This window comes from Xanthomonas arboricola pv. guizotiae, from assembly GCF_002940205.1.
GTDB lineage: Bacteria > Pseudomonadota > Gammaproteobacteria > Xanthomonadales > Xanthomonadaceae > Xanthomonas > Xanthomonas arboricola_C.
The window spans coordinates 1-43,606 of record NZ_MDSK01000038.1 but is presented as its reverse complement, the minus strand read 5'-3'; the positions used below and the strand labels follow the sequence as shown (position 1 = coordinate 43,606).

Annotated in this window: 29 protein-coding genes and 2 pseudogenes; 19 read left to right on the top strand and 12 right to left on the bottom strand. The window is 65.5% G+C overall.

All coding sequences use genetic code 11. The features are described 5' to 3' along the window. The first annotated feature begins 331 nt into the window (after positions 1–331). From mutM to XarbCFBP7408_RS18575, 3 genes are all read left to right on the top strand, one after another. Complete coding sequence (mutM, locus tag XarbCFBP7408_RS18585; RefSeq protein ID WP_104564218.1) at positions 332–1,147, top strand: bifunctional DNA-formamidopyrimidine glycosylase/DNA-(apurinic or apyrimidinic site) lyase; 816 nt, start codon at positions 332–334, stop codon at positions 1,145–1,147. A 184-nt stretch (positions 1,148–1,331) separates the two neighbouring features. Further along, the gene (locus tag XarbCFBP7408_RS18580) at positions 1,332–2,435 is read left to right on the top strand and encodes a DUF4380 domain-containing protein (protein ID WP_104564217.1); all 1,104 of its coding nucleotides are present in this window, start codon (positions 1,332–1,334) and stop codon (positions 2,433–2,435) included. A 68-nt stretch (positions 2,436–2,503) separates the two neighbouring features. Continuing rightward, entirely contained in the window at positions 2,504–4,105 is a 1,602-nt protein-coding gene (locus XarbCFBP7408_RS18575; RefSeq protein WP_104564221.1) for a glucan biosynthesis protein, read from the top strand. A gap of 166 nt (positions 4,106–4,271) precedes the next feature. Here XarbCFBP7408_RS18575 and XarbCFBP7408_RS18570 read toward each other — a convergent pair whose 3' ends face one another. Beyond that, positions 4,272–5,516, bottom strand: coding sequence for a GAF domain-containing sensor histidine kinase (locus XarbCFBP7408_RS18570; RefSeq protein ID WP_104564216.1), 1,245 nt, complete (start codon positions 5,514–5,516; stop codon positions 4,272–4,274). 226 nt (positions 5,517–5,742) lie between these two features. Next, the gene (locus XarbCFBP7408_RS18565) at positions 5,743–6,387 is read right to left on the bottom strand and encodes a thymidine kinase (protein WP_104564215.1); all 645 of its coding nucleotides are present in this window, start codon (positions 6,385–6,387) and stop codon (positions 5,743–5,745) included. Positions 6,388–6,593: 206 nt separating this feature from the next. On the opposite strand from XarbCFBP7408_RS18565, the gene XarbCFBP7408_RS18560 reads away from it, so the two are divergent. The 3 genes from XarbCFBP7408_RS18560 (at position 6,594) to XarbCFBP7408_RS18550 (ending at position 10,576) form a co-directional block, all read left to right on the top strand. Beyond that, positions 6,594–8,570 (top strand): UvrD-helicase domain-containing protein, encoded by a 1,977-nt coding sequence (locus tag XarbCFBP7408_RS18560; protein ID WP_104564214.1) that lies wholly within the window; start codon positions 6,594–6,596, stop codon positions 8,568–8,570. An 88-nt stretch (positions 8,571–8,658) separates the two neighbouring features. Continuing rightward, positions 8,659–9,210: a GNAT family N-acetyltransferase gene (locus tag XarbCFBP7408_RS18555; protein WP_104564213.1), complete on the top strand. Its 552-nt coding sequence runs from the start codon at positions 8,659–8,661 to the stop codon at positions 9,208–9,210. A 331-nt stretch (positions 9,211–9,541) separates the two neighbouring features. Beyond that, positions 9,542–10,576, top strand: a complete 1,035-nt coding sequence (locus XarbCFBP7408_RS18550; protein WP_104564212.1) for a DUF4272 domain-containing protein — start codon at positions 9,542–9,544, stop codon at positions 10,574–10,576. Positions 10,577–10,712: 136 nt separating this feature from the next. On the opposite strand, the gene XarbCFBP7408_RS18545 is transcribed toward XarbCFBP7408_RS18550, so the two are convergent. After that, on the bottom strand, positions 10,713–11,381 hold the full coding sequence (locus tag XarbCFBP7408_RS18545; protein WP_104564211.1) for a YceH family protein: 669 nt from the start codon (positions 11,379–11,381) through the stop codon (positions 10,713–10,715). A gap of 339 nt (positions 11,382–11,720) precedes the next feature. On the opposite strand from XarbCFBP7408_RS18545, the gene XarbCFBP7408_RS18540 reads away from it, so the two are divergent. The 4 genes from XarbCFBP7408_RS18540 (at position 11,721) to XarbCFBP7408_RS18525 (ending at position 14,989) form a co-directional block, all read left to right on the top strand. Then, complete coding sequence (locus tag XarbCFBP7408_RS18540) at positions 11,721–12,686, top strand: 5'-nucleotidase, lipoprotein e(P4) family (protein WP_104564210.1); 966 nt, start codon at positions 11,721–11,723, stop codon at positions 12,684–12,686. Further along, positions 12,683–13,414, top strand: coding sequence for an orotidine-5'-phosphate decarboxylase (gene pyrF / locus XarbCFBP7408_RS18535; protein ID WP_104564209.1), 732 nt, complete (start codon positions 12,683–12,685; stop codon positions 13,412–13,414). The genes XarbCFBP7408_RS18540 and pyrF overlap by 4 nt, the downstream gene beginning before the upstream one ends. Positions 13,415–13,691: 277 nt before the next feature. Beyond that, positions 13,692–14,288, top strand: coding sequence for a hypothetical protein (locus tag XarbCFBP7408_RS22485; protein WP_146093790.1), 597 nt, complete (start codon positions 13,692–13,694; stop codon positions 14,286–14,288). A 5-nt stretch (positions 14,289–14,293) separates the two neighbouring features. Further along, entirely contained in the window at positions 14,294–14,989 is a 696-nt protein-coding gene (locus XarbCFBP7408_RS18525; protein ID WP_146093789.1) for a hypothetical protein, read from the top strand. 204 nt (positions 14,990–15,193) lie between these two features. On the opposite strand, the gene XarbCFBP7408_RS18520 is transcribed toward XarbCFBP7408_RS18525, so the two are convergent. The 4 genes from XarbCFBP7408_RS18520 to XarbCFBP7408_RS18505 all read right to left on the bottom strand — a co-directional run bounded on the left by XarbCFBP7408_RS18520 (position 15,194) and on the right by XarbCFBP7408_RS18505 (position 24,425). Then, positions 15,194–16,714 carry a tryptophan halogenase family protein gene (locus tag XarbCFBP7408_RS18520; protein WP_104564206.1) on the bottom strand — a complete coding sequence of 507 codons (1,521 nt, stop codon included), beginning with the start codon at positions 16,712–16,714 and terminating at the stop codon, positions 15,194–15,196. A gap of 106 nt (positions 16,715–16,820) precedes the next feature. Next, on the bottom strand, positions 16,821–19,853 hold the full coding sequence (locus tag XarbCFBP7408_RS18515; protein WP_104564205.1) for a TonB-dependent receptor: 3,033 nt from the start codon (positions 19,851–19,853) through the stop codon (positions 16,821–16,823). Between the two features lie 324 nt (positions 19,854–20,177). After that, on the bottom strand, positions 20,178–23,207 hold the full coding sequence (locus tag XarbCFBP7408_RS18510; RefSeq protein ID WP_104564204.1) for a TonB-dependent receptor: 3,030 nt from the start codon (positions 23,205–23,207) through the stop codon (positions 20,178–20,180). Positions 23,208–23,372: 165 nt separating this feature from the next. Then, a complete protein-coding gene (locus tag XarbCFBP7408_RS18505; protein WP_104564203.1) occupies positions 23,373–24,425 on the bottom strand; it encodes a LacI family DNA-binding transcriptional regulator in 1,053 nt (350 codons plus the stop codon). Positions 24,426–24,831: 406 nt separating this feature from the next. Between XarbCFBP7408_RS18505 and XarbCFBP7408_RS18500 the strand changes: the two genes are divergently transcribed. From XarbCFBP7408_RS18500 to XarbCFBP7408_RS18490, 3 genes are all read left to right on the top strand, one after another. Further along, a complete protein-coding gene (locus XarbCFBP7408_RS18500; protein WP_181106874.1) occupies positions 24,832–25,812 on the top strand; it encodes a hypothetical protein in 981 nt (326 codons plus the stop codon). Beyond that, a complete protein-coding gene (plsB, locus tag XarbCFBP7408_RS18495) occupies positions 25,812–28,475 on the top strand; it encodes a glycerol-3-phosphate 1-O-acyltransferase PlsB (protein ID WP_104564201.1) in 2,664 nt (887 codons plus the stop codon). Before XarbCFBP7408_RS18500 ends, plsB begins: the two co-directional genes overlap by 1 nt. Positions 28,476–28,801: 326 nt before the next feature. Next, the gene (locus XarbCFBP7408_RS18490) at positions 28,802–29,782 is read left to right on the top strand and encodes a zinc-binding dehydrogenase (protein WP_104564220.1); all 981 of its coding nucleotides are present in this window, start codon (positions 28,802–28,804) and stop codon (positions 29,780–29,782) included. A 412-nt stretch (positions 29,783–30,194) separates the two neighbouring features. On the opposite strand, the gene XarbCFBP7408_RS18485 is transcribed toward XarbCFBP7408_RS18490, so the two are convergent. Continuing rightward, positions 30,195–30,398: a YdcH family protein gene (locus XarbCFBP7408_RS18485; RefSeq protein WP_039513143.1), complete on the bottom strand. Its 204-nt coding sequence runs from the start codon at positions 30,396–30,398 to the stop codon at positions 30,195–30,197. 156 nt (positions 30,399–30,554) lie between these two features. Here XarbCFBP7408_RS18485 and XarbCFBP7408_RS18480 point away from each other — a divergent pair, with 156 nt between their 5' ends. Together XarbCFBP7408_RS18480 and XarbCFBP7408_RS18475 are read left to right on the top strand one after the other, a co-directional pair. Then, positions 30,555–31,127, top strand: coding sequence for a hypothetical protein (locus tag XarbCFBP7408_RS18480; protein ID WP_104564200.1), 573 nt, complete (start codon positions 30,555–30,557; stop codon positions 31,125–31,127). A gap of 189 nt (positions 31,128–31,316) precedes the next feature. Then, positions 31,317–31,670, top strand: coding sequence for a ribonuclease E inhibitor RraB (locus tag XarbCFBP7408_RS18475; protein WP_104564199.1), 354 nt, complete (start codon positions 31,317–31,319; stop codon positions 31,668–31,670). 82 nt (positions 31,671–31,752) lie between these two features. Here XarbCFBP7408_RS18475 and XarbCFBP7408_RS18470 read toward each other — a convergent pair whose 3' ends face one another. The 4 genes from XarbCFBP7408_RS18470 to XarbCFBP7408_RS18455 all read right to left on the bottom strand — a co-directional run bounded on the left by XarbCFBP7408_RS18470 (position 31,753) and on the right by XarbCFBP7408_RS18455 (position 38,230). Next, positions 31,753–32,286, bottom strand: coding sequence for a lipocalin family protein (locus XarbCFBP7408_RS18470; RefSeq protein ID WP_104564198.1), 534 nt, complete (start codon positions 32,284–32,286; stop codon positions 31,753–31,755). Between the two features lie 347 nt (positions 32,287–32,633). Further along, a complete protein-coding gene (locus XarbCFBP7408_RS18465) occupies positions 32,634–33,668 on the bottom strand; it encodes a glycoside hydrolase family 43 protein (protein WP_104564197.1) in 1,035 nt (344 codons plus the stop codon). A 36-nt stretch (positions 33,669–33,704) separates the two neighbouring features. Then, positions 33,705–35,192: an MFS transporter gene (locus XarbCFBP7408_RS18460; protein WP_104564196.1), complete on the bottom strand. Its 1,488-nt coding sequence runs from the start codon at positions 35,190–35,192 to the stop codon at positions 33,705–33,707. A 98-nt stretch (positions 35,193–35,290) separates the two neighbouring features. Continuing rightward, entirely contained in the window at positions 35,291–38,230 is a 2,940-nt protein-coding gene (locus tag XarbCFBP7408_RS18455) for a TonB-dependent receptor (protein ID WP_181106876.1), read from the bottom strand. Between the two features lie 282 nt (positions 38,231–38,512). On the opposite strand from XarbCFBP7408_RS18455, the gene XarbCFBP7408_RS18450 reads away from it, so the two are divergent. From XarbCFBP7408_RS18450 to XarbCFBP7408_RS23435, 4 genes and pseudogenes are all read left to right on the top strand, one after another. Further along, positions 38,513–40,021 carry an MFS transporter gene (locus tag XarbCFBP7408_RS18450; RefSeq protein WP_104564195.1) on the top strand — a complete coding sequence of 503 codons (1,509 nt, stop codon included), beginning with the start codon at positions 38,513–38,515 and terminating at the stop codon, positions 40,019–40,021. A 10-nt stretch (positions 40,022–40,031) separates the two neighbouring features. Next, a complete protein-coding gene (locus XarbCFBP7408_RS18445) occupies positions 40,032–41,018 on the top strand; it encodes an endo-1,4-beta-xylanase (RefSeq protein ID WP_104564194.1) in 987 nt (328 codons plus the stop codon). Between the two features lie 43 nt (positions 41,019–41,061). Further along, positions 41,062–42,483, top strand: a pseudogene (gene uxaC, locus XarbCFBP7408_RS18440) (glucuronate isomerase). A 714-nt stretch (positions 42,484–43,197) separates the two neighbouring features. Then, a pseudogene (locus XarbCFBP7408_RS23435) lies at positions 43,198–43,422 on the top strand (endo-1,4-beta-xylanase); the annotation flags it as partial. Between the last annotated feature and the right edge of the window lie 184 nt (positions 43,423–43,606).

Below are 43,606 nucleotides of genomic sequence, written 5' to 3'. Positions count from 1 at the left end.
GATGGTAGTGTGGCTCAAGCCATGCGAGAGTAGGTCATCGCCAGGGGCTTTACCCGAAACCCTCAGTCCAATACGACTGAGGGTTTCTTTTTGCCCAAAATTCAACCGCGAAACGTCAAAGCCACAGCCGAAGCTAAAGCTAAAGACGGAGCCAAAGGCAGAGCCAAAGCCAAAGCCAAAGCCAGAGGTCCGAATCTCACCACGGCACTTGGACGCTCCAGGCGCAATCGAGCACCGTAACGAGGCTGGGGCGACGAGCTGGATTTACTGCCGTTGGCCACCATATTGATCCGTGCCGGCGTACCGCCGGCCCGGCCAATCGGAGACCTGCATGCCCGAGCTGCCCGAAGTCGAAACCACCTTGCGTGGCCTAGCACCGCATCTGGTCGGCCAACGTATCCACGGCGTCATCCTGCGACGCCCCGACCTGCGTTGGCCCATTCCCGAGCAGATCGAGCGCCTGTTGCCCGGCGCGACCATCACCGATGTGCGTCGCCGGGCCAAATACCTGTTGATCGATACCGATGCCGGCGGCAGTGCGCTGCTGCATCTTGGAATGTCCGGAAGTCTGCGCGTCTTACCCGGCGATACGCCGCCGCGGGCACACGATCATGTGGATATCAGCCTGGAAGATGGCCGCGTCCTGCGCTTCAACGATCCGCGTCGGTTTGGTTGCCTTTTGTGGCAGGGCGATGCACACGTGCACGATCTGCTGGCGGCACTTGGCCCGGAACCCTTATCGGAGGCATTTACTGGCGATTATCTGCATGCATTGGCGCGTGGCCGGCGCGCGGCAGTGAAAACCTTTCTGATGGATCAGGCGGTCGTCGTCGGCGTGGGAAATATCTATGCGGCAGAAAGCCTGCATCGCGCCGGAATCAGCCCATTACGCGAAGCGGGCAAAGTGTCATTGGAACGTTACCGGCGCCTGGCCACGGCAGTGAAAGACATCCTCGGCTACGCCATCCAGCGCGGCGGTACCACGCTGCGCGATTTCATCAGCCCGGACGGGGCGCCCGGTTACTTCGAGCAGGAACTCACGGTGTATGGGCGCGAAGGTGAAACCTGCAAGCAGTGTGGACGTGTGTTGAAACACGCCACGATCGGGCAACGCGCGACGGTGTGGTGCAGCAGTTGCCAGCGTTGAGCGCCGGCCAGGTGGCCCACGCTGATCCAAACGCCAACCTCCAGCTCTGGATCAGTTACGACAGCTGGCCAGTAGCCCCCGGATAACAGCAAACGGCGCGCTTGGAGCCGCAGTGGCCGATTGCTTGATGGTGCGTTGCCGTGCATCGCGCCACAATCGTGACGTCCTGCGATTGGAGTCGTCCATGCCTGCCTCACTGCGCTACTTAATGCCGATCATGCTTGTGGGTGCCTCAGCGTTGCCGCTGGCACCAGGCGCCTGCGCGGATGAGCTTGCGTCCAGCAGCAAACCTGCAGTTGAGCGCATCCAGTTGCACAACGGGGTTGTTGAACTCAGCGCTACGCCCGCGTTCGGTGGGCGCGTACTGTCCTTCCATTTGCGTGGACACCCCAACGTGTTGAAGACGGGCGAGGCGGTTGATCAGCAGCCCGCGCCAGAAGTGTCCGCGACTGCAGGCGATATCCCGTATCTCGGCCACGATGTCTGGGTGGGGCCCCAGAGTCAGTGGTGGCTGCATCAGCAGGTCAATCCCGCACGTAAGGCCGCAGCCGCGGTGTGGCCGCCGGACCCCTACCTGTCGTTGGCTACCACGCAGGCAATCACACGTGCTGGCGATCGGTTGATTCTGCAAGGCTTGCCCAGTCCGGTCACCGGCGTGCAGTTCCGCAAGCGCGTGGCTGTTTCATCCACGCGTGCCGACACCGTGGAAGTGGAGGCCACCGCCCGCAATATCCGCAGCGAGTCGATCGCCTGGGATTTGTGGTTCAACACGCGTGTTGCCGCAGGCACGCGCGTGTTCGTACCGGTCGCCGATGCGGCAGACATTCGCCTCCAGTCACCGACCGAGGCCGGCACGGTCGCGCCGGCCTACCGGCATCACGGCGGTGTGTTTGCGTTGCGTGCCGACGCACGACAGGACGGGCTGATTCAGCGTGGCAAGGTGTTGCTGCAGCCTTCGGCAGGCTGGATGGCGGGCTTTGCGGGCGACCAGGTGTTGGTGATCCGCTTTGCGCACCAGCCGCTGTCCGCGATCCATCCGGAGCAAGGGCAGGTGGAACTGTATCTGGACGCGCCGCCACAGCACCCCGAGCGCGGACTGCTGGAACTGGAGGTCCATGCGCCGTACCGGCAGCTGGCGCCGGGCGGGCAGATGCAGGCGAACGAGCAGTGGACCTTGCTGCGCTACACCGGACCCGACGCGCAGCAGGCGCAACACCAGTTCCTGTGCAGCAAGGCTAAGGAGCTGCAGCTGACCAATGCGTGCGCGCCTTCGTCTGCGCCGCCCTGAGCTGCGCATTCACCTCCATGCCGAGCTGTGGCTATGATGGCGGCCATTCCCTGAGCAGACCGATGCGCATGCAACGACGCCACTTCCTGAAGAATGCCGCCGCCGCATTGGCTGCGCTCGGTTTGCCGGTGCTGCCGCAGTGGGCGTTGGCGGCCAAGGCCGTTGGACTGCGTCGCCTGGGGCAGCCGCAGCCGTTCGACTATGCCTGGCTCAAGGGGCAGGCGCGTGCGTTGGCCAAGGCGCCTTACAAGAGCCATAAGCAGCTGCTTCCGGGGTCGTTGGAAGCGTTGAACTGGGATCAATACCAGTCAATCCGCTACCGCCAGGACCATGCGCTATGGGCCGACGGCAACGGCAAGTTCCAGGCAAAGTTCTTCCATCTGGGGCTGTATTTCCACACTCCCGTGCATATCTACGACATCGTCGACGGCCAGGCGCAGCAACTTGCGTACGACCCGGCGGCGTTCGACTACGGCAGCAGCGGGCTGGGCGGCAGGCAGCTGCCCAAGGACCTGGGCTTTGCCGGGTTCCGTCTCAACACGCGCAAGGACACCGACCGCGATTTCTCCGCCTTCCTGGGCGCAAGCTATTTCCGCGCGGTCGGCAAGGAAGGCCAGTACGGGCAATCGGCGCGCGGGCTGGCGATCGACACCGGCACCGGCGGGCCGGAGGAGTTCCCGGATTTCATCGCCTATTACCTGGAACAGCCGGCCGACGATTCGAATACCGTGGTGGTGTACGGGCTGCTGGACTCGCACAGTGTTGCCGGTGCGTATCGCTTTGCCATCACCAATGGCGAGGTGCTGGTGATGGAGATCGACAGCGCGCTCTACCCGCGCAAGACCATCGAGCGATTGGGCATCGGCCCGTGCACCAGTATGTACCAGGTCGGCGAAAACGATCGCCGCATGGACTGGGACTGGCGGCCGGAAATCCACGACACCGATGGCCTGGCGATGTGGACCGGCGGCGGCGAGTGGATCTGGCGGCCGCTGTGCAACCCGCCGCAGCTGCGCTTCAACATGTTCGTCGATGAAAATCCGCGCGGATTCGGCCTGTTGCAGCGCGATCGCAACTTCGACCATTACCAGGACGACGGCGTGTTCTACGACAAGCGCCCCTGCCTGTGGGTGGAACCCAAGAACGGCTGGGGCAAGGGCTCGGTGCAGCTGGTCGAGATTCCGACCGTGGACGAGACCTTCGACAACATCGTGGCGTTCTGGAATCCGCAGGACAAGCCGCAGCCGGGGCAGGAGTTGCTGATGGGGTACCGGTTGTATTGGGGCGCGCATCCGCCGGCCAGCTCGCCGCTGGCGCATTGCGTGGCCACGCGCACCGGCCTGGGCGGCATCGTCGGGCAGAAGCGCAGCCATTTCTCGTGGCGGTTTGCGGTGGATTTCGCCGGGGGCGAACTGGCTGCGTTGGCCAAGGACCCCAAAGCCAAGGTCGAGGCCATCCTCCAGGTGTCGCGTGGCAGCACCGAGATCGTGTCGGCGCGTCCGCTGCATGAGCTCAAGGGCTATCGGGCGATGTTCGACCTGGTGCCGCCGGACGACAGCACCCAGCAGATCGATATCCGCCTGTTCCTGCGCGCCAACGGCAAGCCGCTGACCGAAACCTGGCTGTACCAGTGGACGCCGCCGCCGGCGATCGAGCGCAAAATCTACTAGCGCACAGGCACGTCGCGCGACGGATAAGGTGGGCGATTGTCAGGCAGGTGCGGATGGCGCAGTGACGACAGGCCGCCGATCTCGAGTGTCGAGCGCGGCGGCGTTGCAGCCGCATAGTCGCTGATGCGTCGCCCAGGCGCCGCGGGATTGCCCAGGCGCCCCGGACTCAGGCCGACGTCGAGCTGTTGACCAACTGCATGCGCGCGCGCGGGCGCACGCAGGCCAGGTCCACCCGGAAGCAGGTGCCGTCCTTGCCGCTGAGGATGCGCAGTTCGCCCTGATGGGCCCGGGCGATCTGGGCGGCCATGTGCAGGCCCAGATCCACTTCGGGCAAGGCGCGTCCGCCGGTGTGCACGTGGGTGGAGGCCTGCAGTACGTCGAGCCGGCGTGGATCGATCCCGTCCAGATTGCAGACCTCGATGCGCAGGCGGCCCTGCTCGGTGACCGCGACCGCCTTGATCAGCGAACTCTGTTGTCCCTGCACCACGGCGTTGATCATCAGGCTGCCGAACATCTGCGCCAGGCGCACCGCATCGCCATGCACCGGCTCGTCGATGGCCACATGCGTGGACAGCACCTGGTTCGGATACGCGGCGCGGGTTTCGTCGACGACCTGCGACAAGGCATCGAGCAGGTCGCTGCCGTTGCCGTAGTCCAGTTGCAGCCAGTCGCGTTCGATACCGCGCGCGAAATCGCTGGCGAAATCGATCAGTTCTTCCATGCGCCGCAGGCTGCGCTGCATCGACCGGATCGCGCAGCCCTGGCGTTGGTTGAGCGGATCGATCGCCAGCATGTCCACCACCGCATGCATGGACTGCAGCGGGTTGCGCAGATCGTGACCAAGGATGCCGATGAATTCTTCGCGCAGGCGGGCGGAGGCGCCGATACGCCCCAGCTCGCTGCGCGCGCGCAGCGATTCCTGCGCGCTCTCTTCGGCGCGCTGCTCGGCCTGGATCTGCGCTGCCAGCAGTTGCGCCAGCAGCTCGATCTTTTCCACCATCGGCGCATCCATGATGCGCGGCAGCGGGTCCAGCGCGCACAAGGTGCCGAACACGCTGCCGTCGTCGAACCTGATCGGCACCGACACGTAGCTTTCGAAGCCGTACAGCCGCGGCGTGGGGTGATCGCGGAACACCGGGTGCTCGGAGGCATGGCCGAACCACAACGCGTTGCCCTGGGTGCGCACGCTGTCGCAGAAGGTGGTGACCAGCGGCAGCTCGTCGCCGGGCGCCAGGCCGAATGACAGCTCGTCGCGGACCTGGCAGGTGATCCAGCGCGTATCGGTCACGCGCGCAACGGCCGCGAATCGCATGCCGGTCAGACGGGTGAGAATGGTCAGGACATCGGGGACCGACGATAACCGGCCAACGCGCGCGATATCTGCGCGTAACTCGGCAGGAAGCGGATCCATGGGTGCCTCCCAACAAGTGGATGGTCGCCAGTTTACAGGACTGGGGTTGTGCCTGGTTGCGCGTGGATCGCTGCAACGGCATGGCAACGATACCCTCGTTGCCGCGCGTCGGAAATACGGCGGCGAGCGAATGCCTGCAGGGGTTTAGCGACGCATTACACGTGCATACCGGGACAGCGCGTCACCAGCATCTCAGCTGAATTCTTCAGCCAGTCACCATGCTGGCTTACCTGTCCGACGCACCCGCCGGCGGTAGCGGCAGCGCGATCTGCAGCGGGTCGATGCGGCCTTCGCCACGCATGATCTTTTTGAACTCGGCGCGGCTGACCGACACGTAGCGCTCGTTGCCGCCGATCTCCACCTGCGGGCCGTCCTGTACCGCGTGCCCCTGCGCATCCACGCGCACGGTCATGGTGGCCTTGCTGCCGCTGTGGCAGATGGTCTTGATCTCCTCCAGCTCGTCGGCCCAGGCCAGCAGGAACTGGCTGCCCTCGAACAGCTCGCCGCGGAAGTCGGTCCGCAGGCCGTAGCACAGCACCGGAATGCGCAGGCGGTCGACCACCTCGCTCAACTGCCAGACCTGGCCACGGTTGAGGAACTGCGCCTCGTCCACCAGCACGCAATGCAGCGCGCCTTCGGCCTGGATGTCGCGTTCGATCAGCTGCTGCAACTCGGTGCCGCGATCGAAGGTGCGCCCGTCCGCGCGCAGGCCGATCCGCGAGGCGACCACGCCGCTACCGGCGCGGTGATCGAGCTTGGGCGTGAGGATCAGCGTGCGCATGCCGCGTTCGCGGTAGTTGTGCGCCGACTGCAGCAAGGTGGTGGTCTTGCCGGCATTCATTGCCGAATAGTAGAAGTAGAGCTTGGCCATCGGGCGATTTTACCGGGCCAGGCGGCTGGATGCGGGCTCTGGGTACGCTGCATTGGCGTGGCCCGGCGCGGTGAACCTCGGGGTCGTCGATGCGAGTGCAACGCGTAGCCGCGCGGCGAGGCACAGCTGCGACGGTTACATGAACCTATCGCGCCGGCCAGCCGCGGGCAGCCCCGCTACAATGGCGCGCTCTGTCGGAAGCCTCTATGCACGGTCTCAATCCCCCGCAAAGCGCCGCGGTGCTGCACTGCGAAGGTCCCTTGTTGGTGCTGGCCGGTGCCGGCAGCGGCAAGACCCGCGTGATCGTGGAGAAGATCGCGCACCTGATCGCCACCGGCCGCTATCCGGCCAAGCGCATCGCGGCGATCACCTTCACCAACAAGTCGGCCAAGGAAATGCGCGAGCGTGTGGCCAAGCGCATCCGTGGCGATGGCGCCGATGGCCTGACCATCTGCACCTTCCACGCGCTGGGGCTGAAGTTCCTGCAGATCGAGCACGCCGCTGCCGGCTTGAAGCGCGGCTTTTCGATCTTCGATTCCGACGATGCGGCCGCCCAGATCAAGGACCTGATGCACGGCGCCAAGCCCGATGCGATCGAAGATGCCAAGAACCTGATCTCGCGTGCCAAGAACGCCGGCTTGTCACCCGAACAGGCGATGGCGGCGGCACGCAGCAATCGCGAAAAGGAAGCCGCCAGCCTGTACGAGCGCTACCAGGCGCGGCTGACCACCTTCAACGCGGTGGACTTCGACGACCTGATCCGCCTGCCGGTGCAGATCCTGGAGGCCAACGAAGAGATCGTGATGGGCTGGCGCGAGCGCATCGGCTACCTGCTGGTAGACGAGTGCCAGGACACCAACGATGCGCAGTACCGGCTGCTGAAAATGCTGGCCGGGCCGCGCGGCAACTTCACCTGCGTGGGCGACGACGATCAGAGCATCTACGCCTGGCGTGGCGCCAATCCGGAAAACCTGCAGCAGATGGGGCGCGATTATCCGGCGCTGCAAATCATCAAGCTGGAACAGAACTACCGCTGCTCCAACCGCGTGCTGCGTGCGGCCAATGCCTTGATCGCGCACAACCCGCACGAGCACTTGAAGACCTTGTGGAGCGATCAGGCCGACGGCGAGCGCATCCGCGTGTGGGAATGCCGCGACAGCGAGCACGAGGCGGAAAAGGTCGCCGCCGAGATCTCGTTCCTGGGTACCGCCAAGCAGGTGCCGTGGAGCGATTTCTGCATCCTGTTTCGCGGCAATTTTCAATCGCGGCCGCTGGAAAAGGCGCTGCAGCTGCTGCGCGTGCCGTATCACCTGACCGGTGGCACTGCGTTTCTGGAGCGGCAGGAAGTCAAGGACGTGCTGTCGTGGTTGCGGCTGATCGTCAACCCCGAAGATGACGCGGCGTTCTTGCGCGCAGTGCAGTCGCCCAAGCGCGAGGTCGGTGCGACCTCGCTGGCGTGGCTGGCCGAGCTTGCCAGTGCGAAGTCGGTGCCGATGTCGCGCGCGGCCGAGTCGATGGGCGCGCTGCAGCACCTGCCGCCGCGTGCGGCCAATGGCCTGAGTGCGTTCACCGATATCCTGCGCGACATGCGCGAGCATTCGGCCAGGCTGCCGGCGGGGGAGCTGGTGCGCATGCTGGCCGACAAATCCGGCCTGCTCAACGACCTGCGCAACCAGTCCAAGGACGAAACCGGCTTCCAGCGCCGCAAGCGCAATCTGGACGAACTGGCCGAGTGGTTCGAAGGCGGCCCGCGTGGTGCAAGCGCCAGCGATCTGGCCGCGCAGCTGGCGCTGTTGTCGCGCAACGACAAGGACGATGGCGGCAACCAGGTACGCATGATGACCATGCACGCGTCCAAGGGCCTGGAATTCCGTTATGTGTTCATCGTCGGCTGCGAGGACGGCGTGCTGCCGCATGAGGTGAGCCTGGAAGAAGGCAACCTGCAGGAAGAGCGCCGGCTGCTGTATGTGGGCATCACCCGCGCCAAGGAACAGCTGTGGATGAGCCACAGCAAATTGACGCGCAAGTTCGGCGAACATGTGCGGCTCAAGCCCAGCCGCTTCTTCGACGAGATCCCTGCCGAAGAATTGCAGCGCGATGGCGCCGACCCGGTGGCCGATGCCGAGCGCAAGAAAGAGCGCGCCAGTGCGGGCTTGGCGGCGATCCAGGCATTGTTCGACTGACCCGCGGTGTGCCATTGCGTGCGCAACGCGCACCACATGCCGCATCGCTTGCCAGCGACACGGCTGCACGGCAGTCTGGTTTTACCTGATGCCGGAGTGTGCCGTGACTGTCGTAATCGAAACCCCGCGGCTGCGCTTGCGCACGCTCGACCCCGAGCACGATGCCGACGCGATGTTGGAACTGGTCAACGACCCCGGTTTCATCGCCGGCATCAACGACCGCGGTGTGCGCACGCGTGAGCAGGCGCGCGCGCATCTGCGCGATTGGGCGCAGGCCCACCAGGAGCGACATGGTTTTGCGCACTGGGCGGTGGAGACGCGCGAGGATGCCGCGTTTATCGGCACGTTGGGCCTGCTATGTCGCGAGACCTTGCCGGTGCCGCATATCGGTTTTGCATTGCTGCCTGCGTATCGCGGCAAGGGCTATGTGACCGAAGCCGGCCGCGCGGTGCTGGATTACGCACGCGATGTACTGGGCTTGTCGCAACTGTGCGCGATCGTGTCGCCGGACAATGCCGATTCGATTCGTGCGCTGGAAAAGCTCGGACTGCAGCAGCAAGGGTTGCGGGTGTTGAGCCCCCAGACCGAGGCAGTGCTGTATTACGCGATTGATCTCGGGCCTGCCGGCACGGCTGGCTGAGCAGGCGGCGGCCTTCCCTCGATGGCCTGATCAACAGGATGCAGCCCTCACTACGGGTAAGTGCTCTGCAGCCTGGACGCGGACGGCGTGCTCAGCGCGGGGCTAAAACCTGCGCAGCAGTGAGACGGGCACGGCGGGTGCTCGGTGCGGCATGTGTTGCTCGTGACACTGGTTTCCGGCGCGTCGTCCACGTTCGCCTGATGACTCTTCGCCAAGTATGGGTCGCCGCTCTTGGCACCAGGGCGGCGACCCGCAGCAGGGCTCGTCGACGCAGCAAGCCATCGCGCGGCCGCATAATGGCGGGGTTGGTTGCTCTGTAAAGGACGTTCGCATGCCACTGCTGGTCAACGCTTATTCCACGCTGCGCACGCCGTTATGGCCGGACTTTCTGCCGCAGGCCGCCGTGCAGCACCGCGACCATGTCGATCCGGAGCTGGTCAATCATCTGCACGGGTTTGTCGGTTATGTGAATCAGGCCGGCGATAGGCAGATGACGCAATCGCGCTACCACCTGATGCGGCATGTGCAGCGGGTGCGGCAGCATTTCACTTTCGAGGTCGACGATGCGGCTTTCGGGAAGTTGGCGCAGTGGGCCGAGCAGGCCAACGCGGTGTGTTTCCTGGCCGACGGCAGCGTGCGCGATCCGCACGGGCGGGTGTTGATCAGTCAGGGCGAGCCGGCCATCGACGACGATGCGCAGGTGCCGTATCCGCCGGACGCGCTGCAACGGCGCGCGCAGCAACTTGCCCTGCTCACTGCACAAGGCATCCGCGTGCCGCCCAGCCTGCCGCCGGTGCCTGGCGAGGCCGAGGCGCGTGTGCGCGATGCGGCAGTGGTCAACCAACGCATGCTGGCATTGTTTGCGGTGGCGCTGCGCGCCGAGATGCTGGCGGCCGGCGACACGCCGCCGTCGCTGGACGAGGTGGATGCGCGTCTGCCCGGCGTCGCCACAGCGCTGTCGCCGCAGGAGCGCGCCTTCTTCGCCCAGGCAGCGCCGGATGCGCAGGCACTGGCCAACTTCGGCTGGCGCTACGAAGGCCTGGCGGTGTTGCAGTGGGCCCTGGGCCTGGCGGACACGCTGCCGGAGCCGACCGACCTGTGCGATGTGCCCCTGGCCGCCCAGCGCGCGCTGGAGCATGCCGAGGCCGCGACGCGGCCGTCGCTGACGCTACGCCCGGTGCCCGAGCTGCTGGATGCGCTGGACCGGCACTTGCGCCTGCATTGGGCAGTGCGCCAGGCCGGCCAGAGCGAGCAACCGCCACCGGCCGGCATCGTGCCGGGCGTGGTCTACGAGCGTCACTACACCCTCAACTGGCTGCTGCACTTCGAAGACGCCGACTGGGACGAGGTGGATACGCCGACGTGAGCGGGCCGGTCGCAGGCTGCGCCGTCACTGCGCGGCAAGCGCGTCGTCTTGCGGTCTGGCTGGTCGTTGCGTGCTTTGCGCCCCGCGCAGGCGTCGATGTGAAGCGGGCATCTCCCTTCAGGTGCGAACCGTCGCGCTAGGCGCCAGCCGCCTCCAGGCGCGCCTGCACGGCGGCCAGCGCATCCTGCAGCTCGGCGACGGTGGCTTCCAGCGTTTGTACGCGCGCTTCCAGCTCGCTGCTGTCGGCACTGCTGCGGGGGCCTGGCGCAGCGCGCGCCGCCGCGGCCTGCAACGCCTCCACGTCCAGCTCGCCGCTGAGCAGGTGCATGTAGCGGTCCTCGCGCTGGCCGCTGGCACGCGGCAGTTGCACCGCCAGGCTGCGCTGGATGAGCCGGTCCAGATGGTGGCGCACGTCGTCGGCATCGTTGAAGCGCGCCAGCCGCTCGCTGCGCGCGAACAGCTCGCCCAGCGTCTGCGGACCGCGCAGCAGCAACAGGCCGATCAGGGCCACCTGCTGGCGGGTCAGGTCCAGCATGCTGCCCAGCCGGTGTTCGTAGCGCTCGGCGCGCGAGGAGAACTGCTGGCGCACCAGGCCCAGGGTTTCGAGTTGTCGCAGGGCGTGATGCACCACGCCGGTCTGCAGAGTCAGCACCGGCTCGCGCGCGGTCTTCTGGTTGGCGGCCACCTGCGCGGCGTTGACCGTGAGCGGATACGCATCCGGCGTGGTCGCCTCTTTTTCGATCAGGCAGCCGAGTACGCGGGCCTGGGCGGTATCGAGGACGGGCGGGGAAGGTGCGTCTGTCATGGGGGCGACTCCGGGGCAATCAGCGCACAAGGATATGCCGATCCTGCGTTTGCGTTCTTCCGGTGCGGCCATCACGCAGCGTGGCTTACGACATCGACGTCTGCATGGTGCACGCCTGCGTTGTGCGGCGACCATGAGCCTGAGCAGGGTCGGACTGGCGCAAGCACGCATCCGTCGCAGTGGTGTTCAAACCCATTCGGTCAACTGGCCATACGCCCCGCGTCGCAGCGGCAGCCATCCGTGCGCCTCAGCCGTTGCCGACGGCATAGCCATCAGCCGGAGCGGGCAGTGCGGCACGAACCCGCTAAAATCGCGGTCTTCATTGCCGCTCCTGTCCTGGTGGATGCCATGCGCCCCTCGCTTTACGCCCCGTTGTCCCTGCTCGCCTGCACTGCGCTGGCCCTGAGCGCCTGCAAACCCGGCGACAAGGAGCGGGCGCTGCGCGCGCAGGACGCCGCCGTGTCCGCCAATGTGGCCGCCGGCGCCGCCGCAGCCAAGACCGCCACGCCGCCCGCAGCCGCCACCGCGCCGGCCGGCGACGACAACCTCAACGCGGTGCTGTGGATGCAGCGCTCGGAGGAGTACCGTGCAGTGGCCGAGCAGACCTACCGCGCCGCTGCCGACAAGCTGGACGCTGCGCTGAAGCAGCCCAACTGGGACGCGCTGGTGCCGGAAGAACGCGGCAATGCCGCCACCGGGCTGAAGCCGGCGGTGGTGCTGGACGTGGACGAGACGGTGCTGGACAACTCGCCCTACCAGGCGCGCCTGCTGCGCGACGGCAAGGAATACGACGAGCTGAGCTGGGACCAGTGGGTCGCCGAGAAGAAAGCCACCGCCATCCCCGGCGTAGTGGACTTCGCCAAGGCCGCCAACGCCCGCGGCATCACCCTGATCTACATCTCCAACCGCGCCGTGCACCTGAAGGACGCCACGCTGGCCAACCTGCGCAGCGTCGGGCTGCCGGTGGCCGATGACAGCATGTTCCTGGGCCTTGGCACGGTGGTGCAGGGTTGCGAGCAGAACGGTAGCGAGAAGAACTGCCGGCGCCAGCTGGCCGGCCAGACCTACCGCGTGCTGATGCAGGTCGGCGACCAGCTCGGCGACTTCGTGCAGGTCACTGCCAACACCGGCCAGGCGCGTGGCGCGCTGCTGCAGCAGTACCACGACTGGTTCGGCGAACGCTGGTGGATGCTGCCCAACCCCAGCTACGGCGGCTGGGAGCCGGCGCAGTTCAACAACGATTACGCCCAGCCCTGGCAGCAGCGCCACGATGCCAAGCGCGCCGCGCTGGAGCTGGCCCGATGAGCCGCGCGCCGCTGCCGCTGGCCGCGCATGAGCGGCTGATCTTCGCGCTGGATGTGCCCGGCCACGCCGAGGCGATCGCCTGGGTGGACCGGCTTGGCGACTCCGTGTCGTTCTACAAGATCGGCATGGAGCTGCTGGCCTCCGGCGAGTACTTCCAGGTGCTCGACGCGCTGGCCAGGCGCGACAAGCGCGTGTTCGTGGACCTGAAGTTCTTCGACATCCCCGCCACCGTGGCCGGCACCATCCGCCGCCTGGCGCAGTGGCCGGTCAGCTATTGCACCGTGCACGGCTGGCACGCCGGCATGCTGCAGGCCGCCGCCGAGGCCAACCACGGCGACATGCGCCTGCTGGCGGTCACCGTGCTGACCTCGATGGGCCGGCCGGACCTGGCGGCGATGGGCATCGACCGCGAGCCGGTGGAGGTGGTGGTGGAGCGCGCGCTGGCCGCGCAGGCCGCCGGCATCGATGGGGTGATCGCCTCCGGCCAGGAGGCCGGCCCGATCCGCCGCGCCACCGGATCGGGGTTTTCAATCGTCTGCCCCGGCATCCGCCCCGGCGGCCCGGTTGGTGACGACCAGCAGCGCACCGTGGGCGTGGCGCAGGCCTTCAACGACGGCGCCGATGCCATCGTGGTCGGCCGGCCGATCCGCCTGGCGGCCGATCCGGCCGCTGCTGCGGCTGCGATCCAGACCGAGATTCGTACTGCATTGGGGCAACGTCACGAATAAGGCGGCTGCGGTTTCTTGCAACCTCGCAAGATGCGAAATGCGATAGCCAGTCAACTCGGGTAGGGAAATCACCTACGTGGGGTGGGGTATTGCCTGCTGGTGAGGATCACGTGAAAGCGTAATTCTTTATCGGCAGACGACCTAGACGGTGACCATCGTCTGCAAGGATGCGCATGTGCGCGATGTTTGCGCCATATCACCCAAGGACGGTACTACCGCAGCGTCTCGCGCTGCCGGTCGCTGCCGATACGGGACACCGGTTTCGGATAGCAGTGTCATGCGTGATCTTTTTCGGCCGCTAACTGCGGTGGTGCTTTGTATTGGTCTTGGCGCCTGTTCTCTCGTCGCCAACGTGCCTGAGTTGTTCCGCTACAACGAACCCACCGACGGTCAACGAACGCGTCTGCGCATCGTCGGAGATGACGGTAATACCGTCATCTACCCTGGGACCACGTGCGACCGTGCCAACGTGCCGGGATTCGGCCGAGCTGCTCGCGCGCTGGTGTTTGGTGGGCAGGATCTGGGCATGCCGCGCTTGAGCGATACACCCAAACATCCCTTGGAATTGGCTGTGCGGGCAGGAGAACCCATGGTGGTGGGTTTCAGTGCCGGTGCTGTAGCCAGTCAGACGTGTCCCAAAGCGCCGCCAGGCTATCGGATGGTCTGCAATGCCCCGATCGGTCACGGGCCGACCTGCGCAACCACGCGGAGTTTCGTGCCGGAATCGGGTGTCGATTACGAGGCGCACCTGGATTTCGGTGCGGGCCGCTGTCGGCTGGATGTGTATGCACTGACAAAGCGCAACGACGGTACGACCGAACGCCGCGCCATTGCCGCTGCGTTGCCCACCTGCCCCGCCACCTCAAAGGAATGATTGCCATGGCACGTGTTCGTTCGATCTCCATCGGCCTGGCCGCCGCACTGCTCAGCGCCTGCGCAACGGCTCCAAAACCCAAAGCGATCGTCGCCGAGCCGATCCAGCCACCATTGACCGTGGTCGCGTCGAAAGACATCTATCGCAAGACCACCGGGTTGCGTGTCGTGCATCGCTCGCACACCGCAAAGGCAACCAGCCTGAAAGTCATGCAGGGAATCTTCGGGGCGATGAGCACCGGCGGAAACATTACGGCATTCAAGAAAGAGGATCTGCTCGGTGACCCGAATGAGGATCTGGTAGATCCTTCAATCAAGGAACTCCCGCACGCGCTGGAAGAACAACTGCGCGGTTATGCGCTGGCGCATCCTGCGGCCACGCCGCCCGCGCAGTTTGTGATCCGTCCCGCCACATGGGCATTGATCTACACTTCGTTGGCGGATTCGCAGACGCCCTACCAATTGCACTTTTCATTGGATATGGAAGCGCGCGCTCCGGACCGCGACGGCCAGCGCCAGGCAACGGTCACACAACGCTGCAATCCCGCACCCATTGAGTTGTCACTGGCCGACTGGCAAGCGGCGGACTACGCCAAGGTGAAGCAGGTGGGTGCTGACTACGTTGCTCAGTGCAGCGAAGAGTTCGCACGCAACTTCCCGACCTTGTTTCACGAGACCGAAGTGGTTGCCACCTCTGATTAATCAGTGAGTTACGCAGATATTATTAAAGTGTTGCTTTAACGTTAAAGCCTGCGTACGATGCCCCTCGTCCGATGTCAGTCGGAAGCTGTGCCACTCATTGTCCACCGGGCTTGTCCCGGTTTTCGAAGGGATCGGGCCTTGTGCCCGATCCTTTTTTTGCCTGCCGATCGGTGCGTGCGGCGACTGCGCCGGCGGTGCCGTCGCTCAACGTGGCGCCGCCGCCTTGCAGTAGCGATCGATGAACTGCTGGTGGGTCGGCATGACGTCCACGCAGTGGCCGATGGTCTGCGCCACGCTGGCCAGGAAGCCTTCGGCATCGCGGTCGGGCACCTGATCCACCAGCGGGTGGTAGCCCTGCGGCAGGATGCCCTGGCCCACCATCACCTGCACCCAGCTGATCTCGGCAAACATCTCTTCGGCATTGCGATAGAAGCGCCCGCTGTCGCGAAAAAGATCGAGTGTGGTCCGCAGCTCCGGGGTGATCGGCATGTTGCGGCAATGCCGCCAGAACGCGCTGTCGTCGCGTTCGGTGGCGTGGTAGTGCAGCAGCAGAAAATCGCGGATGCGGTCGAACTCGAACGCCAGCCGGTCGTTGTAGCGCTGCACCAGCATCGGGCTGATGCCCTCGCGCGGAAACAGTTCCAGTAGTTTGGAAATGCCGGACTGGATCAGGTGGATGCTGGTCGATTCCAGTGGCTCCAGAAATCCGCTGGCCAGACCCAGCGCCACGACATTGCGGTTCCAGCACTGCTTGCGCCGGCCGGTGGTGAAGTGCAGCGGGCGCGGGTCGGCCAGTGGCTTGCCGTCCAGGTTGGCGAGTAGCGTGGCGGCCGCTTCGTCGTCGCTGATATGCGCGCTGCAATACACATAGCCGTTGCCGGTGCGGTACTGCAGCGGAATGCGCCACTGCCAGCCGGCCGCGCGCGCAGTGGAGCGCGTGTACGGCGTCGGTGGGCCGACTTTTTCGCAGGGCACCGCCAGTGCGCGGTCGCACGGCAGCCAATGGGTGAAGTCGTGGTAGCCGGTGTGCAGCGCTTCCTCGATCAGCAGGCCACGGAAGCCGGAGCAATCGACGAACAAGTCGCCGTGCACCACCTGTCCGGAAGCCAGCTGCAGCGATTGCACATGGCCGGTTTCAGGATGCAGCCGTACCCGCTCGACCATGCCTTCGATACGGGTGACGCCGCGCTGTTCGGAGTAACTGCGCAAGAAGCGCGCGTACTGCGTGGCATCGAAGTGATACGCGTAGGCGATGTTGGCCAGCGGCGAGGTGGGCGGCACATCGCCGGCCGAGGTCATGAACTTGCCGCGCGTGGCCGCCACGGTATTGAGCGTGTACGCACCCAGCGGCTGCGCTTTGCCGCGTGCGTGTTGCTTGATCCAGTATTGGTGGAAGGGCAGCAGCCCGAGCGGGTGCCCGATCTGGGTGCCGAAGCCATGCACGTACGTGCTGCCGGGGCGCTGCCAGTCGACGAACTCGATACCGAGTTTGAAGCTGCCCTGGGTCTGGCGCACGAACTCGGCTTCGTCGATGCCGAGCAGGTTGTTGAAGGCCTTGATGTGCGGCACGGTTGCCTCGCCCACGCCAACAGTGCCGAGCTGCTCGGATTCGATCAGCTGCACAGTGAAGGTGGGGCCCAGCACGCGCGCGAAGGCGGCGGCGGCCATCCAGCCGGCAGTGCCGCCGCCGACAATGACAATGTTGCGAAGTGGAGCGGGAATCATGCCTGTGCATTCCTGAGCAAAGACAGCGGACGGAAAAACGAACGGGGCCAGCTGGCCCCGTTCGAATCATATGCCTACGCGATGCAGACACATGGTGTTGGGTGCATCAGAACTTGGCGCCGACTTCCAGCACGACGCTGCGCGGCACATAGCTGATTTCGCCGTTGTTGACCACGGTGATATCAGGCTGCAGGCGTCCGTCGCTGCCGAAGCTGTTGTACTGGTACTGCGTGAAGTTCTTGAAGTTGAAGGCGTTGAGCACGTTGATACGCGCGTTGAGCTTGAAGTCGCCCACCACCGTGAACTCTTTGTTCGCCTGCAGATCGACGGTGCGATACCCCCAGATCTTGCCACCCAGCAGGAACTTGCCATTGCCCGGCGGGGTCACGCCGACGGCCTGGCAGGTGCCGCCATCCGGATCGGTAAAGCCGTAGCAGGCGATCGTGTTGATCGGCTCCGGCGTTGCCAGCACCAGCTTGGCGCCTAAGGTGACGCCCCACGGACCATCGATCGAGCCAGAGGCCACGAAACGATGTGCCGACACGGCATCCGACTTCACGAACGGATAGTCACGAATGGTCGCCTTGTCGAACGCAAACGGCTCGTCGATGGTGCGGTTTTGGCGCGCGCTGGTATGGGTGTAAGACAGGTTCAAGCCCCAGCCCGATTCCTTGGTGTAAGGCTTTTCGGCCGACAACAGGAACTGGCTGCTGCGTTGCTCCAGACCGTTGTAGCCCAGGATCGTATTGCGATAGCCCGGCACCGGCTCGCCCCACGGCACGCTACCATTGGCATCGAAGTAGGCGCCGTTCGGATAGCGATTGACCAGGCTCATGACCAGGCCGTCGTAGGCCAGCACGCGCTGGAAGGTGACGTCGGTCAGCCAGTCGCCCACCTGGTTGCTGATGCCGATGCTGTACTGATCGCTGTACGGCGTCTTGAGCTTGTTCTTGAACATGAAAAGCTCGGAGCTGTCGTTGGTGCCCGGGATGGTATTGAGCTGATCAATGCCGCTGAGATATGCCGGATTCCATGGAGCACAGGCACGGTCGTTGCGGAAGCAGGGCTGCCCGCTGGCAGCATCGCTGAAATACACCACCACCGGCGACAACGCAGCCTTGACCGATTCCAGCGCGAGCTGTTCGAACAGGTTGCGATCGTAGGAGCGGCCGGCACCACCATGCAGTACTGCACTCTCGTCACCGAAGAGATCGTACGAGAAGCCAAAGCGCGGCGCCCAGGCATCCTTGAAGTTCTTGCGGTTATTGCCGGTGCTGATGTAGTCGGCCACGTTGATGCCGCTGGGCAGCAGACGATTCGCCCACGGCTGTCCGGGGTTGGCCGGATCGTCGGAATACAGCGCATCCACGAACGGCTGCGAGGTCACGAAGTCGGTGTAGGCCGGCGTGTCTTCGTAGTCGTAACGCACGCCGATGTTGAGCATCAACTTGTCGTTCACCGCCCAGTCGTCCTGCAGGTAGATGCCGTATTGCTTGGACGGCGATTCCACCACTGGCAGCTGGCCGGGATTATCGAACGCGCGGATGTAGCGCACCTGGAAAGGCACGGGCGCAATACCGTTCTGGCCGACCTCATAGCTGAACTGCGGGTTGAGCGAGCTGGATTCGCGCGAGGTCAACTTGATGTCGCGGTAGGTCACACCCGTCTTGATGGTGTGCTCGCCATGCCACTGCAGCGCATTGAAGGTCAGATCGTTCTGGAAAGACCAGCCTTTCTGGCTGCGCAGTTTGAAATCTTCGCCGCTGGCGGCGCCGGTGTTGAGGAACACCCACTGGCGCGGATCGGTTTCGGTGCGGTCGATGTAGGTGTAGATGGACCCGTTGCCAGTGCCACGCGGCGTCGGCACATTGCTCGAATCCTCGGTGGTGATGATGGCTTCGTTGAACCAGCTGTCGGCACTGTGCTGCCAGCGCAGGCTGGTGCGCTTGTCCTTGTTGATCTTATCCACCGCACGATCCGGTGCGTTCTGGCCGCCAACGTTACTCACCTGAGTTTCGTCGCGGTATTGCGTTGCCAGCTCGATGCGATCGTTGTCGGTGGGCTCGAAGTCGATCTTGCCGAAGTACAGGTCTTCGGTGAACGGCATGTTGGACGCACCGAACTGATCGCGCAGGTTGGAGGGCAACAAGCCGACAAACGGCGAGGCTTCGGCACTGGGCTGCACGCTCTTCGGTGCAACGTTGTCCTTGCCTTCGTAGGCAAAGAAGAAATGCATGCGGTCCTGGATCAGCGGGCCGCCGATTGCGAAGCCGTATTCCTTGGTCTGCGAATCGACCTTGCCGTTCTCCTCGTCAGGACGCTCCTTACGCAGGTCCTGGTTGGTGAAGCGGTAGAACGCCTCGCCATGGAACTCGTTAGTACCGGACTTGGTGGCAGCGGTGATGGCCGCGCCGCTGATCTGGCCGTATTCGGCCTTGTAGTTGGAGGTGATGACCTTGTACTCGCCGATGGCGAGCTGCGGGAACGGGTTGCCCTGGGTTTCGTCCTGGCCGGCAATGCCGCCACCGGAGACATAGCTCTTCTGGCTCACGCCATCGATGTACAGGTTGCTGGAGCTGGCGTTGGAAGCACCGCCACGCAGCTTGGTGTTGCCGTCCTGGTCGATGGTGAACACCATGCCGGGAACCGTGTCTGCAAATTCGAGGAAGTTACGCGTGGCCTGCGGCAACTGCTGAATCTGCCGCAGCGAAACGGTGTTGCCCACTTCGGAGGTCTTGACGTCGCGAATCATCGGCGCGCTGACCGTCACCGTGTCCAGCGTGGTGGCATCGCCGGCGGGCGCCGCAGCCGTCTCCTTGCCGAGATCGACGGTGGCGCTGGAGGCCACCGACAGGGTGACCGTGCGGCTGATGCCGTTGGATTCGACCTTGTAGGTGCCCGGCTGCAACCCGACGATGGTGTAGTTGCCGTTGGCATTGACCGGCGCACGTCGCACCGAGCCGGTGGCGAGGTTGGTGACGACGACTTCGCTGCCGCTCTGCGCGGAAGCGACCTGGCCGCGCAACGTGGCGTTGCTGGACTGGGCCATGGCCGAAGTGGTGGCGAACAACGAGGCAGCCAGGGCGCAGCACAACAGGCTGCGCGCCGGCAGGGTGGAGACGGTACGGTGAGTCTTCATGACTTTCCCCCTCCCAGGGGTAAAGCGCGAACCAGTGGAGTGACTGGCGCGATAGGTTGGTGCTTTGGTGTGAAACACAGGAACGACAGGCAACAACAGCCACAAGGGCTGCAACAACAACACAGGTCTGCGGTGACGGGCGCTTGCTCCTTCAGGCACGGCTTCAAAGACAGGAGTGCAGTGGCCAGGCGTGGCCGATCGACTGGATCGCTACCGGACAGTGCGCCGGTGCGCCACAGCACAATCGCAACGCCTTGCACGACGCACCAGCGCAGGTGGCAGACCTGGCTGGCTTCGTCGGCGGACCGCAGCCTCGGGTAAGGGTTACCAGATGATGCGGGCGCTCATGAACAAGGTGCGGGGCGGGGTGGACATCGCCCCGTATTGGTTGATGCTCACGCGCGGGTCGTAGCTGCCGGCACTGCCCCAGTCGATGCTGTACTGATCGTAGTTGCGGAAGTTCAGCGCGTTGATCAGATCGCCGCGCACCTGCACGGTGACCGCGTCGGTGATGTGCATGTCCTTGGACAGCGACAGATCCAGCTGGCGCGTGCCGAAGATGTCGCCGCCGGCGATGAACTTGCCGCCCGGCGCGTCCACCGAGACCACGCGGATGTTGTCCGAGCTCGGGCCGCCGTATTGGTCGAAGGAGATCGCTTCGTTACGCGGCGGTACCGTGGCCAGGGTCAGCTTGGCCGACCCACTGATGCCCCAGAACAGGTCGTAGATGCCGGTCAGCACCAGGCGATGACGCGGCACCGCATTGAGATCCAGGAACGGATAGTCGGCAATGGTGGCCGCATCGAACCCGTAGCGATCGTCGTTACCGCGATTGCCGCGTGCGCGCGAAAAGGTGTACGCCGCGGTCAGGCCCCAGCCGCTTTCCTGCGTATACGCCTTGTCCGCCGACAGCAACAGTTGGCCGGTCTTGGTCTCCACGCCGTTGTTGCCGATGATCAGATTGCCGAAACCTTGAGGCGTCTGGCCGAATGCCTGGTTGCCGTTCTGGAAGAAGGCGCCGTTGGCGTAGCGGTTGCCGAGGGTGAAGATGAAACCGTCCTTGCTATGGATATACGACACCGTCGCCGAGGTGTTCCACTCGCCCAGCTGGGTGCGCAAGCCCAGCGAATACTGGTCGGCATACGGCGTTTTCAGATCGTTGTTGAGCAGGTTGATTTCGCCGTTGCGTATCCGCGCATCGACCAGGTTGCCCAGGCTGTCCGGGTTACTGACATACGTCGGGTCGAAGGCGGTGCAGGTACCGGGTGCCGGGATGCATTTGGTGGGGCCGGCAAAACGGATCGTGTACTGCGCCAGTGCCGATTTGATCTGCTCCAGCCCCATCACGTCGAACAGGTTGCGGTCGTAGCTGCGGCCGGCGCCACCGAACAGCACCAGCGACTCGTCGCCGCGGAAATCATAGGAAAACCCCAACCGTGGTGCGAAGTTGTTATTGTCCTGTTTGCGATTGCGGCCATTGCTGATGTAGTCGTCGATGTTGACCCCGCCCTTGGCCAATTGCTCGGCGTAGGTGGCGCTCACGGCTGGATCGGTACCGGGGCCGTTCAACGCCGCGACCACTTCCGGCGGGGTCACGTTGTCCAGGTACGAGGGAATCTTTTCGCCATCCCAGCGCACGCCCAGATTCAATTGCAGCTTGTCGTTGACGTCCCAATCGTCCTGGATATACAGGCCCAGCTGCTTGCTGGTGGTGGTCACCGACGGCGCGGCGCCGGCAAACGGCAGGTTGAAGCGCACCTGGTACGGGATGGCCGACGTGCCTGCGCCATCGCCTACCGCGTAGTAGAACGACGGATTGACCGCAGCGTTTTCGCTCTGGGTCAGGTCCACTTCCTTGTACTTCACGCCCATCTTGATGACGTGGTTGCCGTGCCACTCAAGATTGTTGAAGGTCAGGTCGTTCTGGAAGCTGGGGCCTTTCTGGCCCTTGCGCTGAATCGCCAACCCGCTGGTGGCGCCGTCGTTGAGCAGCACGTCGTCTTCGGCGATGCCGCGGGTGTATACGCTCTGGCTACCCAGCGTGTAGGCGGTGGGATTGAACAGCACGTCCTCATACGACACGCGCGCTTCGTTGACGTAGCGCTCGCCGTAATGCTGCCAGCGCAGGTCGAAGCGTTTTTCGGTATTGAGATTGATCTTGGAGGCGATCGCGGTGGTCTGGCCGCCGACGCTGTCGCGGCTTTCTTCGTCGCGGTATTTGCCGGTGAGTTCCAGGCGATCGTTCTCGCCGATGTCCCAATCGATCTTGCCGAAATACAGGTCTTCGTTGAACGGACGCGTGACCGAGCCGAGCCGGCTCTGCACACCGGCCGGCAGGTCGTCGCTCAGCGCGCTGAAGCGATCCGGCACGGCGACCGGATCGGCCGAGACTTCAAAACCCTTGCCTTCGTAGCTGAAGAAAAAGTGCGCCTTGTCCTGCACGATCGGCCCGCTCAGCGCGAAGCCGTATTCGTCCTGATGGGTCTTGCGCTTGCTGCCGTCCGAGTTGGGCGCGCCGGCGCGTTCGTCGGCCTGGCGCGCGCGGAAATCGGTGTTGCTGGTACGCCCGAAGATCTCGCCGTGGAATGCGTTACCGCCGGACTTGGTGGAGGCCACGATCGCCGCCGACCCGACCTGGTCGAACTCGGCCTTGTAGTTGGAGGTGATGACCTTGTATTCGCCGATGGCCAGCTGCGGAAACGGATTGCCTGCGCTCTGCTCCTGGCCGGACACGCCGCCGAACAGATAGCTTTTCTGGCCGACGCCGTCGATGTAGACGTTCACCGCCGAGCTGCCCTGCGCGCCGCCGCGGATCTGGCTGTTGCCGTTGGAGTTGGTCTCGAACTGCATGCCCGGCACGGTGTCGGCGAACTCCAGGAAGTTGCGCGTCAGCTGCGGCACGGTGCTGATCTGCTTCAACGACACGTTGGTGCCCACTTCCGAGGTCTTGACCTCCTGCAACGTGGTGGCGGTGACCTGCACCGCGTCCAGCGTGGTGGCATCGCCCGCCGGCGCGGATGCCGCCGCGCCGCCCAGGTTCAAGGTGACCGACGAGGCCACCGACAGGGTCACGGTCTGCTCGCTGCCGGGGCCGGCGTCCACCTTGTAGGTGCCTGGAGGCAGCCCGACCAACGCGTAGCTACCGTCGGCGCCGGTGGGGACGCGCCGGACCGCACCGTTGGCGACGTTGGTGGCGGTCACGGTGGTGCCAGCCTGTGCCGAAGCGACCTGGCCGCGCAGCGTGGCATTGCTGGATTGCGCCATGGCCGGGGCAGCGGCAAACAGCGAGGCGGCCAGGGCGCAGCACAACAGGCTGCGCGCCGGCAGGGTGACGACAGTGCGGTAGGTCTTCATGGCTTCCCCCTCCCAGGGGTCAGGCGCTAACCGGCAAAGTGGTCGGTGTGGCGCGGGTGGTGCGATGTGTCAAAAACGACAGAACAACGACAAACACGCTGCAGGCGTTATAAAAAACATAAGAAACCGCAAAGAATTCGTGAAGATGCGACGACGGGCACGTGCTCAACCGCTAGGCGCCGCCCGCGGCGCGCTGGAGGCGCGCACGATCAGTTCGGGAACCAATTCGGAAAACGCCGGCGGTGCGGCATCGGCGGGCGGGGCGGGCGCATCCACCAGTTGCTGGCCCAGCAACAGCTGCAATGCCCGCGCGCCCAGCCCGGCGATATCCACCCGCATGGTGGTCAGCGCCGGCAGCACGTAGCGCGCCATCGGCACGTCGTCGAAGCCGGCCAGCGCGATGTCCTGCGGCACCTTCAGCCCGGCATGGCCGAGCGCGAACAGGCAGCCCAGCGCCATCATGTCGTTGGCCGCGAACACCGCATCCGGGCGCGCGCCCTGTGCCAGCGTCTGGCCGGCGCGGTAGCCGGACTCTTCGTCGAAGTTGCCCGGCAGCACCCACGGCTGCGCCTGCGCATCCAGTGCCAGCTCGTCGCGGTAGCCGCGCAGGCGCTCGTGCGCATCGAAGTTGTCGGCTGGCCCGGCGATGAAGGCGATGCGGCGGTGGCCGCTGTCGCGCAGATGCCGCGTCATCGTCCGCGCGCCGCCGTAGTTGTCCACGTTGAGCACCGGGCGCTGGCTGGCCGCGCCGGCGCAGTTGAGCAGCACCGCCGGCAGGCCGCCGGGCAGGGCGTCCTCGTGCACGCCGGAGTCGCCCAGCGAGGGCGACATCACCACCACCCCGTCCACGCGCCCGGGCAGGCGTTCCAGCGCCTTGCGCTGCGCCTGCGGGTCGCCGTGCGAGCTGGACACCAGCAGGTGGTAGCCCTGCTCGCGCGCCACCTGGTCGATGCCGCGGATCAGTTCGGAAAAGAATTCGCCATGCAGGTCCGGCAACACCACCCCGATGGTGTGGGTGCGCCGGCTGCTGAGGCTGCGCGCGGCGTGGTGCGGGATGTAATGCAGCGCACGGGCCACCTGCAGCACGCGCTCGCGCACCGACTCGGCCACATGCTGGTGCCCATTCATGGTGCGCGAGACTGTTGCCACCGACACCTGCGCTTCGCGCGCGACGTCCTTGATGGTGACGCTACCGCCTTCGGAGCGTGGCCGACTCATGGCAAAACCTCCAGGACAACGCGGCTGCCGCCGCACGCCGGGGAGGGTCGCACGATCCGCTGGCGCAGAACGTTCGTGTCGCACATGCACATGAATGACATCGGCCCCAACCGATGGCGACCTCGGAGCGAGATGGCGCGCACGCTAGCAGGAACTGCAAGCGCTTACATGATGCGCTGCACCATTGGCCAAACGCAGCTGGCACAAGGGCTGGGCGGCATCGCCTGGACAAGTTTGTCCGAAAAGGACAACGGCAGTCAAATGTCGGACACTGGATGACAACATGCATGTAACTACGAAAATCTAACGTTTTTCCACCGTACCCGGGCGCACGGTTGTCGCGCGCCTTGCCGCCAGTGCGTTCAGACAGCAAGATGCGCCGATCGATCAGGGGAACAGCGTGCGCATGTCGCCATCCACCGTCCACGCCGGCCGGTTCCAGTCCATCGCGTGGGTGCTGCTGGCAGCGCTGTGCCTGGGCAGCTGCCAGCGCGCCGACAAGGCCGCTGCCTTGCCGGGCGCCAGCGCCGAGCCGGCCGCGGCGATGCAGTCGATGACCCTGCCATTGCGGCGCAGCGACCTGGTTGCTTATGCGCGGATCCGGGTCACCCCCGCGCAATACACCCAGCTGGAGGCGGCCTGGCGCAGCGGTGCCAGCCGTTGGCCGCTGACCGAGCTGCCGCTGCCCAACGAGGTCGGCAGCCTGCTCGGCACTTTGTCGGCGCCCGGCGCCGAGCGCCAGCTGCAGCAGGCCTTCGATGCACAGCTGGCCGGCCAGTCGCAGGGCATCCGCCAGGCCGCGCAGTCGCTGGGCCAGTTCGGCGTGCAATACCTGCGCAGCCGCAGCGACTACCAGCCCGAGCAACGCGCCCATTACGTGCAGCTGGTCGATGCCCTGAGCGCCTGGGCCGCCACCGCGCCGCTGGCCGATCGCGCGCGCGCCAGGGCCAGCATCGCCGACCTGGTGACCGCCGCCCGCGCCACCGGCATCGGCTCGGACGCGGATCTGCAGCGCTTGGGGATGGAGGAGAGCCTGCGCCGGCTCGGGCCGTTCTGGGCCGCGGCCAAGCAGGTGCTGGAGCGTTACGGCCTGTCGCTGGACAGCAGCCTGGATGCGCTGCGCACCGGCTTGATCAGGCAGGACGGCGACCGCGCCCAGGTGCGGCTGCGCTATCCGCTGGCCGCGTACGACATCGACCTGAGCATCGCCCTGATCAAGCGCGACGGCCACTGGTACCAGCAGCAGACCCAGGACGAGGTGCAGGCGTTGCTCGGCGCTGCGCCGGCGGCGCCCGTACCCGTACCCGACGCCGCTGCAACGCCCGACACTCCGGCGGCCGCACCCGCCACGCCCGCCGCCACCGGGCAACGCCCGGCTGGGCGATAATGACCGTGATGCCAGAACAGAATCCCCTGCCGTTCCCGGACGGCCAGCCCGCCCCGCCCAGCGCTGCCGATCTCGGTGCCACGGCCGCCCCCTTGCCGAGCGCCGTTCCGGTTCCGCCGGACGCTGCGCCGTCGATCGCGCCCGCCGTCGCCGTCGCCCGCAGCGCCAAACGCCCGTGGTGGGCGCGCCTGCTCGGCCGCCTGGCCGACCCCTGGCTGAGCCTGACCATCGAACCGGACCAACCGAGCCGCTACGACGACGGCACGCCGGTGGTCTACGTGCTGGAGGACTACGGCCTGTCCAGCGCGCTGATCCTGGACAAGGCCTGCCGCGAGGCCGGGCTGCCCTCGCCCCTGGTGCCGCTGCCGGGCGACCCGCTGCAGCGCAAGCGCGCCTACCTGGCGCTGTCGCGGCGCAGCAGCAGCAACTCGCTGATTCCCGAGCAGCGCGGCGGCAAGACCCATTCGGATTCGCTGGCCAAGCTGCTGCAGGCGCACCGCGTGCGCGCCGACCTGGACGTGCACCTGGTGCCGGTGTCGATCTTCGTCGGCCGCGCGCCGGACAAGCAGAGCGGCTGGTTCGCGGTGCTGTTCTCGGAAAACTGGGCGCTGGTCGGCCGCTTCCGGCGCCTGCTGGCGGTGTTGCTCAACGGCCGCACCACCATCGTGCGCTTCGCTCCGCCGATCTCGCTGCGCCAGACCATGGCCGAGGGCCTGCCGCCCGAGCGCACCCTGCGCAAGCTGCAGCGCGTGCTGCGCACCCACTTCCGGCGCATCCGCGAGGCGGTGATCGGCCCGGACCTGTCCACCCGCCGCCTGCTGGTGGACCAGGTGCTGGCCGCCGACTCGGTGCGCGAGGCCATCGCCACCCAGGCCAAGCGCGACAACTCCAAGCCGGTCGACGCCTGGCGCAAAGCGCACGCCTACGCCTGGGAAATCGCCGCCGACTATTCCAGCCCGGTGGTGCGCTCGGCCAGCTTCCTGCTCACGCATGTGTGGAACCGCATCTACGCCGGCGTGCTGGTGCATCACCTGGACAAGCTCAAGCAGGCCGCGCCCGGGCACGAGGTGGTGTATGTGCCCAGTCACCGCAGCCACATGGATTACCTGCTGCTGAGCTACCTGCTGTACGAGCGCGGCATCGTGCCGCCGCATATCGTGGCCGGCATCAACCTCAACCTGCCGGTGGTCGGCACGCTGCTGCGCAAGGGCGGCGCGTTCTTCATCCGCCGCTCGATCAAGGGCAATGCGCTGTATTCGGCGGTGCTCAGCGAGTACGTCGCGCAGCTGGTGGCCGGCGGTTATTCGATTGAATACTTCGTCGAAGGCGGGCGCTCGCGCACCGGGCGCCTGCTGCAGCCCAAGGGCGGCATGATCGCGATGACGCTGCGCGCCTACCTGCGCCAGCCGCGCAAGCCGGTGCTGTTCCAGCCGGTCTACATCGGCTACGAAAAGCTGATGGAAGGCAACAGCTACCTGGACGAGCTCACCGGCCGGCCCAAGGAGAAGGAATCCATCTGGGGCCTGCTGTGGTCCATCCCCAAGGTGCTCAAGCAGAACTACGGCCAGGTGGTGGTGAACTTCGGCGAGCCGATCGCGCTCAACGACGTGCTGGCCAAGCACGCGCCGGATTGGGACGGCCAACCGATGCCCGACGACGAAAAACCCACCTGGCTGGCACCGGCGGTGGACACGCTGTCCACCCAGATCCAGACCCGCATCAACTGCGCCGCCGACGTCAATCCGATCAACCTGCTGGCGCTGGCGCTGCTGTCCACGCCCAAGCACGCGATGGGCGAGGCCGACCTGATCGCGCAGATCGAGCTGTGCAAGAAGCTGCTGGCCGAGATGCCGTATTCGGACCGCGTCACCGTCACCCCGCACACCCCGGCGCGCATCATCACCCACGCCGAAGAGATCAACGTGCTCACGCGTGTGTCGCATCCGCTGGGCGATGTGCTGAGCGTCAGCGGTGACACCGCGGTGTTGCTGAGCTACTTCCGCAACAATGTGCTGCACCTGTTCACCGCCTCCTCGTGGGTGGCGTGCTGTTTCCAGAACAACCGCCGCATGAGCCGTGCCGGTCTGCTGCGCCTGGGCCGCACGGTGTACCCGTTCCTGCAGGCGGAGCTGTTCCTGCCGTGGAGCGAGGACCGCTTTGCCGAGCGCATCGAACAGACCATCGACATGTTCGTGCGCGAAGGCCTGCTGCTCAACGTCACCGACGACGATGGCGGCATCCTCGCCCGCAATACCGGGCAGACCGACGAGGTGTTCCGCCTGCGTGCGATCGGCCATTCGCTGCAGCAGGCCTTCGAGCGCTATTACATCGCCATCTCGGTGCTGGTGAAGAACGGCCCCGGCGTGCTCGGTGCCGGCGAACTGGAAAGCCTGTGCCAGCAGGCCGCGCAACGCCTGAGCCTGTTGTATGCCCCGGCCGCCCCGGAGTTCTTCGACAAGACCCTGTTCCGCAGCTTCATCCAGAAACTGCGCGAGCTGCGCCTGGTGTGGCCGGACGAGAACAGCAAGCTGCTGTTCGACGAGCGCCTGGATGCCTGGGCCAAGGACGCCAAGTTCATCCTTGGCCGCGAGTTGCGCCACACCATCGAGCGGGTCAGTCCCGAAGCGGTCAAGCCGGATATGGTGTTGCCGCCGGTCGAATAGGGCGACGCTACAAACGCCATCGTCTCCCTGCGGTATGTGATGCAGGCAATGGCAGCGCACCAGCAGGGAAGCGCAGACGCGCAAGAGGCTTCCCTTCTCCCACCGGGAGAAGGTGCCCGAAGGGCGGATGAGGGCCGGTCAGCACGCAAATCCTCCAGCGCTGCAGCAGACCAGAGTCACTTCCGACGTTGTTCACCAACGCCGGGAACTTCACACAACAGTTCCGTCCGTTTCATCCCCCTCTTGCAGCCCTGCCGATAGCATCGCGCCACCGTTCATCACGATCGGGTGCGTTGGACCACAGGCGTGCCCGGCAGGAGATCTCCATGCGCGCAGCCATCCACACCCAGTTCGGCGACCCGGCCAAGGTGCTCGAACTCGGTCAACGGCCTACTCCGCACCCCGGCAAGGGCCAGGTGCGCATCGCCATGCGTCGCTCGCCGATCCACAACCACGACCTGTGGACGGTGCGCGGCAATTACGGCTATAAGCCCGAGCTTCCCGCGATCGGCGGCAGCGAAGCGGCGGGCGTGATCGACGCACTCGGCGAAGGCGTCCAAGGCCTGCAGACCGGCCAGCGCGTGGTCGCCGCCGGCGTGCACGAGAGCTGGGCGGAATTCTTCCTGGCCGACGCCTCCGGCGTCGTCCCGCTGCCCGACGCACTCGACGATGACCGCGGCTGCCAGTTGATCGCCATGCCGCTGAGCGCCCTCATGCTGATCGAATCCTTGCACGTCAAAAAAGGCGACTGGATCGTGCAGAACACCGCCAACGGCGCGGTCGGCAAGACCGTGGCCATGCTCGCCGCCACACGCGGCATCAACGTGATCAACCTGGTGCGCCGCGACGCCGGCGCGGACGAGCTGAAAGCGCTCGGCATCGGCAACGCAATCTCCACCGCGCAAGCAGGCTGGCAGGACAAGGCGCGCGCGCTGGCCGGCGAGGCACCGATCGTGCGCGCAATCGACTCTGTCGCCGGCAGCGCAGCCGGCGACCTGATGGGGCTGCTTGCCGAGGGCGGCGAGCTGATCTCGTTCGGCTCGATGACCGGCGAGCCGCTGCAGATTTCCAGCGGCGATGTGATCTTCAAGCAGGCCAGCGTGCGCGGCTTCTGGGGCAGCAAGGTCATGGCCGCCACCAAGCCCGAGGACAAGCGCCGCATGATCGGCGAACTGCTCAAGGCCGCCGTCGATGGCAGCCTGGCCCTGCCGGTGGAAGCGGTATTCGATCTGGAAGACGCGGCGAAAGCGGCAGCGGCAAGCGCCGAACCGGGCCGCCGCGGCAAGATCCTGCTACGCGCAGGTTGAGGACGGTGGCTCGGGTCGTCTTACGACAATCGGCGCCTGACGCGCAAAAACGGTGAGGCGCTTGCACGTCCGCTGACGCGAACAAGCGCCCGGATCCGTTGCCCAGATCGGCCGAAGAGATCGACAATTCTCCAAGGCCGGCATATCAAGCCCCTGTTCCTTCGGGGCGAAGCGGCATAGCTTGCGCGCCACTGGCGCGCGTGCCTTGGAGCGCCCGCGTCGCAAGACGTGGGCCGGGGCGCGCAGCGGGGGTTGGGGTAAGGGTGCGGCCCAAGCGACCAACGCGACACGCCTCAAGCCGGCGCCATGCCGACAAACCCCTGCCTGCGTCACCAACTGACTCAACTGCCTGTCACCGCGACGTTGATATCCACGACCGCAAAGCAAACCCAGGCGGCCGCACGCACCAACCTCACGCCGGCTCGTCAGGCACCAGCTCCATTTCCAGCCGCGTGATGCAGTCCTTGAGATGCAGCTTGCGCTTCTTCAGGCGCTTCATCTGCAGCTCGTCCTCCATGTTGGCGGGCACGCGCTGGATCTCCTCGTCCAACGCGCGGTGGGCGCGTCGCAACTCGGCGATCTGCTCGGCGATCTCGGCGGGTGAGAGAGTTTCCACGGCTCCGAGCATACACAACCACGGGCCGGCCGCGTCACCTGTGCTTGCCAAGCCGCCCGGGGCTGCGACAATGCCTGCGCGCCGTTGGGGAAACGGCGGCGCGCCTCACCTCATCATTGCCGCGCGGCCATGGCCGTCGAGAAAGGAGTCTTTACGATGCGTTTGCGTTCTTCCCTGCTGGCCCTGAGCCTGCTCACCGCCGCCAACCTGGCCAGCGCCGCCGACGTCGCCAAGTACGACGGCTTTTTGTGCTGCAACCTGCGCACCGACGGCAGTTGGATCAGCGATAGCAACTACGCCGAAGACGGCAAGCGCATGCTTCCCGTAGGCACCCCGGTCAGCGTCACCGGCTTCGGTCGCAACCGCGTCAACCTCAAGATCGCCGGCGAAAAGCAGTCCATCGGCAACGATTACAGCCGCGACCTGGACAACACCGCCTTCGCCGCCCGCTATGTCGTCACCGCCGACCCCAAGCTCAAGCTGGCCACCTTCCCGCCCAAGATCCGCCAGGCCATCAATGACGGCAAGCTCACCGGCGGCATGACCCGCGAACAGGTGCTGATGGCCGTCGGCTACCCGATCAGCAGCGAAAACCCGAATCTGGACGCCTCGCTGTGGCGCTACTGGCGCGACAGCTTCTCCGAGTACCAGGCGCAGTTCGGCCCCAGCGGCAAGCTGGTCAAGGTGACGGCTGATCCGCAGTTGATGAATCTGGTTTGGGTGCCGTGAATTGCCCGAGGTGGTCGCACATCGTACGGCCATCTGCGTAGTGGGTTCATTGCCTGAGCAGGCACCTCGAACACCGGGAGACGGTAGGCTCCAGCAGCCGAGGTCTGGATCCTGGCGACACGCGATCAGAGCGCACAATCAGCGCCAGCGCTCTTCCCTGGCCACGGGCCGCCAAAGACCGAAGCTCACATGCAACGACATCCGGACCTGTATCCCAACGACGATAATGGCAACACCCTCTGGCACATTGCCCAGCAAGGCGTAAACCTGTCGAAGCCGCGCGAGATTGCGTTCTCCGTGGTCTTCCCCACGAAGGAGTCGGCCTTGGAGTTCTCGGTGATGCTGCTGCGCTTCGAGCAAAAGGTGCGTTGCTGCCACTATCCGGAAAACACCGCGTTTCCGATGGACGTGACGGTATATCCGACCATGGTGCCGTCGCACAAGGCGATTTCGGCATTCGAGGAGGAGCTGGCCGTGGAGGCCAAGCCCCTGGGTGGCCTGAATGACGGCTGGGAGTTTTCCGTGGATGACAAGGACGCCTGACGCAGCCCGTGTTCGAGCTCAGCGATGCAGTCACTGCATCGCTGAGCTCGTTGCACCCTTACCGCGTTACCGCGTTACCGCGTTACCGCTGCGACTGCGGTACGCGGCGCAGCTGCGACACGTCATAGCCCATTGCGGCGATACGTTGGACAGCCTGCTGATAGTCGGCATCGGAGACCTGCGGGGTACGCGCCATGTACCAGACGTAATCGCGCTTGCTGCGCGCCACGATGGTCTGCGCATACGCCGCATCCCGCCAGGCGATCACGTACTCGGCCTTGAACGGCCAGAAGAACTGCATGCTCCACAGCGCACCATTGCCTTCCTTCGCCACTTGGCCGATCGGGTGCATGGACTTGAGCGGCGCCTGGAAGCTGCCCTTGCGGTAGGTGAAGGTGGTCTGGATGCGGCCGTCCGGCCGCAGCGCATAGCGCTCCACGGCATCGTAGGCCTTGCGCTCGGGCCGGGTGGGAATGTGCGCGATGACGTACCAGTCGCCCATGAAGCGCGGCACGTCGACGCTGTCTGCGCGGGGCAGGGCGGCACGCGGCTCGCTCCCACTTGCACTCCCGTAGACCGCTAGCGTCAGCAACAACAGCATCGAACCACCTCGCATGGCAACCTCCACCAGAAAGAACCCGTAGATAGACCTACGGCGTTGCTGTGCGTCCGGATGCAACCCCATGCGATGCAGTTCCGGACTGGGTGCACGCTGGCGTGGTGTGCCAGCGGCACGACCGTAACGCTCGACATGTCATGGCGGCGTTGAAGCGCCAGGCCGACGCCTTGTGCATGCCAGGAAACGCGCGATCACGGAGCGGTGAGCGCCGGGTCGACGATCAGCCGCAACAAGGATTACGACGCGCTTTGAAAGCGCAGCGGTGGCAGGACGTGTCGTTCAGCGCCGGCGGTCGAGCCATGACGGGCTGGTTTGAGTTCCGGCAGGCGGTAGCCCGACGGCATTCACCAGGGCGATACCGCGTCTTCCCCATATGGATGAATCGTCGCGATCCTTCCATCCGCGTCGTGTTCCAGCGGTGCCATCTTGATGCTGCGCAGATGCGTTTGCCCGCCCGACAGCACGGCGTCGTGATAGAACAGGTACCACTGGCCGTTGAACAGGCAGATGGAGTGATGTGTGGTCCAGCCGACCACCGGTGCGAGCAGCACGCCCTGGTAGGCGAATGGCCCGTACGGGGTATCGCTGGTGGCGTAGCAGATGCGGTGGGTATCGCCGGTGGAGTAGGACAGGTAATAGCGGCCGGCGTGGTGGTGGACCCAGGGGCCTTCGAAGAAGCGGCGGGCATGGTCGCCGGCACGTAATGGTGTGCCGTGTTCGTCGAGGATGATGATCTCGCGGGTGGGTTCGGCCAGTTGCGTCATGTCCTCGTGCAGGCGGGCGACGCGCGGGCCGAGTGCGGGCGCGTCGTCGCCCGGTTCCTGATGGTCCGGCGCATAGACGTTGTCGCGGTAGTGCTGCAGTTGGCCGCCCCAGATGCCGCCGAAGTACAGGTAATGCGCGCCGTCGTGGTCGGCAAATACCGCCGGGTCGATCGAGTAGGTGCCGGCGATAGGTTCGGCTGCGGCGACGAACGGGCCTTGCGGGCCATCGCCGACCGCCACGCCGATCTGGAAGATGCCGTCGGCCCGCTTGGCCGGAAAATACAGATAGGTCTTGCCGTCGCGCTGCGCGGCATCCGGTGCCCACATCTGGCGCTGTGCCCAGGGCACGTCGCGCACGTGCAGCACTTGCCCCAGGTCTTCCACCGGTGCACCGGGATGGGCCATGCGCAAGACGTGGTAGTCGGCCATGTCGAAGTGCGAGCCGTCGTCGCTGAAGGCAACGCCGGCATCGATGTCGTGCGAGGGGTAGATGTACAACGCGCCGTCGAACACGTGTGCGGAAGGGTCGGCGGTATAGAGGTGGGTGACCAGCGGTGCGGAAATGGCGGTGCGCGCCAGCGCCTGCAGTGCAGCGGTGTGCAGTTCATCGGACATGCGCGTACCTGTGCATGAGGTGGGAGGGAGAGGGCGTCAACTGCTGGCGAGCGCGGCGCTGCGTCGGCGCAGGCCCAGCTCGTGTTCGATGCGGGTTTCCAGCGGCTTGTCGATCTCGTACAGCGCCAGCAACGCGGTGCCGAGCAGGAACGGGATGGACGCATACACGCTGATGGCCAGGCGAATGCCGTTGGTCACGGCATCGCTTTGCAGCGGCAGGGCGGCGTCGTAGCCATAGAACGCCAGGATGCCGGCGACCAGCGCGCCGCCGACGCTCAGGCCGATCTTCAGGCCGCACAACATCGCCGAGAAGATGATCGCGGTGGCACGGCGGTGGTTCTTCCATTCCGAGTAGTCGGCCACGTCGGCGATCATCGCCCACAGCAGCGGGATGGTGATGCCGTAGAAGAACCCGTGCAGCACGTAGGAGCCGAATACCCAGCCGGTCGCGCTCGGCGGGTACAGGTAGAACGCCAGCAGGAACAGCGTGGAGATCAGCAGCGCGCCACCGAACACGTTGCGCTTGCCGTAGCGGTCGGCCAGCCGCTTGGAAAAGCCGATGCCCACGATCATCGCCAGGATGCCGCCGGCGCTGAACACGCTGAAGGCCGAGGTGGGTGCGTCCTGCGGCCATTGCAGCGCGCTCAGGCCGGCGCCGGTAAGCATGCTGTTGATTGCAGCAATGAAGCGGTTGAAGCCGGCGTTGTCGAGGAACAGCGTCAATGCGTTCGCGTCGAGGGTGTACTTGAAGTAGTAGATGTACATCCCGCCCTTCATGGCGAGATTGATGAAGACCAGGATGGTCAGCGCCAGCATCACCAGCCAGGGTTGGTTGCGGACCAGATCGGTGAGGTCCTGGCGCACGCTGCTGCGTTGTTCGCTGATCGGCAGCACGCGCTCGCGCGTGGTGAAAAAGGTGATCAGAAAGCACAGCGTGCCGACGGCGGCGAACAGCGCCATGGTGTTGCGAAAGCCCTGTGCCTTGTCGCCATTGCCCAGGATCAGCACCAGCGGCAGCAACAACACCTGGATGATGAACTGTGCAAACGTCACCGCCAGGAAGCGGTAGGCCGACAAGCTGTTGCGCTGCTCCATGCTGCCGGTGAGCACACCGCTCAAGGCCGAGTACGGCAGGTTGTTGGCCACATACACCAGCATCAGCAGCGTGTAGGTGGCGAAGGCGTAGGCGATCTTGCCCTGCTCGCCGAGTGCGGGCGTGCTGAATGCGGCCAGCGACAAGGCACCGAACGGCAATGCCGTCCACAGGATCCACGGGCGGAACTTACCCCAGCGCGTGCGGGTGCGGTCGGCCAGGATGCCGATGATGGGCGTGAACACGAACGCGCCGAGCATGCCCACCACGAAGATCAGGGTGGCGGCCACACTCGCCGGGATGCGGAACACATCGGTGTAGAAGAACGCCAGGAAGGTGACCAGGGTCTGGAAGATCAGGTTGGCCGCCAGGTCGCCCAGGCTGTAGCCGATCTTTTCGCGCAAGGAGAGCTGTTGTGAGCGATCGTTCATGAGGTGGGGCGGGCTCAGGGAGTGCTGCGGAAAACGCCGCGGCGCGCGCCAGGCTGCCGGTCGCGATGGGAGGTGATCGCGACCGGCGAACACAGCACTCAAAAGGTACCGCGGATGCCGAGCATGACCGTGCGCCCGGGCTCGTACAGATCGTAGGTGGCGTTGGGCCAGGCGTAGGTGGTGCGCAATGGCTCGTCGGTGAGGTTGGTGACGTTGAGGGTGATCTGCGGCTTGGACGGCAGCGACTCCAGGGTGTAGCTGGCAGACAGATCCAGCTGCCCGCGCGCATCGGCGTTGAGGCGCGCGTAGGGAATGCCGTTCTGGTTGGCGCCGGAGATCACCATGTCGTCGTTCCAGGTGTAGGACAGGCGCACCGAAGCGGCGTCCTTTTCCCAGTACACGGTGCCGTTCCACAGGTTCGGCGCCACACCGACCGCCACTGCGGGAACGCCTTCGCCTTCGGAGGATTGGGTGACATGGGTGTAGTTCACGCTGAAGCCCAGGCCGTCGACCAGCTTGTCCAGCGGCTGCACCCAGATCGCCTCGGTGCCGCGGATGTTGAGTACGCCGTCGGCATTGACCTGGGTCTGTACATCCACGCTGGCGGCGTTGGGGCCGCCGCGCTGGTCCAGGCCGGCCTGCTGGATCGGCAGCAGGCTGTCGTAGGGCACGCCCAGGTCGTTGAAGGGAATACGCCGTACGCCATTGACGGTGAAGCCGCTGATGCGCTTGTTGAACAACGTCAGGCCCACATAGCCTTCGCCGCCGGTGTACCACTCGCCACCGAAATCCACGTTGGTGGACAGATACGGCGCCAGGTTCGGATTGCCCTGGGTGGCGGTCTGCGCGGAGGGGTCGCTGAAGTTGGTGTTGGGCAGCATCGCGCTGGGGTCGGGCCGGGTCAGCGTGCGCGAGCTGGACAGGCGCAGCACCACGTTGTCGGCCACATCCCAGGCGGCGTTGAACGAAGGCAGGGTTTCCTTGTAGTCCGAATCCAGCACCTGGATGCGGCGGATGCCGTTGATGGTGACCGGGCCGGTGATGGTCTGGTCGGTGGTCACGTAGCGCACGCCGGCGTTGAAGCGCAGCGTGCGGTTCCACACTTCGGTTTCCGCGTTGGTTTCGATATAGAAGCCCAGGTTCTTTTCGCGGATGCCGCCGGCCGAGGCGCCGGTGTTGGCGGAGTTGGTCTCCGGTGCGGAATCGCGCAGCGCGTAGTAATTGGTGTCGCCCAGGAAGCGGTTGAAATCGGCGGTGATGAAGCCGTCCGGACCGGGCTTTAGATACGTGGCCAGCACCGAACTCGGCACGGCCGAACCGGGGCCGCCGTTGCACACGTTGCCACCGCCGCCACGGCAGACCACCTGCTCCCAGGCGATGCTGTTGTCGAAGCCGCGGATGGTGCGCTCGGCCTGGTCGTAGGCGGCGCCGATCTTGAGGTTGCGCTTGTCTTCGCCGAACTGCAGGTCGGCCCGTGCGCCACGCGTTTCGGTGATGCGTTTTTCGTTCTGGATATTCACCCGTCCGCCGGTCCAGCCCCAACCCAGGTTGGGGTCGTTGAGATCGAGCGGGCTACTGATCGAGGGGCGGTCGCCGCCTTCGTTGCGATAGTCCACGGTGGTGAACGGCGAGGTGACCAGGATGCTGGGCGACTCGCGTGCCAGCCAGCTGCGCGTGGCGTTGGCCTGCACGTTGAGCTTGATGTCCTGGTTCTCGCCGAACAGCAGTTCTGCACCGGGATTGACGCTCCAGAACTTGACCTCTTCCCGGTACGGGCGCGCTTCCAGAAAGTACTGCGCGTTGGCGAAGGTGGCGCTGGTGACCACGTTGTTCTGGTCCAGCTGCATCCCGAGCGGGATCATGTTGCCGTTGCGGCCGATCAGATTCATGCTGATCCGTTGGGTGGTGCGCTTGGCTTCCGAATACAGCGTGTCCAGGTAGAAATGCATGCTGTCGGACGGGCGCCATTCCAGCGACATCACCGAGGCATCGCGGTCGCGATCGCCATTCATGTAGACGCTGCGGCCCAGCCGCGGAATCAGCGCGTCGCTGATCTGGTCGATGCTCAGGCCCGGGTTGCGCGCCAGCAGCCAGGCCGCATCGATGGTCTCGCCGGTGGTCAGGCCGCTGCCGGCGGTGGCCGGCACGCGGTCGGGAATGCGCCAGTTGCCGCCGCCATTGACGTTGCACGCGGCCGGTTGATTGGTGGCCGGGGTGCCGGCAGGCGGGGTGAGGCCGCATTGGGTGTAGGTGAGGCCGGGGTTGGTCCAGCCCACGCTTTCGAAGCCGCGCACGCCGAGCTTGCCGCGCACCGAGGCCACGCCCAGCAATGCGCCGAAGGTGCCTTGCTCGTTGGTCCAGCTGCCCATGAAGGCGCCGCGCGGGGTGGTCTTTTCGCTGGTGCTGTTCCAGTCCGCCTGGGCCTGATAGGTGAAGTGCACGCCGGGGCGATCGAACGGACGCGCGCTACGCATATCCACCACGCCGGAGACGCCGCCTTCGAGCATGCTGGCGGTGGGCGTCTTGCTGACGGTGAGCTGGGTGAAGAACTCGGTGGGAAACAGGTTCAGATCGACTTCGCGGTTCTGGTTCTGCGCGTTCAGGCCGATCGAGGCGGTGGCGATGCTGGCGCCGTTGAGCGTGGTCTTGGTGAAGCTGGTGCCCAGGCCGCGGATGGCGATGTTGAGGCCCTCGCCATTGACGTCGCGCGAGAGCTGCACGCCGGGGATGCGGTTGAGCGACTCGGCGATGTTCATGTCCGGAAACTTGCCGATGTCCTCGGCAAACACGGTGTCGGCAAAGCCCACCGAGTCGCGCTTGGCGTCGGTGGAAAACTGGATGCTGCGCCGGTAGCCGGAGACGGTGACGGTGTCGAGCTGGGTCACCGCATCGCCGCTGGCAGCGGCGCCCGCTGGCGGTTGTGCGGAGGAGGCGCTGTCGGCGTCGCTGGACTGCGCCCAGGCGGCGGTGCTGGTCATGCCCAGCAGGATGGACCCCAACGCGCAGGACAACGCGGTTTGTGCGTAGCTGTTCTTCACCGTAATCCCTTCCCTAACAGGTGAGCAGATGTCCCACGCATCGCCCCTGCGCAGGGAGTGCCGCTGCCGATAGCGGCGCGGCGATGGTGCGATGGGGGAGACGGGCGATCAGCAGTGGCCGATGTTAGCGCTACCAAATTCAGAACATCACGCTGCAGGGCAGCATAGGCGACGGAAGGCATCGCAGCAGGTGCGAGAGAGGTGCTGATCGAAACCGTGGCGGCTGTAAATGGCACACTGGCGTGCTGCACTGCGCGATGGTTTTTGCCCAGCGGCGTGGTAATGGTAGCGCTATCACCGGTGGCGCAAGGCCACCTTCGTGCAGGTGCAGTGCTCGATGAATCGAACCGAAGGAAACGCCAACCAGGGGCCGGGCCACACGCGACACGTGGCAGCGCATTGCAGTGGCTGTTGCGCAATTGCCCAGCGCAGGCTGCCTCCAGCAGCGCTATGGCGCCCGCGCACATGAGCGAGTTGCCGCAAGCGGCTGCACCTGCCGGCACGCTGGCACGCCTGGGCCGCATGCGTTGGCGCGTCTGCGCACTGCTGCTTGCCGCCACCACCATCAACTACGTCGACCGCCAGGTGCTGGGCGTGCTGGCGCCGTTTCTGCAGACGCAGATCGGCTGGAACGAGATCCAGTACGGCTATATCGTTACCGCATTCCAGGCCGCCTACGCGCTGGGCCTGCTGTGCAGCGGTGCGGTGATCGACCGCTTCGGCACGCGCGTCGGTTACGCGCTGGCGATCGGCATCTGGAGCCTGGCGGCAATGGGGCATGCGCTGGCCACCAGCGTGGTGGGCTTTGCGATTGCGCGCTTCTTCCTGGGGCTGGGCGAGTCCGGCAACTTCCCCGCTGCACTGAAGACGGTGGCCGAGTGGTTCCCGCGTCGCGAGCGCGCACTGGCCACCGGCATCTTCAATTCCGGCTCCAACATCGGTGCGATCGTCGCGCCGTTGCTGGTGCCGCTGATCGCCACCGCCTGGGGCTGGCAGGCGGCATTCCTGTTCACCGGCGTGCTCAGCGCCACCTGGCTGCTGGTGTGGTGGCTCAGCTATCACCCGCCCGAGCAGCAACCCGGCCTGTCGGCGGCAGAGCTGGCGCATATCCGCAGCGATGCGCACGAGCCGGTGCAGCGGCGGCTGTCGTGGTTGCAGGTGCTGCGGCACCGGCAGGCCTGGGCGTTCGTGCTGGGCAAGTTCATCACCGACCCGATCTGGTGGTTCTTCCTGTTCTGGCTGCCCAAGTTCCTGCATGCCGAATACGGCTTGAGCCTGTTGCAACTGGGCGCGCCATTGATCGTGATCTTCGTGCTGGCCGACATCGGCAGCATTGCCGGCGGCTGGGTCGCCGGGCGCTTCATCGCCCGCGGCTGGAGCGTCAACCGCGCGCGCAAGAGCGCAATGCTGATCTGCGCAATTTCGGTGGTGCCGATCGTGTTCGCTGCACGCGCCGATAACCTGTGGCTGGCGGTGGGCCTGATCGGCCTGGCCACCGCTGCGCACCAGGGGTGGTCGGCCAATCTGTTCACGCTGCCGTCGGACATGTTTCCACGCCACGCGGTCGCCACCGTGGTCGGCATCGGCGGCTTTGCCGGCGCGGTCGGCGGCATGCTGATCGCCACCTTCATCGGGTTCCTGCTGCAGGCCACCGGCAGCTATGTGCCGGTGTTCCTGATGGCAGGCTCGGCGTATCTGCTGGCGCTGGCGGTGGTGCACATGCTGGTGCCACGCTTGGCGCCGGCGCAGCTGCCGGCAGATGCCGCACCGACAGCCAATGCATCTTCCTGAGGGGATCATCATGCAATTACGCACACTGGCAATCGGGCTGTTGTTGGCGGCGAACGTCGCAACGCTTGCGCAGGCCGCGCCGCTGGCTTCCGGCGCGCCCAAGTTCCTGGGCAGCGCCTACAGTCCGCAACAGGCGCCGGGATTTGCGCAGTACTGGAACAAGCTCACGCCGGAAAACAGCGGCAAGTGGGGCAGCGTGGAAGCGGTGCGCGACCAGATGGACTGGAGCGGGCTGGATACCGCCTACAAGCTGGTCAAGGCCAACGGCATGCCGTTCCAGATGCATGTAATGGTGTGGGGCAATCAGCAGCCGGAGTGGATCACGTCGTTGCGACCGGCCGAGCAGCGCCGCGAGATCGAGCAGTGGTTTGCCGCGGTGGCGCAGCGCTATCCGGAGATCGACCTGCTGGAAGTGGTCAACGAGCCGCTCAACGACCCGCCCAGCAAGGACGACACCGGTGGCGGCAACTACCTGCAGGCCTTGGGCGGCGACGGCGCCAGCGGTTGGGAATGGGTGCTGCAGTCGTTCCGGCTGGCACGCCAGCACTTTCCGCGTGCGCGGCTGATGATCAACGACTACAGCATCACCAACAGCCCCCAGGCCACGCAGAAGTACCTGCAGATCGTGCAGTTGCTGCAGCGCGAGCAGCTGGTCGATGCGATCGGCGTGCAGGAGCATGCCTTCGAAACCACACCGAATGTGGCGATGTCGATGCATCACGACAATCTCGATGCACTGGCCGCGACCGGCTTGCCGATCTACATCACCGAGTTCGACCTGGACGGGCCCGCCGATGCGCAGCAGCTGGCCGCCTACCAACGCGTGTTTCCGGTGTTCTGGGAGCATCCCGGCGTGCGTGGCATCACGCTGTGGGGCTTTCGCCCCGGCCTGTGGCGCGACACGGAAGCGGCCTATCTGATTCGCGCCGATGGCACCGAGCGGCCGGCGTTGACCTGGCTGCGCGATTACGTTGCCAGCCACGGAGCGGCGCGGTGATCCCGGTGCCCTGCCTTTTTCCTGCCCGTCCGGCGACCGACTGATGGCTACCTCCACCCCGCTGACCCTGCACGACGACCGCCTGCTGCCCGCCGACCCCGGCACCCGTGCGATCGCCCGCCGCCTGTACGCGCAGATCGCCGCGTTGCCGATCATCAGCCCGCACGGCCATACCGATCCGGCATGGTTCGCTACCGACGCGCCGTTCGCCGATGCCACCGCGTTGCTGCTGGTGCCGGACCACTACGTGTTCCGCATGCTCTACAGCCAGGGTATCGCACTGGATGCCTTGGGGATTCCGCGTGCGGATGGATCGCGCGCGGCGGTGGACCCGCGCGCGGCGTGGCGCGTGTTCGCCGCGCACTACCACCTGCTGCGGGGCACGCCCTCTGCGTTATGGCTCAATCATGTGTTTCATGACGTGTTCGATCTGCGCATCCGGCTGGATGCCGGCACTACCGATCATTACTACGACCACATCACCGCTGCGCTGCAGACGCCGGCATTCCGCCCGCGTGCGCTGTTCGAGCGCTTCAACATCGAGGTGATTGCCACCACCGAGTCGCCGCTGGACACGCTGTAGCACCACGCGTCCATTGCCGACAGCGGCTGGAAGGGGCGCGTGCTCACCGCATATCGCCCGGACCCGGTGGTCGACCCCGAACACGAGCAATTCGCCGCTGCGCTGCAGCAGTTCGGCGCGCTCACCGGCGAGGATGTGCTGAGCTGGCAAGGCTATCTGCGCGCGCATCGGCAACGGCGTGCGTTCTTTGCCGCACATGGCGCCACCTCGACCGACCACGGCCACCCCAGCGCGGCCACCGCAGACCTGTCGCCAGCCGAGGCGCAGCGCCTGTTCGACACCGTGGTGCGTGGTGCCGCCACACCGGCGCAGGCCGAGCTGTTCCGCGCGCAGGTGCTGACCGAGATGGCGGCGATGAGCCTGGACGATGGCCTGGTGATGCAGCTGCACCCGGGCTGCTACCGCAACCACAACCGGCAGTTGTTCCAGACCTTCGGGCGCGACAAGGGCGCCGATATTCCGATGCGCACCGACTACGTGCACGCGCTCAAACCCTTGCTGGACCGGTTCGGCAACGACCCGCGCCTGCGCCTGATCGTGTTTACGCTGGACGAAACCAGCTACAGCCGCGAACTGGCGCCACTGGCCGGGCATTACCCGTCGCTGCTGCTGGGGCCGGCCTGGTGGTTCCATGACGCGCCGGAAGGCATGTGGCGTTTTCGCGAGCAAACCCTGGCCAGCGCCGGCTTCTACAACACCGTGGGCTTCAACGACGATACGCGCGCGTTTCTGTCGATCCCCGCGCGGCACGATGTGGCGCGGCGCGTCGATAGCGCGTTTTTGGCCAAGCTGGTGGCCGAGCATCGGCTGGAGGAAGACGAAGCGGTCGAGGTGGCGATCGATCTGGGCTACCGCCTGCCCAAGCAGGCCTACAAGCTGTAATTGCGCAGCACGCACATCGCCGCTGCATCGCGCGCCGCGCGTACCCCGCAGGAGCGGGATGGCGTGGCTTTCTGGCAGCACGGCCACTGCGTGGTCGCGCGAACGGCTTGCGCCGTCCGCATGGTGTCGCACACGGGGTAGAACGATCGCGCCGCCCTGCGTGTGAGGCAGGCCATGCGCCGAGGTCATGGCCGCGTGGGAAGCGACGATCCAACAGCAAGCGCCATCGATGGAGGGCTGCTTCCGTTCGGCGTTCCCGAACATGGGTTGGGAGGCGAGGCGTTGCGCGCCGCCACCGACGTTCGTGTCGGTGCCGCCGGCCGCCACCAAGGGCAATGGACGTGCCACCGCCGCCCAGACCGAAAGCACCGAAGGCACCTCCACGGTCGGTAACGGCAAAGACTGCGCTGCAGGCACGGGCAGTGACACGCGCTCTACAGTGGGCTCGTTCCTAGCGTGAGCGGCGTGATCACCGGTGTGGCCGATTATTCGTCGCAGATCAACACCGACATCGCCAGCAATCCCGCCACCTGCTCGCAGTTCGGTTATTCCTCATGCCAGACCTGGGAGCAGTTCATCTACTCCACCGACAGCGACGGCGATGCCAGCGATGGCCGCACTCCGGTCGTCTTCATCCAGGACTGGTTCTTCGCTGGCAGTGCCTCGCAATACAACTCGGTCGGCTGCCCATCGGGCTGGCACGCCTATCCTGAAAATGCGCTCACGCCCGAGAACGTGATGAAGGCCGAAGTGATCGCACCGCGTCGTGGCGTGCTCGATTTCGCTGCCGCCGATGCATTCGTGGCTTACGCACAAGGTCACCGGCAGTTCGTGGTCGGCCACACCCTGGTTTGACATAACCAGACACCGGAGTGGTTCTTCGTCGATGCGCAAGGCAGGCCCAATACGTCGGAGGCACAGCTGGAGCGCATGCGCGCGTGGGGCGTCAGCGATGGCATGTCGTGGAAAAACGATTACCCGGTGCCTGGCCGCACCAATTATCCATTGCTGCTTGATCGTAATCACCAGCCTAACAGGCTGCTGAAATACCAGCCGCGACGCGAGGCGCAACCAGCGGAATTTTCCAGTACATGTCAGAAGTGGCGAACAATTGACCATGCAG

Coding starts and splice junctions, on each gene's coding strand:
- mutM (WP_104564218.1), top strand. CDS start 332: ATGCCCGAGCTGCCCGAAGTCGAAACCACCTTGCGTGGCCTAGCACCG.
- XarbCFBP7408_RS18580 (WP_104564217.1), top strand. CDS start 1,332: ATGCCTGCCTCACTGCGCTACTTAATGCCGATCATGCTTGTGGGTGCC.
- XarbCFBP7408_RS18575 (WP_104564221.1), top strand. CDS start 2,504: ATGCAACGACGCCACTTCCTGAAGAATGCCGCCGCCGCATTGGCTGCG.
- XarbCFBP7408_RS18570 (WP_104564216.1), bottom strand. CDS start 5,516: ATGGATCCGCTTCCTGCCGAGTTACGCGCAGATATCGCGCGCGTTGGC.
- XarbCFBP7408_RS18565 (WP_104564215.1), bottom strand. CDS start 6,387: ATGGCCAAGCTCTACTTCTACTATTCGGCAATGAATGCCGGCAAGACC.
- XarbCFBP7408_RS18560 (WP_104564214.1), top strand. CDS start 6,594: ATGCACGGTCTCAATCCCCCGCAAAGCGCCGCGGTGCTGCACTGCGAA.
- XarbCFBP7408_RS18555 (WP_104564213.1), top strand. CDS start 8,659: ATGCCGGAGTGTGCCGTGACTGTCGTAATCGAAACCCCGCGGCTGCGC.
- XarbCFBP7408_RS18550 (WP_104564212.1), top strand. CDS start 9,542: ATGCCACTGCTGGTCAACGCTTATTCCACGCTGCGCACGCCGTTATGG.
- XarbCFBP7408_RS18545 (WP_104564211.1), bottom strand. CDS start 11,381: ATGACAGACGCACCTTCCCCGCCCGTCCTCGATACCGCCCAGGCCCGC.
- pyrF (WP_104564209.1), top strand. CDS start 12,683: ATGAGCCGCGCGCCGCTGCCGCTGGCCGCGCATGAGCGGCTGATCTTC.
- XarbCFBP7408_RS22485 (WP_146093790.1), top strand. CDS start 13,692: ATGCGTGATCTTTTTCGGCCGCTAACTGCGGTGGTGCTTTGTATTGGT.
- XarbCFBP7408_RS18525 (WP_146093789.1), top strand. CDS start 14,294: ATGGCACGTGTTCGTTCGATCTCCATCGGCCTGGCCGCCGCACTGCTC.
- XarbCFBP7408_RS18520 (WP_104564206.1), bottom strand. CDS start 16,714: ATGATTCCCGCTCCACTTCGCAACATTGTCATTGTCGGCGGCGGCACT.
- XarbCFBP7408_RS18515 (WP_104564205.1), bottom strand. CDS start 19,853: ATGAAGACTCACCGTACCGTCTCCACCCTGCCGGCGCGCAGCCTGTTG.
- XarbCFBP7408_RS18510 (WP_104564204.1), bottom strand. CDS start 23,207: ATGAAGACCTACCGCACTGTCGTCACCCTGCCGGCGCGCAGCCTGTTG.
- XarbCFBP7408_RS18505 (WP_104564203.1), bottom strand. CDS start 24,425: ATGAGTCGGCCACGCTCCGAAGGCGGTAGCGTCACCATCAAGGACGTC.
- XarbCFBP7408_RS18500 (WP_181106874.1), top strand. CDS start 24,832: ATGTCGCCATCCACCGTCCACGCCGGCCGGTTCCAGTCCATCGCGTGG.
- plsB (WP_104564201.1), top strand. CDS start 25,812: ATGACCGTGATGCCAGAACAGAATCCCCTGCCGTTCCCGGACGGCCAG.
- XarbCFBP7408_RS18490 (WP_104564220.1), top strand. CDS start 28,802: ATGCGCGCAGCCATCCACACCCAGTTCGGCGACCCGGCCAAGGTGCTC.
- XarbCFBP7408_RS18480 (WP_104564200.1), top strand. CDS start 30,555: ATGCGTTTGCGTTCTTCCCTGCTGGCCCTGAGCCTGCTCACCGCCGCC.
- XarbCFBP7408_RS18475 (WP_104564199.1), top strand. CDS start 31,317: ATGCAACGACATCCGGACCTGTATCCCAACGACGATAATGGCAACACC.
- XarbCFBP7408_RS18470 (WP_104564198.1), bottom strand. CDS start 32,286: ATGCGAGGTGGTTCGATGCTGTTGTTGCTGACGCTAGCGGTCTACGGG.
- XarbCFBP7408_RS18465 (WP_104564197.1), bottom strand. CDS start 33,668: ATGTCCGATGAACTGCACACCGCTGCACTGCAGGCGCTGGCGCGCACC.
- XarbCFBP7408_RS18460 (WP_104564196.1), bottom strand. CDS start 35,192: ATGAACGATCGCTCACAACAGCTCTCCTTGCGCGAAAAGATCGGCTAC.
- XarbCFBP7408_RS18450 (WP_104564195.1), top strand. CDS start 38,513: ATGGTAGCGCTATCACCGGTGGCGCAAGGCCACCTTCGTGCAGGTGCA.
- XarbCFBP7408_RS18445 (WP_104564194.1), top strand. CDS start 40,032: ATGCAATTACGCACACTGGCAATCGGGCTGTTGTTGGCGGCGAACGTC.